Consider the following 57671-nt stretch of genomic DNA (forward strand, 5'->3'; position numbering starts at 1 on the left):
GAGTTGTTCTAATTCTCGAAGCCGTTCCACACTGGAGATGGACTCATTCTTGAACTCGCGATATTTGGCTTTCCAGGCATGCAACGTCTTTGCTGGGATGTCCATCTCTAAGGCGATTTCCTCCACCGATTTCGTCTGTTCATGGAGATATTTAGCTGTTTGTCTTTTAAATTCTTCGTTATAGCGATTCCGCTGCTCACCCACGTGAACACCTCCTCAGTTAGTTTTATTATCTTTTTCTCTTAACGAGGTGTCCACTTTTTATTCTAGCTCTAAACGTCCCTATAAATTAGCTGATAATCGGCTTTTGGGTCTTTAAACCGAAGAATTAACAGGACAATTTCCCGTTAAATCGCAAAATAGAAGGATTTGAGCGTAATTAGTTGGAGGATTTCCTGTTAAAGTCGGAAAACGATGCGGTGTGTGGGGCCTTGTTGTATATAGTTTGTTACGTGTTACGTGCCATGGATTTGCAGGTTGTACAAAATAAGAGAAAGGTGCTGCTCTAGAGCCTGTAAAGTTCTAAAAGCAGCACCTTTTCTATCCATGTATGTTCATAAGAAGCAGTTTACTTGTTACTTGTTCAGCAAATGACGATAGGGCTGATAGTCGATCTGATTCTTCTCCAGAAAATGTACCAAAAATTTGTTGTCGCGCTTGGGCGTGGCTATGATGTATCCTTTAATACAATGCTCCTGTGTGACCTCAGTTGCGTTCTCCTCAAGAGCGGTCTTGCCGATTTCGGCCGCAATGGAATGCTTGGCGATGTCGCGAAAGGGGCCAGGCACCGGCTCGACGAGCTTGTCGAGGAAGGCCTTGGCTTCGTCCGTCCATAGGTGGCGGCTTTGTTCGACCCAGTGATTTTGCCAGTCCAGCTTGGACATGCCGTCAGCCTTGGGCAGCACCTTGAGGAATTTGCGGAACATAAAGAAGCCGCCAATAGCCATCATGCCCAGCAACACGAAGCCCCAGAAAGCGATGCTATTCATGAACCAGCGGCTGGGCCCCTGGACAGTTGCCAGCAGGAAATAAAGTGTACCTTGCAGCACCATCATCACCTCGAAGATCAATGCTTTTTAGTTCAAAAATAAGCTAATCTGCCTGAATTATACCTTATTTCTTTATTTATTTCAGTATTCAAGCTAAAATAAGGAATGTTTAGCGATTTACCGTCCCAAAGGAGGCAGGAATATATATGTTGAAAATTGGTTCCCACGTTTCATTCTCGGACAAGGGTTTGCTTAGTGCTACAGCAGAGGCGGCCTCATACGGCTCCACTTCCTTCATGATATATACCGGAGCACCGCAAAACACGCGGCGCAAGCCGATTGACTCGATGCATATTGTAGAGGGGAAGGTGGCGATGGAACAGGCCGGAATTGGCGAGATCGTCGTTCATGCCCCGTACATCATTAACCTTGGCTCCTATAAGTCGAATACGTATCAATTGGCGGTTGATTTTTTGCAGGAGGAAATCCGTCGTACTCATGCCATTGGCGTGCGCAATATTGTGCTGCATCCCGGAGCCTTTACGGACAAGGATGCCGAGTATGGCGTAGCCCGGATTGCGGAGGGCTTGAATGAGGTGCTGAATGGCACGCAGGAAACGGAGGTCCGTATTGCGCTTGAAACTATGGCTGGCAAAGGTACGGAAATGGGGCGCAGCTTTGAGGAAATTGCGCAGATCATTGACAAGGTGCAGCATAATGAACGACTAACAGTCTGCCTGGATACCTGCCATATTCATGATGCGGGTTATGATATCGTAAATGATCTGGACGGCGTTTTGCGTCATTTTGACGATACCATCGGATTAGGCCGTATTGAAGTTGTGCATGTCAATGACAGCAAAAATCCGGTTGGCGCGAAGAAGGACCGGCATACGCCCATCGGCTCAGGCTGGATTGGGTTTGAGGCCATCAAGCGGGTGGTGCATCATGAAGCGTTAAGCGGCCGGCCGTTCATCCTTGAGACCCCTTGGGTAGGGAAGGACCCCAAAACGCAGCGTCCGATGTATGAGGTGGAGATTGCCTTGCTGCGTGGCGAGGTGGAGGCACGCTTCGGCGAAGCCTTCCTGAAGGATGTGGAACGGTTGTCGGATTTCTTCACGAAGGAAGGTATCGGAGCACGCTCCTACGTGCTGGACACCTGGCATGTGCTCAAAAATGATGCCAAAGCCAAGAAGGCTGACCCAAGAGAGCCTATGGAGCGGCTATATGATCTGGTAGCAGAGGCAGGCTTGTTCCCGGTTTGCACCGAGGAGGAGATTAACCACCGGCTGGTGGCCTGGTTTGCCCAAGGATCATAGATGACAGAATAGATGGCAGGAGGATTTGTAAAACGTGGATACACCTACGAAGACGGGAAGACAACCCGTTAAGCCTTATGAAAACAACCGTGCGCGCATGTTGATATCATGTCCGGACGGACCGGGAATTGTGGCGGCAGTGTCCCGCTTTCTGCATGAGCACGGCGCGAACATCGTACAATCAGATCAATATACCATGAATCCCGAAGGCGGGATGTTCTTCATGCGGGTGGAGTTTGATCTGGAGGCACTGGACGACCGGATTTTGGACTTGCGCACTGATTTTGACGAGGTCGCCGCAGGGTTTAGCATGCAGTGGAATATTCATCAACTAAGCCGCAAGAAGAAGCTTGCAATCTTCGTATCCAAGGAGGATCATTGTCTGGTTGAACTGCTGTGGCAATGGCAGGCGGGCGACTTGGACGCCGAAATCTCTATGGTGGTCAGCAATCACCCCGATATGCGGGAGTACGTGGAATCGTTTGGCATTCCTTATCATCATATTCCGGTAACTCCAAGCACCAAGCGGGAGGCGGAGCAGCAGCAACTGGACATCGTGAACGGGAAAGTGGATCTTATTGTGCTGGCTAGATATATGCAAATTGTGTCCCCGGCTTTGATTGAACCGTATCGCAATCGTCTCATTAACATTCATCATTCGTTTCTCCCTGCCTTTGTCGGCGGGAAGCCGTATGCGCAGGCATATGACCGCGGGGTGAAGATCATCGGCGCCACCGCTCACTACGTTACCGAAGAACTGGACGGCGGCCCGATTATCGAGCAGGACGTTCAGCGTGTCAGCCATCGGGATGATGTCTCGGAATTAAAGCGGATTGGGCGCACCATTGAACGGGTAGTGCTGGCCCGGGCGGTAAAATGGCATATTGAAGATCGCATTCTCGTGCATCAAAACAAGACTGTCGTGTTTAATTAATTTGTAGGGCAAACCATGGATTTAGCCTCGGGCCAACAGGTGGAAGTTTCGCTTGTCCCGGGGCTTTTTTTCAAGTAACCCTTAGGTAGGTCTAAGGTAGTTAACATGTCCATCTGGCAGCGCTAGGCATTGGTAGGGAAACTTTAGAGAGTCCAGATACGTTATAATGACAAGAAGTGCAAGAAAAAGTGCAGAAATATGAATTTAGTTGGAGAGGGGAAGGAAGGCGTGCTTTTATCGATATGGAATCAATTCAGGCCAGCGGGACTGATGCTGAAGGTGGCAAGCATACTGCTGACAGCTTGTCTTTTGCTGGGCATTTCAGCCCCGCTTACCGTGCAGGCGGCCGAGCCTAAACTGACCGTGGAATCCGAACTGGGCTACGGCGGAAAAATCGCCATGAACGAATGGGGGCCGCTATCGGTCAAGCTGCTGAGCGACAAGGATATTTCGGGAGAATTGGTAGTAGAGACGGCTAGCCCTTTTACGGGGACGTCTTCTTCCTATATTGAACGAGTGGACTTGTCGGCCGGGGAGGCGAAGACCGTTCAGTTTGCCGTGCTGGGCAACAACTATGGCAAGGATAATAGCAGTATTGAATTTTACGAAGGAACGGCGGAACAAGGCAAGTATATTCCGTTCAGCACCGGCCGCGCATACATACAAGGCTCAGCAGTGAACAGTCTGATGATTGGTGTTCTGGCCGCTGATCCCGATACCCTGAATTTCATGACGTCCAGTGGGAACAAACAAAATGCCTTGGTGACACCACTGGCGAAGGAGCAGGTGCCTGAGGATGCCGTCCTGCTGTCCACGCTGGATGTTATTGTGTTAAATAACTATGCTTCAGACACGTTGTCGGAAAAGCAAATTGAGTCGCTGCATCATTGGGTCAAGCAAGGAGGCAGTCTCGTTCTGGCTGGTGGACAAGGGTATGCCAAGACGGCCAAGGGCTTCGAAGACATTGCTCCCGTTGAGTATAAGGGGGGGACGGATGTAAAAGAATTGACCGCGTTCAGCCGGACAACCGGCGAGCCATTAAAGCTGGCGGAGCCGTTTCCCGTGTCTTCGGCGGTGGTGAAGGAGGGCGCGAAGAGCGTGATGTCCTCGGATGGTGTGCCAATGGTGGCCACACAGTCCGTGGGCAAAGGAAATGCCATCTATGTGGCTTATGATATATCCATGGACCCGGTGTATCATTGGCGTGGTCACGCTGACCTGTGGACCAAGATCCTGCGGGCGGACTTTATGGGAACGGGCACGCTCTACGGGGGGGAATCCCAATGGAACTTAATGAGCGGATTATCCTATGCGCTTGATTATTTTCCTTCACTGACTCCTCCGCCGTTCTCACTTCTGTTCTGGATGCTGGTGCTGTATGCGATTCTGGTTGCACCACTGCTGTACTTCGTGTTGAAGAAGCTTGACCGCAGAGAGTGGGCATGGGGTCTGATGCCATTGATTGCGGTGATCGCCAGCGTATCGATCTATCTGGCGGGTACTAGCGGAAGAGGAGACATTCGCGCTCATACACTGAACATTATCGAGCTTGACGGTCAGGGAGAAGCAGTCAAATCGGCTTCGTCTGCCTTGTTTGTGCCAAGAGGGGGCAACTATCAGGTTGAACTTCCAGCAGGGACCCGGGTCTTGGTTGAGCGCGAGGGCAATCTGCTTGGGGGTCAAGCGAGCGGCGCCGATCGCCAATTGCTTCGGGTAAACGCGGAGGCGACCGAATTGACACTGCGAGAGATGACGCCTAGGTCAATGGCTAAGCTGTGGATGGAGCGTCCCGAGTCGTTGAGCACCGGTCAACTGCAGATTGACGTGTCTGTTGATAGCCAGGGCAAGCTTCAAGGGACGGTGAGGAACGAGACCAGTAGTGATTTGGAGGATGCTTATCTTGTCGCGGCCAGCCAGATTTATGCGCTGGGTAAATTGCCCCGTGGCGATGAGGTCCAGCTTCCCGCCACATTTACCTCTGTTGGCAACAGAAGTTACGGTGATCTTATCTTTCCTTATACCGGTCACTCCCGGAGTTCTTCAGATGAAAGGGAACGTGAGCGTGCTATGATTGACCAATATATAGAGGCTTCCGGAAGTAACGGAAGATATGCACTGCTGGCCTGGAGCAAGGAGGCTCCCGATCAAGGGGATGGCTACATGGTCAACGGCAAGCAGCGTCAAACTGATTATTTGAATCTGTGGGCTCAGCCCTTTAAACCAAGCTTCAAGCTGAATGGACAGGTGGATATTCCGTTTGGCATGATTCTGCCCGATATCGTTAGCAATACGGCGACAGAAATGTACTGGGAACGGAGCAATTATATAAATATGTCTGAGGGAGAGCTTATTTTAGAATTTGTTTTGCCAGCAGACGAGAGGATCGAATATCAGGAAATTCAAGTCCGGTCCTCCTTCCCTAATAATAGTAAAATGCAGGTCTGGAATGAGCATAAAGGTCAATGGGAAGCGGGGATTACCGAAGCTGCCGAGCAGTACATTCAGGGCGGGACGGTCAAGGTAAAATACATCACCACGGAATGGACCTCCTTCCAGTTGCCCGAAATTATGCTGAAAGGAAGGTTGGCTCCATGATTGAAATTCAAAATCTGACGAAAATGTACGGCAGCTTCGCCGCGCTCAAAGATGTGAGCATCTCGATTGGCAAAGGGACGGTATTTGGCTTTGTGGGTCCAAACGGAGCTGGCAAATCCACTACGATGTCCATTCTGGCGACATTGCTTGCTCCAACTTCCGGCTCTGCGAAGGTAGGCGGGTATGAGGTGACGGAGCATCCTCATGAGGTTCGTAAGCGAATTGGCTACATGCCGGACTTCTTCGGTGTGTATGATCAATTCAAGACCACCGAGTATTTGCATTTTTATGGAGCAAGCTACGGTATCCCCCGGGCCGAACGCGAACAGTTGATTCCCCAGCTTCTTGAACTCGTTAATCTGAGCGACAAACGGGATGTTTATGTAGACAGTCTTTCGCGAGGCATGAAGCAGCGGCTGTGTCTGGCCCGTTGCCTGGTCCATGACCCCGATGTGCTGATTCTGGATGAACCGGCCTCGGGGTTGGACCCTCGCGCGCGAATCGAGATGCGGGAGATTCTTAAGGAACTGAAGCTGATGGGCAAGACCATTATTATATCATCCCATATCCTTCCCGAGTTGGCGGAGATGGTGGACGAAATCGGAGTTATTGAGTATGGCCGAATGGTGGCCCAAGGTAAAGTAGCCGATATCCAGAACCGGCTGCGGGTGAAGAGGGTGCTGCATATCCGGCTTCTGGACCGGTCGGAGGAGCTTGCTCAGCGTCTTCGTGACGAATCACATGTCAGTCAGGTGCTGTGTGACGAGACTGGCGTGCACGTCCACTTTGCTGGCGGAGATATGGAGCAGTCCGCTTTGCTGGCCGGCATTCTTGCGGCAGGCTTTCAAGTTATTTCGTTCCATGAAGCACAGAGCAACCTGGAAGACGTATTTCTGGAGATTACCAAAGGAGGCGGAGCGCATGAACTGGCGTAGCATAGTGATGAATCCCGTGCTGGACAAAGAATTCAGGCTGCGAATGCGTTCGGCCCGCTCGGCAATTACTGTCCTTGCCTATGTGCTGGTTACCGGGCTGCTGGCGATGGGGATTATTTATGTGTTGACTGCGGGAATGAGGACATCCCGGATCGATTCGGAGACGAGCCGAATGATGTTCTATGTGCTTAGCATCGCGCAGCTTGTATTGATAGCCTTTATGACCCCACCGCTTACCGCGGGTGTAATCAGCGGGGAACGCGAGAAGCAAACGCTGAATATGCTGCTCACCACACAGCAAAGCTCGGCGGCGATTATCCTCAGCAAGCTGACCTCATCGCTCAGCTTCATGGCGTTAATCATTGTGGCCACGCTCCCGGTATACAGCATCGTTTTTCTGTACGGAGGGGTATCCATGGGCCAGCTTGCCTCGGTGTTTCTCTTCTATCTATTTATTATGCTCTTGCTGGGAGCGCTTGGCGTATGCTTTTCGACATTGTTCAAGAGAACGATTCTTGCCGTCATTATGACCTATGGGGTAGGGCTTGCGATCTTTCTGTTCACAGGGCTGGCCTATATTTTCGCTCTGAGCATTGATCAAGCCAATTATTACGCATCAGGCTCGCCGCCGCGCGCATACTCCTGGGTTGGCTACTTGCTCGGGCTGAATCCGGCAGGGGCATTAATCAGCATATTTGAGCCTTCGTTCTCCAAGGAAGCATTTCTGGTAATGGGAAACAATCTCCAAGCGACCGCACCGATTCAGCTCTGGCAGCAATTTCTGCTGGTCTACAGCGTTGTAATCCTGTTGGTGTTATGGATTGCCATCCTTAAGATCCGTCCGGTACGGGCCAAACGGCGTTCCAAGCGGATCGATGCCTCTCAGGCTCAAGCTGCTGCAATGTATAGCGGCGCGGGAACCGAGGCAGGGGAATCCACGACGTCAGGGGAGCCGGAGATGAAGAAGGTAGAACCGAAGGCATCCAGGAAACGAGAATAAGATGAACTTTTCCTAGAAAGGAGCGATGATTCATGGAACAGGCAGGCATGGAAAAGCTGCATCAGCAATTGAATAAAGTATCGCGGCGAATCCGGCTGGTGCGTTTATTGTCCGGGGCCGGGTACGGCAGTTTTGCCGCGCTTGCCATTATCTTGCTCTGGCTTGCGGCTGGGAGGTTGTGGCCCATTCATTTCCTTGGCTTGTATACAGCACTGAGCGGTCTGCTGTGTATCATTGCCGGAGGCATTTGGGGACTGCTGCGTCCGGTGCCCAAGCTACTTGCGGCGAGGGTGATGGATCATCGCATAGATGAAGAAGAGCGGCAGGACGCGATGGTTACTGCGTTGTCCTTTGCCGGGAATGATAGCTATGCTGCACGGCTCCAGCGGGAACAGGCAGCAGCATATGGCGATGAGTATGTGTTGCAGCTAAAACGCCATTTGCCTGTGCCCAGGCCAAATCGTCGTATGCTGATTGCGGCTTGTTGTGCTGCCATCGCTGCGACAGCTCTGGTGCTGCTGCCTAATCCAATGGATAAGATTCTTGAGCGTGAGCGGCAGCAGCAGGCCTGGATCGAATCTCAATTGGAGGAGACGGACAAAAGTTTGGAAGAGCTGGAGGCAAGGGAACTAGAACCGCTTGTAAAGGCCCCGCTCAGGGAAGAACTGGTCAAGCTCCGTCAGGAGCTGGCTAATGCGAAGCAGCCGGAGGAGGCTCTGCGTTCGCTTGAAGAGAGCATGAAGCAATTACAAGAGATGGCAGAGCGTCAGGAGCTTCAGCAACAACAACGTTCCGAGTGGCTTGATGCCTGGAGACAAGCACCCAAGCTGGAAGGCCTTGGCCGAGTGCTGGAACAGCAAGACGCTGAAGGTATTTCGGAAGAGCTTGACAAGCTGAAGCAGCAGCTTCCCAAGCTCTCTGCCCAAGAGAAGGAACAGCTTGCCGAGGCATTATCGCAGTTGGTTGAGCAATTGCCTAAGGAAGGCGAGCAGTCCAAGCGACTTGCTGAAGCACTGCGTAAGGCGGCTGAAAATATTGCCAACAACCAGAATAGTACGGATATCGACTTGTCCGAGTTGGCCGCGGCTTTGGAGGAGGAAATGAAGTCCTTCGCAGCAAGCGGGTCTCAGGCGGCAGCCGCATCCGAACTGGCTTCAGGACTTGCGCAGCAAGGACTTGGACTGGCGGAGGAGATGTCGGCCGCCGGGTTTCCGGTATCGGATACCTGGTCAATGGGCGGAACCGCCGAAGAATGGGCTAGGGCTGACCGCAACGGAAATTCACTGAAGGGTGAATCTGGCGATGGTACTAGCGCTATGGAAGGCCGAAGCCCGGGCTCCGGGCAGGGAAGCAACCGCCAGGGTCAAGGTGGTCAGGGAAACGGTCCAGGCTCAGGCAGCGGGGGGCTAGGCCAAGGACAAGGTCATGGGAGCGGTGCGGGATTCGGCAGCGGCAGTCGGACGCTGGTGACTACCCCTCGCAAAAGCTCGGGCAATGGCAACGTTGAAGTGGATACCGGCCCTACTAGCGGAGGTCAAGTACAGAAGGGAGGGCAAGGGCCCGTGTTTGACGGGGCCAGTCGCCCGTATGAAGAGGTATACAGTGATTATGAAGCTGAGGCGAAGCGGGCCCTGAATCGAGGCGAGCTTCCGCAGAGCCTGCAAGGCCTGGTAGAGAGCTATTTTACCGAAATTGATCCGGGTAATTAAGGTGTGATAAGAGAGGGGAATTTTGATGTTGGAGCCAACGGCTGAAGTGAAGAGATGGAGCGATACGATGGCGAGCGTTCGCGAGCAAATTGCCAAGGTCATCGTCGGACAGGAGGATGTCGTTGAGCAGATGCTGTGGTGTATTTTTGCAGGAGGACATGCCTTGCTGGAGGGTATTCCGGGACTTGGGAAGACGGCGCTCGTTCGCACCGTAGCCGACACGCTGGAATTGTCCTTCTCACGCATTCAGTTTACGCCGGACTTGATGCCGAGCGATATTACAGGGACTAATGTCATCTCATTTGGCCCGCAAGGAAGTGCCGAGATGACGTTCCAACCGGGCCCCGTATTTAGCAGCATCGTCCTTGCCGATGAGATTAACCGGGCTTCGCCGAAGACGCAGAGTGCGATGCTGGAGGCGATGCAGGAGCAGACGGTGACCGTTGGTGGAGAGACGCGGAGCCTGCCGCGGCCGTTTTTCGTTCTTGCGACGCAAAACCCGCTGGAGCAGGAAGGCACCTATCCGCTGCCTGAAGCTCAGTTGGACCGGTTCATGCTGAAGATTCATGTCGGCTATCCCTCTCAGGAGGAATTGAAGGAAATCGTACGCCGAACCACCTCCACGCTGATGCCGTCAGCGGACAAGGCAGCGTCCGCACAAGAACTGCTGGACATTAGGCAGGCGACCAGGGAGGTTCTGCTTGCCGACGAGGTGTTGGATTATGGCGTCCGTCTGTTGCTGATGACTCATCCTGAGGAAGCGAATGCATCAGAGATGGTGCGCAATTACGTACGCTTCGGTTCGGGGCCGCGCGGCATTCAGTCGATGATATCGGCGGCCAAGGTCAGAGCGGTCAGCAAGGGGCGGATGCATGTGTCCACCGGAGATATTGCGGCAGTAGCTGTTCCTGCCCTGCGGCATCGGCTCTTTTTGAACTTTGAAGGCCAATCCTCGGGGATTGCTGCGGATGATGTGATTCAGGAAATCCTCGGCTTGCTGGAGAATAGAAAATGACGGCTTCCCTGCTGCCGCCGTCCATACTGCCCAAGCTGGAGCGCTTGTCTGTAAAGTCCAGGAGCCATGTGCGCGGAACCACGCAAGGCAAACGGCGCTCCGGTCAGCTTGGTGCGTCCCTTGAATTTGCTGATTACCGGGAGTATACGCCCGGTGATGATATTCGTAGATTCGATTGGGGGGTATACCGCCGTACAGGCAGGCCATTCATCCGTCAATACTGGGATGAGCAGGAGCTGACCCTCAGTCTGTATCTGGACATTTCTGCTTCGATGAGCTTTGGACACAAGCTGGATATGGCCAAAAGGCTGGCAGCAGCCGCAGGCTATATGGCTCTCTCCTCCGAGGATAAGGTGCAGGCGGTGCTGCTTGGGGATCGTCCGTCAGACAAGCTGCCTCCGCTCAGAGGAAAAGCCGCAAGCCCGCGGCTGTTCGCGTTCCTGCAGGAGGCGTCCGCCATGACGGGCGGTAATCTGGCAGCGGCCTTGCGGCAGCTTCATGTCCGTCCCGGAGAGAAGGGCATGGCCTGGATATTCTCAGACTGCTGGCTGGAGGGCGGCCCTAATGAATTGAGGGATTTGCTGATTCGGCTCATGGCGATGGGGCAAGAGCCAATATTGGTGCAGATCGTATCCGGCGAGGAGCTTGCCCCGGGATACAGCGGCGATCTGCGGCTAATCGATAGTGAACTGGGCAGCGGCAAGAACGTTGCCATGAGCAGCAGAGTGCTCAAAGCGTATGAGCGGGAAATGGAGCAGTATACCCGTGAACTGAAGGAAGTGTGCTCCCGGCTCGGCGCCCGTTATGTGCAAATCGTCTCGGATTGGCCGCTGGAGAAGGCGGTATTTACCATGTTGCGGGGCGCGGGGGCCTCAGGTTGAGCAGCGAGCAGATAGAAGTGTGGCTAAGCTAACCACTCGCCTTAAGATCAGACGAGGGCGGGGGCAAGCAACATGAAGGTTGCAGAGGAAGGGGGAGGCAGATATGGGAATCGGATCATGGATGAGTCTCTGGTTTGGGCTGTCATTGCCAGTTATCGTCATATTATATTTATTCAAACGAATCTATATTGACACGCCCGTACCTAGCCATATGCTCTGGCGGCGGGTGCTCTTGAATATGGAAGCGAACCGCCCTTGGCAGAAGTTGCAGAACCGATTGCTGCTCTGGCTCCAGTTATTGGTTGCTGCCCTGCTGGTGTTTGCGTTGATGCAGCCTTTCCTATGGAGAAGCGGGGAGCATCAAGGCCATACTGTCTTGATCGCCGATACCTCGGCCAGCATGAGCGCTATCGTATCCCCGGAGGCTTCCTCCGGCAATTCCAAGAACCCGGGAGCGGGCAGCAAGCTGGACGTGATGAAGCAACAGCTCCATACCTATGTTCGCGAAGCCGGCGCTGGCGAAGAAATATCCTTGATTCGGTTGGGCAGCAGGCCGGAGGTGCTATTGACCCGGGAGAGGGACAAGGCATCGTTGTCCGGCGCCATCGATCATTTGACGTTAGATTACGGAAGTGCGGCTTACCGTGAAACGTTGTCCCTCGCCTCTGCCTTAACCCGTGAGGAAGAAGCCAGGGTGCTGCTGGTTACGGATACCCGTTGGCCGGAGGGAGCGGGTGCTGGAACAGTGGCGTTTGATGTGCCGGTTCAAATCATGCCTATCGGTGCTGAAACCCAGGCCAACGCTGCCATTGAGCAATTTGGGGTTAAGCGTTCGTCCGGGGCAGAAGAAGGCGAAGAACAGGAGTTTAAAGGGACGGAAGGAGTCCAGCATGGAGTAGCCGTCATTCGCAATGATGGAGAGGCCCGCGACTTGATCCTGGACCTGTATGGGGATGGCAAATTGCTTGCCTCTCGTGAACTGACAGCGGAGCAAGGCAAGAGGCAGACTGTTCAGTTCAGCGGATTGCCATCCGCGGAAGTTTACCGGTTGTCCCTGAAGCCAGAGGATGCGTATTCCCTTGACAATGAAGCCTTTGCTTTCCGGGAGCAGGCGGGAGCAGCCAATGTCTGGCTCATCTCGTCAGGGAACTTGTTTCTGGAGAAGGCTTTGCAGTTGACGGGCGCGAAAATAACCCGAATCGCCCCGATTGGGGCAAGCGGCGGAGATGGGGGAACTGCCCCTGCCTTGCCTGAGAGCAAGCCCGATGTCGTAGTGATTGAAGGCTCGCTGCCATCTTATACGAAGAGCGGGGCATGGGCGAAGCTGCTCGCAGAGACGCCGCTGTGGGTCATCGGTGAGGGTGAGCAAGGCACAGCGCTGGAAAGTGCGGACACCCAGACCGTTAAGCACCCGGTCACGCGCTATTTGCAGCTTAAGGAGCCTCCGGCGGGACGGTTGATCAAGGCGGAGGTGCCTGCCTGGGGCAACCCGATTCTTACAGTCGGAGGGCAGACGGCTGCTTATGCCGGAACCGAGAATGGTCGACCGAAGCTGGTCTTCCTGTTCCGGCTGGAGGACGGCGACCTGCCACTGAAGCCGGAATTTCCTGTTCTGGTCGACAATGCGGTAGCCTGGCTCAAGTCCGGCTTAAGAACCGGGCTGGGCAGAGCAGCCGCCGGTACAGAGCTGGATATTCCGGTATCTCAGGATGCGGCATCCGCCGTGTGGACAGCTATGGATGGCTATGCGCGAAAAGCGGGTGCGCAGCCAGTTCCGGCAGTTACTCTAAATAGCGGCGCCATTTCATCCAGTCAGCAGGCCCCGGATATTCCTGGCTTGTGGCGGCTGGATGTTACGGGCAGTGACGGGGCAGAGCAGCCGGGGTATTTGCTTGAGGTCATCGCCGATCCGCTGGAGTCGGAGACAACTCCAACGGATCAGTTAGCGGCGAAGCTGCAAACCGGAGGGCAGGCGAGCAGCGGAGCAAAGCAACAGGATGTTGACGGAAGCGAAGGCGCGAACGGGAGCCAGGAACCGGGCATCAACAAGGAGGCCAATGGTAGTCTGGGTAACGAGCATGCTGCTTCGAGTCCACTGACCGGTGCAGATGGTGAAGCGGTGCAGCGTGATGCCGCACCGTTAGTCAAATGGGTCGCGTTGCTGGCCTTGCTGGTTATTCTGGCGGAATGGGGGGTGTACCAGCGTGGGCGTTCAATTTGATCATCCCTGGTTGCTGCTTTTGCTGCCTTTACTTGCGTTAGGTGCAGTTTACGCTTACCGGAAAGACTTCAGGCTCAGTGGTAGTCGAAGGAAATGGGCGATCGGTTTGCGTACGGCAATTTGCGTGCTGCTAGTGCTCATTTTGGCCGGATTTCATACCTTTACCCTGGTGCTGAATAAGGAAATAGTATTTGTTGCTGACCGTTCGGCCAGCATCCCGTCTACAGCCCCGATCGATGAATGGGTCGGAGAGGCTGTTAAAGCCAAGGACAACCGTGATTTAGCAGCAACGGTTTCTTTTGGATTAAATACGGTGATCGACAAGCACTTGAGCGAAGCGCCGGAAATCCCGCCTTGGGGGCAAAACGAGGTATCTCGGGAGTTCACAAATATCGAGCATGCGGTATCGCTGGCCGGGAGTTTGTTCCAGGGGCAAGCGAACCGCAGAGTGGTTCTGGTCACAGATGGCAGAGAAAACGTTGGAGCCGTGCTGGAGGAAGCGAAGCTGCTAAAAGATAGGGGCATCGCCGTCGATGTGTTGCCTGTTCCTGCCCCGGAAGAGAACGATGCGTCGATCGAAGAGTTCCTGGTTCCGGAGAAGCTGTATCCTGCCGAGTCGTTTGCTTTTGAGGTGCTGGTTCGCAGCACCTATGCCGGTAGCGGCGAGCTTCGGCTATATGAGGATAATCGTGAAATCGGCCGCCATACGGTTGCTTTACAGCGGGGAGATAATCGCTATTCCTTGCAGGGCTTGGCGAGAGAACCGGGCTTGCATCGTTACCGGGCCGAAATTTTTCTGGAGGGAGACGAGCAGTCGGCCAATAATACTCACTATGCCTTTACCCGGGTGACCGGGACACCAAAGGTATTAATTGTGGAAGGGGCGCCGGGGACTTCGGCTAATCTGGAGAACGCCTTGCAGGCCGGGCTGATCGACTATTCCGTCGCAGCACCGGGCATGCTGTCTTCCGAGCTGGCGAAGTATGCAGCTTATGACAGCATCGTCTTTAATAATGTATCAGGCGAGCAGGTCGGAGAACGCAAGATGGACCTGATCGAGCAGGCTGTCCGTTCCTACGGCGTTGGCTTTATGATGGTTGGAGGAGAGGATAGCTTCGGCATGGGGGGCTACTTCAAGACGCCCATCGAGCGGTTGCTTCCGGTATCCATGGAGCTTACAGGCAAGCGGGAAATCCCTTCCCTGGGGCTGCTGCTTGTGATTGACCGCTCGGGCAGCATGGACGGTGACAAGCTGAGTCTGGCGAAGGAGTCGGCGATCCGCACGGTGGAACTATTGCGCGAGAAGGATACGGTGGGAATTATCGCCTTTGACGCTCAGCCCTGGTGGGTGGTAGAGCCGCAGAAGCTGGACGATAAGGAGGAGGTTATCTCCCGCATCCATGGCATTTCGTCTGGCGGAGGCACCGATATTTATCCGGCGGTAGCCCAGGCTGCTAGCAAGATGCTGGAGCTTGAGGCTCAGCGCAAGCATATTATTTTGCTAACGGACGGCCAGTCGGCGGGGAATGCGGATTATCAGCCTTTGATCGACAGCATGGTCGAAGGCAAGATTACGATGTCGACCGTTGCTGTTGGCGGTGATGCCGACGTGCAGCTGCTGGAAGCTCTGGCATCGGGGGCGAAGGGACGTTACTATCTGGTTCAGGACGAGACTACGCTTCCGGCGATCTTTAGCCGTGAGGCGACCATTATTGCCAGAACCTATATTGTAAACAAGCCCTTTGTTCCGGCACTGGTTCAGCCGGGGGACTGGGGCTCCTGGTTCCAGAGCGGCTTGCCGCAAATCTATGGTTATGTTGCCGCTACACCAAAATCCACGGCTCAGACGGTGCTGTCGAGTCCTGAGCCGGACCCGCTCTTGGCCAGATGGCAATACGGCTCTGGACGGACGGTAGCATGGACGAGCGATTTGACCGGGAAATGGTCCAGAGATTGGGTGGCCTGGTCCGGTTACGCGGGGTTGTTCACCGACATGGTTAAATGGACGTTTCCGCAATTCTCCTCCTCCGCCTTTGAAGTAGAGACGGCCCACAATGGAGACGAGGTTCGCTTTACGGTACGTGCTGCGGGAGAGCCTTACCCGCATGAGCTCACCGGGAAGGTGACCGGGAATAACGGAGACGAGACAGAGCTTCGTTTAAGTCAGGTAGCGCCAGGGATGTTTGAAGGAAGCATGAGGGTGACGGAGCCAGGCTCCTTCCTGTTTCACTTGCAAGGGGTGGAGGAAGGAGACGAGGCGGTCAGCAGTATGAGCACGGGGTTCGTCATTCCTTATTCGCCGGAGTACCGTCTGGCTACAGATCGTATGTCTGGCGAACGGCTGGAAGCTGTGGCTGAACTGACCGGGGGTAGGCTGCTGGCCTGGGATGCCCCAGAGGCGGCGTTCAACTTCGCACCGCAGCCTGAGCGCAAGCTGGAGAATTGGGATCGGGTGCTGCTGATTTTGGTGTTGCTGCTATGGCTTGGCGACATTGCTGTCCGCCGGCTGGCTGTGCCATGGAGCCGGCTGCTGGAGCGGCTCCGCTGGCCGGCCCGGGGCAGCGCCCGGCCAGCGGTAGACGGCGGCGCTGGGGCTGCAGCGCCGCCGGAGCCTGGCGGCCTGGACCGACTGGCCGCCCGCAAGACCCGCACTGCCGCCTTCTATGGCGGCGGCAGTAGCGATGACGCTGACCGCGTGCGCGAGGTCAGCGGAGCAGGCGGCGCCCCGGCGGAGGCGCCGCAGAAGGTCCGCCCGCCGCGCAGCGGGGCGGACGCAAGGTCCGCGGCCGCCGGCGCGCGGACCGGGCCCCCGTCTCCATCTGTGGTGGAGACGGCAGAGCAGGCGGGCGCGGGGACGGAGTCCGCGCCCGGGCAAGAGCGGCTTGGCCGCCTGCTGGAGGCCAAGCGTCGGGGGCGGCGCTAGCCTAAGCGCGAGCCGCTGCCCCACCAGCCCGGCTGCATTGCATGCCGGGCTATGCCCGTATCGTTCCAAATTCTGGAGAGGGCTATAAGTCCCAAAAGGTTGGAATAATGGTATGGAAAACGGGTGGTTGAAGTGGTACAATAGATAAAGTCAAAATGATTTTTTCAAATTGAATGTTTTGTAATCGCCGCGTAAATTTTCAGCAATTCCAAAGCAGGTTTACATTTAAGGAGGAAAAAGAATGCCACTTTCTGACAACAACACTATTGATAATTTGTCAATTACCACGATTCGTACACTGGCTATCGATGCTATTGAAAAGGCAAAATCCGGTCATCCGGGGATGCCGATGGGCTCTGCGCCGATGGGCTATCAATTGTTTGCCAAATCGATGAACCATAACCCGGATGAGCCGACATGGATTAACCGCGACCGTTTTGTCCTGTCCGCAGGCCATGGCTCCATGCTGCTTTACAGCTTGCTTCATCTGAGTGGTTATGATCTGCCACTGGAAGAAATCAAACAATTCCGCCAATGGGGCAGCAAAACGCCGGGTCACCCTGAGTTTGGACATACCGCCGGGGTAGACGCAACAACCGGGCCACTGGGACAAGGCTTGGCTATGGCTGTAGGCATGGCGCTGGCGGAAACACAACTTGCGGCAACCTATAACAAAGGCGAGTTCAAAGTGGTTGACCACTATACGTACGGAATTTGTGGCGACGGCGATTTGATGGAAGGTGTTGCGAGCGAAGCGGCTTCCCTGGCTGGCCACTTGAAGCTTGGCAAATTGATCTTCCTTTATGATTCCAATGACATCTCCCTTGATGGCAAGCTGAATCTCAGCTTCTCCGAGAATGTAAGACAACGCTTTGAAGCCTATGGCTGGCAAACGTTGCTCGTTGAGGATGGCAACGATTTGGCAGCTATTGAAGCAGCTATTGAAGCAGGGAAGGCGGACACCGAGCGTCCAACCTTGATCGAAGTGAAGACGGTCATCGGCTACGGCAGCCCGAACAAGCAGGGGAAAGGCGGACACGGCGGAACACACGGATCTCCGCTGGGAACGGAAGAAGCCAAACTGACCAAGGAATTCTACAATTGGGTATATGAAGAGGATTTCTATGTTCCACAAGAAGTGCGCGAGCATTTTGCCAAAGTCAAGGAACGCGGCATCGCTGCTTATCAGGCTTGGCAAGATACCTTTGCCAAATACAAAGCGCAGTATCCTGAACTGGCTGCTCAATTCGAGCAAGCCATTGCTGGAGAATTGCCTTCAGGCTGGGACGCCAAGCTGCCTAAATATTCTGCTTCGGACAAAGCGGTCTCCACACGTGTGGCTTCCGGTCAGGCTCTGAATGGTCTTGCGGCAGGTGTGCCTCAATTGCTCGGCGGTTCCGCTGACCTGGAAAGCTCAACCATGACCCATCTGAACGACCTGGCGACCTATACGCCGGATACCCGTGACGGCCGTAACCTGTACTTTGGTGTACGTGAATTTGGCATGGCGGCTGCGATGAACGGAATTACGCTGCATGGCGGCCTCAAAGTATTCGGCGGTACGTTCTTCGTATTTACAGATTACCTGCGCCCGGCGGTGCGTTTGTCCGCACTGATGAAGCTGCCGGTAACCTATGTCCTGACGCATGACAGCATCGCGGTAGGCGAGGATGGACCAACTCATGAACCGATTGAACAGTTGGCTTCATTGCGCATTATCCCGAACCTGACCGTAATTCGTCCGGCAGACGGGAACGAAACAGCGGCCGCCTGGGCATATGCGGTAGAGAATCAGGAGAATCCGGTAGCTTTGGTACTGACCCGGCAAAACCTTCCGATTCTGGACACCACCGAAACAGCGGCTCGCGAAGGGGTAAAACGCGGGGGTTATGTGGTTTCCGAAGCCAAGGATGGCAAGGCTGTGGCTCAAATCATGGCAACTGGCTCTGAGGTGCAGTTAGCCGTTAAGGCGCAAGCAGCGCTGGCTGAGGAAGGCATTCATGTTCGTGTTGTCAGCTTGCCAAGCTGGGATCTGTTCGACAAGCAGGACCAAACCTACAAGGATTCGGTTATTCTGCCTGAGATTAAAGCTCGCGTAGCTGTGGAGATGGCTCATCCATTTGGCTGGGAGCGTTTCGTAGGTGAGAAGGGCTCAATTATTGCTATCGACAAATTTGGTGCTTCCGCGCCTGGCGACAAGGTGATTGCCGAGTACGGATTTACTGTAGAAAATGTTGTGAAGCATGTCAAAGCTCAATTGAGCTAAAATACTGTAACCGTGAAGGGAGAGGGGAACGTGACGCAGCAATTGCAAAATGTGACCATAGACAAACAAGCCAACATTTATTTCGAGGGTAAAGTGACCAGCCGGACCGTCTGGTTGCCGGATGGAAATAAACTGACGTTGGGAATCATGCTCCCCGGGGAATACGAATTTGGCACGGATTCGCTGGAAGTGATGGATATCCTGTCTGGAGAATTGAAGGTGCAGCTCCCCGGCGAAGCGGTATGGAGAGAGATCAGCGGACGCGGAACATTCACGGTGCCTGCCCACTCTTCCTTCAAGCTTGAGGTCAGTCGTATAACTGACTACTGTTGCTCTTACGGTTCCTGACAGCCTGTTGCCTTAACTAAAAAACCGCAAGTTCTGAATCTCATCAGAACTTGCGGTTTTCTTAAGATTATAGAATCTATAAGCTTTCAGCGGAGCTGAATAATTCTAAAATCGCAAGAAAAACTACTGCTTAACGTGGTCTGGCTTCAAGGATAGTACATCAATAGATGTTTTTCTTATTATAAGCTCCGCTGCACATAAATCTTGCTTAGCAAATCCTCCTGATAAGCTTGCCACATGTCTCCCGAAAATTTCAAGGGGATGCTTTTGGAGAGCATCAGGCGGTCAAGCATAGGTTTTACTTTATCCGAATCAAACACATGTATTTTCTCTAAGGCGTATTCATCATCGAAGGCGTAAATAAGACACTTGCTCTCCACATAAAGGATGACTATATTTTTCAGCTTATTGTCGATCACCTTGAATTTATCCTTGTGTTCATCCCTTTGCATATAGGCGCCCATGCGCTGCATATAAGGAATTCTTTCCTCTGGCGGAAGTGGGTAAGTTCCAATAAACGGGATGATGACCTTGCCCGATGCGATAAAATCATCCAGGTTTTTCCTTGAAAGAAAAATTTCAGTGTGTTTGTTTAATATGCTCTGGAAGAGTCTCCATGTGAAATCTCTGATTTCCTGAACATGCTCCATAGCCTGAATTTCGTGCTTCTCTAGCAGGTAGGCGATGGGTAAAAAGCTGTACACGCTATCAATTCCCCGTTCCAGAACCTTTGTGACAGTCTCGTCATTATTTTGAAGAAGCTCAATGATCTCACTTCGCCCATAGCTGATTTTCCGGATATCCTTGTTCATCAGACTGTTATAGAACAAGGTTAAATAGTTTCGATGAACGATTGGAATTAATAACGGAGTCCCATCAATTTGCGAATCAAACATCAGCAGTAGTTTTCCTTTAAACAACAGGAAGGGCTGCCCCAAATCACCTGTCGATGACCACAGGTTCATATTGAATCCCCTCTGATTTAAGGTGATAAAGTTAATGGATACCCCTTTTCCATTCATTGAAGATTCATCGATCGTACCATCAAAAAATTGATTGAAAATGACATTTGTGCATTTGTCTGGATTAAATAATAAGGTCTTTCGCAGAATGTCCGAGTATGCAGGATCATAGGTGGGAATAGTGCTGAATACCTCCAATGATTCGTCCGAACTAATGTTGACATAGTGAGACATTATAATACACAGCATATTGAGCACGGGCACAGTTCCCAGATAGAAAAACCCGCGCTTTGAGAACTCCAGGTTAACCTGGTGGGTTGGAGCCATATCATTATCAAGCGCAAATTCAAGGGCATAGGTCAAAAAAGTTCGCAAATCATCCATCGCTCTGAAATTATAAATGACTGGAAACAGATTAATCAGCTTCAGGTAACAGCCATGGGAGTAAATACTTTCGGCGAAATAATCGGCAGCTTGCTGAATAAACAACTTTTTTTCCTTTATGGAGGGTAAACGGCTGCCTGTTAAAATTTTACTAAGTCCACTAGGAGTCATATTCATGCTAATTGCGAAATCAGTTTTTGGCTTTTGGGCGATGTCAATCAATTCATCAAGCAAATAACCAAAATTATTATTTCTATTCACAAACTTATATTCCTTTCCGGGGGATTTACATAAAGGTCAGCCATCTAAGAAAGGTTCAAATTAACAAAATCTTCATCTTTGTATAGTAATTATAACACTTTATTTTGTCGGCAGAGTTTTTACAAGAAAATTTCTTATATTAGAAAATTTCTAATTGTTTTTGTTTGTTTTTTTCAAGCGACTCAATTCCGCCCTTGTTATGATGTTCGACAGGAAGTTTCTTAGGCTTAGCTTGGAACCACTGTCGAGCCGCTAAATAGAACGAGGAGGAGTCAAAGTAATGAAACCTATGAAGGTAAAATGGATGAGCGGGTTAATGGCTTTGCTTGTTTTTATCGGTATAATTTTCCCTTCACATGCGGCATTTTCTAAGAATGCCCCGTCGGTAACGGATGCGGTTTATACGGTAACCGACGCAGTTTATGCGCTGCCTTTGGATGGAACGGATAAGTCATCTGCTTTGACGAACTTATCGGCCAGCATTACTCAGAATGGTAAGGAGATTACCGTAAATGAAAAGATCAGTCATACAGACCCGATCTCGGTGTCAATCTCTTTCGGAGTACCTGTAGAAGGGGATGAACCCACTCCGGCCAATCCGATTAAAAAGGGAGATACGGCTTCTTTTCGGCTGAGCAAGGGCTTTAAGGTTGTGGCGGGGACTTCCATCCCATTAACCTTTGGCGGTCTGCCAGTAGCTCATGTTGAGCTTGTATCGGATAGTGCAACTCAGGAAGTGACCGCCAATATTATCTTTGATGGTGCTGACGAGGTATTTGATGGCAGCACTGGCATCAATTCCGTTACAGGGAGATTCAATGCAGAATTGCAGTACGATGCCAGCGGCAGCGGAGGGGACGAAGGGGATCATACCGTTATGATTCTGGAAAAGACCTATACCGTAAATGTGCCGCCAGTAGAAATTATATATACTTCGTCCAAAAGCGGAACTCCAGACCTTGCGAACAAGCGTATCAACTGGGAAGTCAAGCTGGGGGCCACACAGTCTGGGAATCCGATTGATTTGCAGGATTACACCTTCAAAGACGAGTTGTCCCAGGTTGGAGAGTATGTGGCCAATTCCTTTGAAGTTAACGGAACGAAAAGAGATCTGGATGTGTCAGGCTCTGAATTAGCTTATACCTTTCCGGATAATTCGGTAGGCGAGCAGATCATCACGTTCCAGACGGTTATTCCGGATGAAAAATATTTTGCCGGGGGAGAACAAAGGGTTTTCAATCGTGCAGCATTGCTGGATTCCGAAAGTAAGGTCGTGCAGGAGCCTGTGTCTAATGTGCCCTGGAATAATAAATGGATCGAAAAGACGGGGAGCAAAAGTGATGAAATCAACAATGGCGTCTACGATCCAGCCAATCGTACGATTACCTGGACGATCACTGCAAATCAACCTGGTGCTACATTGGAGAACCTGACCATTACAGACCAGTTGCCGCAAGGCCTGGAATGGGAATCTGCCAAGTGGACTACAGGCGGTACGGAAACATCGATTACTGCAGAGCCAACGGATGGCAAGTATGTGCATCCTGACAGTGTGGTAAATCAGCAGGTTGTATTGACCATCGTAACTAAAGTTAAAGCAACCGGCCCTACCACTGGAATAACAGAGTTTGAAAACGCAGCTAGCGTGGATTGGACGGGAAGAACGGGAACCACTCCAAGCGCTAGTGCAACTGTTGGTATCGGTTATAGCGCTATCAACAAGTCTGGTGTCATCGATTACAACAACCGTCAGGTGAAATGGACGATTAATGTCGATGCGAAGGGTCAAATCATCCCTGATCTCAAGGTATATGATCTGCTGGTGTATGGCAGCAGCATCGACCTGAATCAAGTGAGCGGGGTACCTGCCGGTATTGACGCTAAAGAACTGATTCCGCGTTATCATCAGAAATATGTAGATCAATCCGCTAATACTTCGGGCTCTGCAAATTTCAATGTCATTGCCATTGAACAAGGTGGACAACGCGTTGCAGACTTGCTGGTGTTCTCGAACTTGTCTACTGCTGATAAGAATACTATGAGCTATGATAGCCAGATTGTGAACCCGGATATCTACGCAGGAAATAAAACATCTCAGGTGTACAATACCGCGATGTTATACAGCGGCACCACCTTGTTGAATTACGCTACCAGCCATGTAAGTTATAACAGCCATCTGTTAGCGAAGGAATTGCTGAAGAGAGAAGCGATTGCTGATCCGATTAGCGGAGTCAACAATAGCACTAAAACGGCAGCAGAAGGCTTTGATTACGTCGATAAATCCGTGATCTTCCGGCTGAGCATTAATGCGGACGGACTGGACTTTAACAGTGTGAAGAACGCAGACGATGAAGTGCTGGGCCAAGTCACGGTAACGGATACCCTGCCTGAGGGCTGGGAGTTCGTGGACATTAACCCAGGCCAGCCTTATCTTGCTTTTAAAGGAGAAAAGGATAAGGACAATGGGGCTTCTGTCAACGCTACGGGGAATGCAGTGACATTGCAGGACGCGAAGATTACAGGCAGCACAGCAACCTTTACGTTTGCTACGCTGGATCAGCCTTACGTCATTCTGGTGAAGGCAAAGCCAACAGCAGCAACGCTGGCTGATTATTTTAACAACAACAAGACTTCTACAGTAGTTAACCAGTTGAAGCTGTCGGCAGCAAACTGGAATACTGGGGTAAATGTGGAGCAAAGTGTTTCGGTCAAGAGTACGCTTGTAGATAAATCCAATAAGGTTCCAGAAGCCGGTATACTCGATTGGACGGTAGATTACAACCCGTATCAGCTTCAGGATGTTGGAGAGACCATTGAGGATACCTTGCCAGCAGGTCTGGATTTGCGCACAGATGCTCAAGGGAACTTGCTGATCGAAGGGAATATTACAGCCAGGGAAATGATCTTGCAGCCAGACGGCACGCTTGGGGAAGGCACGCTCATTCCGCTGATTATTGGAACAAACATCAAGTACGACCCTCAGAGCCGTGTACTAACCTTTATTCTGGCGGACACGAATAAGGCTTATCGCTTCACCTACCTGACAGATATTACCAGCGATACAGGCAAGGTAACTAACCATGTTCGCCTGTCGAACGGTAATGCAAATTCTATTGAAGATGCGGTGGAATATGCCGTTAGCAGTATGGATGCAGCGGCTACGCTGCAAAGAAACGGTTGGCTTGAAATCACCAAAACAGATGGGAATACAGGATTGGCCGGGGCAAAGTTCACCTTGTTCTCGGAAGATGGAAGCACCGTTATTCGTCAAGGAATGACGGCAGCAAACGGTAAGATTAGACTCAAGGTCATTCCGGATGGGAAATATGTGCTTCGGGAAACGGCGGCGCCTGTCGGGTATACCCTGGACAGCACAGAGCATGAGGTCATCGTTTCAACTTCCGATAGTCAAATTACCACCTCCATTGACGGCAAGACAGGAACAGATTCAAATTTATTGACTGTGACTAACTTTTTGACAGGCACAGCCGGCAATTTGGCTATTGCCAAAACGGTAGCCGGAAATGCCGGGGATTTGAGCAAGAAGTTTGAGTTTACGATTACCTTTAATGGAGCCAACGGGACCTACGATTACACAGGTTCGGGAGGAGCAAGCCACGGAAGCTTGCAAAGTGGAGATACGATTTCATTGGCTCACGGTGAAAGGATCGAGATTAAGGGGTTGCCTGAAGGCACAGCCTATACCGTAACCGAAGCTGATTATTCGGCCGACGGGTATATAACGGCCAGCAGCGGTACTTCTGGAAAGATTATCGCTGATGCTACGCAGACGGCTGCATTTACGAATACCAGGGACACAGGCAGTCTGGCTATTAACAAGACGGTCGCCGGCAATGATGGAGATCAAATTAAGAAATTTGATTTTACAGTAGCTCTTGATGGCGCGCCCGGTACTTATAAGTACACTGGAACGGGTGGGGCAGCAGACGGAACTATTCAAGACGGCGATACCATTTCGCTGGCCCATGGTGAAGGCATTATGATTACCGATTTGCCTAAGGGGACGGCATACCGTGTAGTTGAAGCTGATTATTCGGCGGAGGGGTATACAACAGTTAGCAGTGGTGTTTCCGGGGAGATTGTTGCTGATGATATCCAAACCGTTACTTACGTGAATACAAAAGACAAACCAGGCAGCTTGGTTATTAGCAAAACGGTAGCCGGCAATGCTGGAAATAAAAATAAGAAGTTCGATTTTAAAGTAACGTTTGATGGGGCTTCTGGCAGGTATGCTTATACAGGAATAGGGGGAGCAACGGACGGAACGCTTCAGAGCGGGGACACGATATCGCTGGCTCACGGGGAGAGCATTGCGATTCAGGGTCTGCCTAAGGACACCACATATACGGTGACTGAGGAAGACTACACCAAGGAAGGTTACAAAATGACCAGCACCGGAGCCTCCGGTGTAATTAAAACGGATGAAGTACAAACGGCTGCATTTACTAATACGAAGAGAAAAAGTTCGCCGTGGAATCCTGGCGGGTCCACACCTGATCGGCCTGACCGGCCTGAGGAGCCTTCTAAGCCCGAGGAGCCAGGAAAGTCAAATGAGGAGCCAGGAAAGTCAAATGAGGAGCCAGATCATCCAACGACTCCAGGAATCCCGGTACCCGGTGATCCTGACGTCCCCCATGAGCCTGGTGAGACCATTGGGAACACGGGTGGAGACCATGGCAATCAGGAGGGAGACGTAACCACTCCAGATGCTGAGAATGATGGACAGGGAACAGCGGCTGGCCAGCTTGAGGCGGGCGATAGCGATGATCTGGAGAAGCCAGCTTCTCCGGGCAACCAAGCAGTTCAGACGGGAAATGGCACACCTAAAACCGGTGAATCCATCTACCAAGGAATTGCCCGCGTTGGATTGTGGACTTCGCTGCTATCTTTGCTGGTATGGTCTGGGGCATATTACTGGCTCCGATTAAGAAATAGAAAGAGCGTTATGAAATAAAGCAATTTGAGAGGGCTTGTGCTGCGAGAGAAATTGAGCGGGCGCAGGCCCTCTTTGATGAAGAGGGACATAAAATGGAAGATAAAGATACGAGACAAGGAACAGGGAACACGGGTATCCGTAGATTATTGCGGGTTTTGATAGGGTTAAGCCTGCTTGGAGCTGTGATCTCTGCATATACGCTTATCTCCGCCAACCGGGAGTATGCCGCTGGAGATGAGTCTTACGAGCAACTTCGCCGTGAGATAAAGCTGACTTCCGCAGCGGATGAATCGGCATCGCTTGCCAAAGCTGCGGAGAGCTCTGATGGGAGGACGATGAAGCTTATAGATTTTGAGCAGTTGCGGCTGGTTAATCCGGACGTCACAGCCTGGATTACGGCCGAGGAGAGTGTTATTGACTACCCTGTCGTACAGGGTGCGGATAATGAATACTACTTAAACCACCTGTTCACCCGTGCTCCGAACAAGCTGGGGAGTCTATTTGTGGATTATCGTACGCCAGGCGACTTTACGGCCAGAAATACCATCATTTACGGACATAATATGAAGGATGGCTCAATGTTCTCTTCGCTAACGAAATATAAAGATCAGGAATACTTCGAGACTCATCCGACCATGAAGCTGTATACTCCGGATGGAGCCTATACGATTGAACTTTTTGCCGGCATTGTAGCGGATGGCGATTATGAATTTATCCGCTATCAATTTACAGACAATGAAGATTTTATGTCCTATACGGCTGCATTGAGAGAAGAGTCTACTTTTCAAGCGGAGGTAGAAATAGAAGCCAATGACCGAATTGTCGCCTTATGTACCTGCTCTTATGAATTCAATAATGCCAGGTATGCCTTGTTCGGAAAGCTGGTTCCCATCAAATAGATTGATTCGAGTGAAAAAGCAGCAAGCAAGGGGGGATTTCCCGAGCTTACTGTTTAGTCACATTCTCTTAAGAATTGAACATCACTTAATTATTTTGCCATGCTTGACCAAAAGGAGTATATTGGACCCTTGTCTTCATGCTTGTTTTACAGTATCCTAGGTTTAAGTTGTTTGAGAGGTTGTTCAAATCGGATTTGATTCTTCCAGTTATTGGTGTTTGAATGTGGCCTCTTCAAGGATGGGTCAGTGAGATATTAAATAGACGGAGGAGAGTTTCAGCAATGTCCAGAAAAGTGACGTTTGACTACAGCAAAGCCTTGCAATTTGTCGGACAGCATGAGATTGATTATTTGACTGAGCCAGTTCGCACAGCTCACGAGCAGTTACATAAAGGTACGGGTGCAGGTTCTGATTTCCTGGGTTGGATCAACCTGCCGACTGAATATGATAAAGAAGAATTCGCCCGCATTCAGAAGGCGGCGGCCAAGATTCAAAGCGATTCCGAGGTGCTGATTGTTATCGGCATTGGCGGTTCCTATCTGGGTGCTCGCGCGGCGATTGAATCGTTGTCCCATTCGTTCTACAATTTGTTGCCGAAGGACAAGCGCAAGACGCCGGAAATTTACTTTGCGGGGAACAACATCAGTTCTACCTATGTAAATCATTTGCTAGACTTAATTGAAGGCAAGGACTTCTCCGTAAATGTCATTTCCAAATCGGGAACGACTACGGAGCCAGCGATTGCATTCCGTATTTTCCGCGCAGCACTTGAGAAGAAATATGGCAAGGAAGAAGCGCGCAAGCGTATTTATGCAACTACTGACCGCGCCAAGGGAGCACTCAAGAAGCTGTCTGATGAAGAAGGCTACGAGGCCTTCGTTATTCCTGACGATGTTGGCGGACGTTATTCCGTGCTTACTGCCGTAGGTTTGTTACCAATCGCTACAGCAGGAATCAGCATTGAGGAAATGATGAAGGGCGCAGCCGATGCGGCGCAGGAATTCAGTAATCCAAATCTGGCGGAGAACGTCAGCTATCAATATGCTGCGGTACGGAACGCTTTGTATCGCAAAGGGAAAGTCACGGAAATTCTCGTGAACTATGAACCGTCCCTGCACTATGTCTCCGAATGGTGGAAGCAACTCTTCGGCGAAAGTGAAGGCAAGGATTACAAAGGAATTTATCCGGCTTCCGTGGATTTCTCCACAGACCTGCACTCCATGGGGCAGTTCATTCAAGAGGGCAACCGGAATATCTTTGAAACGGTCATTCAAGTCAGCGAAGTACCTAGCCATATTACGATCGAGTCGGATCCTGCGGATCTGGACGGATTGAACTTCCTGGCTGGCAAAACGATGGACTTCGTGAATAAGAAGGCGTTCCAAGGCACGCTGCTGGCACATACGGATGGGCAAGTTCCTAACCTGATCGTTAATGTACCGGATATGACGGCATATTCCTTTGGTTATCTCGTCTATTTCTTCGAGAAGGCCTGTGGCATCAGTGGTTATCTGATGGGTGTCAATCCATTTGATCAGCCGGGTGTTGAAGCCTATAAGAAGAATATGTTTGCCTTGCTGGGCAAACCGGGTTACGAGAAGGAAAAGGCTGAATTGGAAGCCAGACTTTCCGAATAAATTCATTCATTGCAAGTCGCATATTGGCTTTAGATGACTAGGACATCAGCGCCAGGAAGCAGTTCGCCGGAAATTTTCGGAGGGGCTGCTTCTTGGCACATTCATAAGGATGGGTTTTAGATGCTGGAGAAGTACAAGACGGTTCGACAAGCCGGCGAGAAGGAAATCGTAATTAAAAAATCGAGGTTTATCGGACACGTCAAACCGGTAGAAACCGAAGCTGATGCTATCCTCTTCATTGAGGAAATCAAGAAGAAGCATTGGAATGCGACGCATAACTGCTCTGCCTATATGATTGGGGAGCGGGATGAGATTCAGAAGCAGTCCGATGATGGAGAGCCCAGTGGCACTGCGGGCAAGCCTATTCTGGAGGTCATCAGGAATCAGGGCTTAAAGAATGTGGCTATCGTGGTTACCCGTTATTTTGGTGGAATTATGCTGGGTGCGGGAGGGCTGATTCGTGCTTATACGGATGGAGCTGTTGCAGCCATCGAGGCAGGGGAAGCTGTTACCCAGATGCTTCATCAAGAGGTATATGTGGAACTGGATTATACTTGGCTGGGCAAGGTGGAGAATGAATTGCGAAGCCGGAACATCCGTACGGGAGAGACGATGTTCACGGAGAAGGTAATATTATGCTGTCTGCCTTTCCATCAAGAAGCAAAGGCCTTTATCGATTGGATGACAGATCTGACCGGAGGGCAGGCCGTGATAACGGAAGGTGACAGGGTTTACTTTATTGAAGGGGAATAATGCCTATGGCAAGAAGAGCAGTAGATCAGGAGTTGTCGAGAGAGAGAATCATGGAAGCAGCCCGGCATCTGTTTATTACCAAGGGTTACCGCGGCATTTCCATGAGAAGCATCGGTCAGCATTTGGGATACAGTCACGGCTCCCTTTATTATCACTTCAAGGAAAAGGCCGAATTGTTTTATGCCATCGTGGTACAGGACTTTGAGTCGTTGACCCACCTGTGTCAGCAGGTAACCAAGCGTACGCCAACAGAAGGCCTCACCAAAGCTGAGCAACTGATGCTGGAATTCATCAAGTATGGTCTGGAGCACCCGCATCAATATGAAATCATGTTTATGCTGAGAGACGAGGAAATACTGGCCTATTGTCGCAACGAACAGACGAAGTGCTTCAACATGTTTGAGTCCATTGTCCGCAGCTTTTTACAAGAAGAGCGGCATCCGCTGGAAAACAATCCTTCCCTGCCATTAAGCATGTTCCTGGGGATGCACGGATTTATCTCTTATTACATTCAAGATCGGTTGACCTTTGAAGAGATCAAGCCGGCCGCTGTTGCCCATGTGAAGATGTTAAGCCACAGCAGTTACCGTATAACGTCATAAGGCGTTTTTGTTTTAGCTTCATACTTTATTGAATTACACTAGCATAGCAGTAGCACTGTATTACATTAATTGACAAAACCATCTGACACGACTGAAAGAGGGGATACCTTCATTCATAACGCGTGTTGGACTGGTTTTATTTTTTTGAAGCTGGATAAGCATGCAGCAATCAGTTGACAAGGAAGTAATTCTCATCTAAACTTGGTACTATAAAAACCATTGTAGTACCAAAATAAACAGGAGGGTGACATCCCATGAATGATATTCAAATTGTGAAGGGGCATTTGCTTTCCAAAGTCGGGGCCAGATTAAATATGCTGGCGATAGATGATATGGCGGAAACCTTGGTGGGTACAAGGGATAGCGGCATTGTGGAGCAAACGTTGCAACGTTTGTGGAGACAGAAGAACAACCGCTTTAGTCATGAATATGTATATGAGGCGAGAACAGGCAGCCAAACCTTGGGAGTGATCACCTGTTATCCGACTAAACTGCTTAACCGCTTGGCCTGGCCTACGGCTAAGCAGCTCTTGACCATTCGCAAATGGCCGCTCGTATCTTATGTATTTAGCCATTTGGGGAGTGTATGGAGTGTGTTAACACTGCGTGAGGGCCGTGAGGACGAATTCCATATCGGTACGCTCGCCACCCTTCCGGAAAGCCGTGGATTGGGGATTGGGACCAAGCTGCTCAGGCATGCAGAGGGCATTGCCAGAGAGCAAGGCTACAAGAAGATGTCTCTGACTGTCAAGCAAAAGAATGAGCCTGCAAGAAGGTTGTATGAGCGCATGGGCTATGAGGTGACGGATAGGCTAGACAAGAAGCCGTTTTTCCTTTATCGAATGGTCAAGCCACTGGCATAGTCAGTGAACAAGCAAGGAGAGGGTTATACACGATGCAAGGCATAGACAAGAGCACCTATTTCAAAATCCTGAAGCTGCTTAGCCAGAAGGGAACGCGCTTTACCACTGAGGATTTGGCCAGAGCACTCGGCACAAGCAAACGAACGGTATATACCTTTTTTGAGAATAAATATGACATCATTGACAAGACCATTGAATTTGTGTTTCAGGAGATCGGCCAGTCCGATCGGGAAATTCTGGCTGATCCGGGACTTGCTTTTCCCGATAAGGTAAGATTATATTTTCAAAACATACCTGACATCTATTACATCGGGATACTGATCCGTTATGCGGATGATTTGCAGCGATTTTATCCCGAGCTATGGGATAAGACGGATCACTATATCCATTCGATGTGGGATGAGCTTATTCATTTGGTGGAGAAGGGCATGGAGGACGGAGTGCTTCATCAGGTCAATACGAAGGTGCTGCGGCTGATGCTGGATCAAACGGTGGGACGGCTGCTGGATTATGAATACACCTTCAAAGAGAAGATAAGCTTTGAGGCGGGGATGCAGGCAATGTGCGACATCATTTTGTTTGGGCTGATGGATCACAAGCCTGGCGAACACAATTGAAACTTTGCTTGAACTATGCTATAAATAAATCAAGTATTTTTATCGGAATATTTATAGTTTATTTGCAAAGGATGTGTCGCTGGCATGCATGTAGAGGTGCAGAATCTGGATAAACATTTTGGCAGCTTCCACGCAGTGAAGAACGTGAGTTTTGCGATTGAGAAAGGGAAGCTGATCGGGCTGCTAGGTCCAAGCGGTGGCGGGAAAACGTCAATTCTTCGCATGTTGGCTGGATTAGAGCAGCCGGATAACGGAGAGATTATCTTCCATGGACAGCGGGTAAATGACTTGGCTCCGCAAGCTCGCGGGATCGGCTTTGTTTTTCAGAGCTACGCCTTGTTCAGACATATGACCGTGTTTGATAACATTGCTTTTGGTCTTCAAGTCAAGAAGGCTGCCAAGGCACAGATTCAACAGCGGGTGACGGAATTGGTAGAGCTGACCGGACTTAGCGGGTTTGAAGGGCGTTATCCCCATCAGTTGTCAGGCGGACAGCGGCAACGGGTCGCCTTTGCTCGTGCGCTGGCTCCAGAGCCCCAATTGCTCCTGCTAGACGAGCCTTTTGCAGCCGTTGATGCGAAAATCCGGCAAGAGCTGCGTTCCTGGTTGCGTCACCTAATTGAACGGGTTGGAATTACTTCCATCTTTGTGACGCATGATCAAGATGAGGCGATCGAGGTAGCGGATGAAATTATGATTATTAATCAAGGGCGTCTGGAGCAAAAGGGCACACCCTGGGATATATACAAGGAACCGGCAACCCCATTTGTGGCCTCATTTATCGGTCAGTCTACGCTGGTAGAGCGAGCGGAAATGCTAAGAGGCTTTGAGACCGAGTGTGGCGGACCAGCCACCAAGGCGCTGATCCGCCCCGAATATGTTGAAGTTGGTCCTGAGCATGAATTTGCTCTGCTGTCAGCCACCTCTCCGGGAATCATCAAGCATTTGCATTTTCGCGGCAGTCAGTGGCTGGTTGAGGTAGAGGTGAACGGGCACACATTAACGACCTTCCGCTCCCTGGAGAAGGAGAGCCTGAGGGCTGGGCAGGAGGTTCGGGTGCTGGTGCACCGGGCCTATCTTTATAATGATGAACGAAATTGGGTGCTGGAAAATCCGTTGAAGCGTGATCCGCTTAGTGTGATCATTTGAGATAACTATCAGTCGAACTAAGGAAAAGGCAAAACAAGCAAGCGAGAAAAATGATTCTGAAGAAGCGTAGCGTTCGCCTTTGTGAAAGGATTTCTACCGTATAAGAATTTATCGAGTAAAAGAAATCCATGAGCAACAGCGATCGTAAGAACATTTTCTCGTCTGCTTCTTTGCGTTAAACATAAGTTCAGCTTATATAGCTACCCCAAGGGCTATATCCCGAAAGTGCCAGGCTTTCCGGGATATAGCCTTTTTTGTTTAGGGCCAAACGACGATTAATACGTTTACATAAGGACTTGAGGAACAGTAATATGAGAGAGTACCAGATAGTTTCAGAATGGGAGGCAGATTCATAAATGAAGAGACTGAGCTTGAATCGATGGAATACGCTCCGCAACCAGATTTTGCTGGGCTTTATGCTGGTGATGGTCATCGTACTGGCTTTGGTCGTTTTTTTTGTATACAACAAGGTGTCCGTGCTGCTGCGCAACACGGCAGAGAGGCATATTGAGCAAACGGCTGTCCAGGCTGCGGGCAAGCTGGATGCTTCCCTTAAGCAAGTGGATACTTTGACAGCTCAAATTGCCACAAACGCTACAGTACAGCGCTTTTTAACTTATGAGGTCGAAGGACAACCTATTACCTTTAGTGAGCGGCAGCTGTTGCAGCAGGAGGTGCGGAAATATGAGGCCTACGCTACGGGCATCCGTTCGCTGGAGATATATACCACAGATTATCAGCGACTGTCTCCCCTGGATGACGGAAGCCTGGCAAGCCGTGTGCCAAGGGAATGGATCGAGCTTGCTGACAGCGTTCAAGGACAGCTTTGCTGGTTCGGGCAGGATGCGCAGGAGAAGGATCTTGTCATTGCCCTGCGGCGTATTCGCTTGGTCGACCAGTCGTTTGCACACGGGGGGTATTTGCTGGTCCGTATGGAGAAAAGCTACTTCGATCTGGACGGCCACAGCACTAGCGACTTGGGGCGTAACCGGGAATCGATGCTGCTCTATGATCAGGTCGGTCACATGCTTGCTTCCAACTTTACCGGGGAAGTGGACTTTGATTATATTTTACAACGAGAGGGAGAAATGGTCACCCTTGGCAAACAGGATTACATATCGGTGCACAAGCAATCGACAGCAACGGGGTGGCGGGTGGTTATGCTGACCCCGGTTGATTATACAACCGAAGGCATCTCGGTGCTTCGCACTTCAGTTCTTGTGTCGGGCATCGTTGGAGCGTTGCTGTTTCTTGTACTGAGCTTGATTTTGTCAACGATGATTACCCGGCCGATTCTGCAATTAATCAAGGCGATGCGCGGTGCTCGTTTCGGGACGTTAAAGCCGAATCAAGCCACCTCCTCTACGATGGAAATTAATGAGTTAAACAATACGTATAATCAGATGGTAGGCTCCTTGAATGAATTGATCGAGGTTGTCTACCAGAAGGAAATTATTCAAAGCCGTACGGAGCTGAAGGCGCTGCAAGCCCAGATTAACCCGCATTTTTTGTTTAACACGTTGGAAGCGTTTTATTGGGCGCTTGAGGAAAAGGGAGAGGAAGAGCTGGCTCAAGTAGTGGTTGCTATGTCCGGCTTGTTTCGATATGTAATTAATCGGAAGGATGAGGACGAATGGGTGACGATCGGGGATGAGCTGGAGCATGCCGAGCGGTACCTGACGATTATGAAAATGAGGCTGCTGGATCGCTTGACCTGGCGAATTGAGGCGGAGGATGATAGCCGCAAAATTTTGATTCCGAAGCTCCTGATCCAGCCGCTTGTAGAAAATGCAATCCTGCACGGAGTCGAGCAGAAGCTGGAGCCGGGCACGATTATATTACGGGTTGTTCCCTCTTCCCGCCTTGGTTATACTACAATTTCGGTCACGGATGACGGACCTGGCATGGATGAAGGGAAGCTGGCTTCACTACATTTGGCTATAGAACGGGGACACTCCGAGTCGGCCAAGGGAAGCGGGGTTGGTCTTGCTAATGTTGGACGTAGAATCAGGCTTTATTATGCAGCAGCACAAGGTGAAATCAAGGTAAACAGCGAAAAGGGTAGCGGGACAACCGTTTCCTTTGACATACCGAATCATGGCAAGGGGGAAGCAAAATGAAAACGATATTGATCGTTGACGATGAGCCGCGAACGCGGGAAGGAATCCGAAAGACCCTCGAAGCCTGGTCTGCCGGGCGTTATCAGATTAAGGCCGCATCCAGCGGTGTGGAGGCGCTTCAGCTTTTTCCAGAGCAGCGGGTCAATCTGGTCATCACTGATATTCGCATGCCGGAACTTGGTGGACTGGAGTTGATTGAGCGGCTGAACGATTTGCCACATTCACCGTTGATCATTGTGATCTCCGGTCATTCCGAGTTTGATTATGCCAAGCGGGCGCTGCAGTTCGGTGTTGTGGATTATTTGCTCAAGCCGCTGGATAAGGGCAAGCTTGTGCAAGCAGTTGAGATTGCGCTGGAGCGAGAGGAGAAGCAAACCCGGATCAAGCGGCTGGAGCGGATGATGGACCCGAGGCTGCTCGAGACGATGCAAGAAGAGAAGGTATATAATGTGCAGATTCAAGAAGCGCTTGCTTATGTGGATGAACATCTGCATCAGAGTATGTCGATGAAGGAGATCGCTGATCATTTACACCTGAATGCAAGCTATTTCAGCGTGCTGTTCAAGGAACAGACCGGATTAACGTTTAGCGAGTATCTGATGCGGCGAAGGTTGCAACGGGCCAAGGGACTGCTGCTGGGAACAACGCTATCCATCACGGAAATTTCCGAACGGATCGGCTATCAGAGCGCTAAATACTTTATCAAGGTATTTCGTGATCAGGAGCATATGAGTCCAAGCCAGTATCGCCAGCAAGCGGCAGAGGCTGGAGAGCGGAACCAATAAAAGTGGTATAAGTCCCAATCAGCATGACCTTACCGCTGTACATAACCCCTGCTAGAATTGAATTAAAGCGGTTTCAAAATAATGAGGTAAAAGGGGCTGAAGACGTGTTCAAGAAAAAATGGACGGTATTTGTATTAACGTTGTGTCTGGCACTTATGACAGCTGGATGCGGAGCAGGCGGAGGAAATGCTGGTACAGGCAGTAGCAACACGGGAGGGTCAGACAGCGGTGGAAGTGAAGGGGACAAGGTCACAGTCACCTTCATGCATTTATGGCCTGCCGGCGTATCGGCTGGGCAGAACCGAATCGTAAATCAGATTATCGAAGAATTTCAGAAGGATAATCCTAATGTAGTAATCAAGCAGGAGGTACTGGATAACGAACAATACAAAAATAAATTGAAAGTGCTTTCAGCATCAAATGAACTGCCTGATGTCGGGGTAACCTGGGCCGCCGGATTTCTGACGCCTTATGTGGAAGGCAAGCTGTTTTCACCGGTTGATGACTTGCTCGGCGGAGAACTGAATGGAAAATTTGTAGCAGGTACGACCGAGGCATACTCCATTGAAGGCAATACTTATGCGCTTCCGCTGGAGTTTAATATTGCTCCGATTTATTATAACAAAGCTATTTTTGAACAGCTTGGTCTTGATATTCCCGGGACTTATGATGAGTTCAAGGCTGTTGTGAAAACGCTGTCGGATAATGGAATCGCACCGATTGCTTTGGGTAACAAGGATCGCTGGACCGGGTCGCTCTGGTATATGTACCTGGCTGATCGGATTGGTGGGCAGGAGCTTCTGGCTAAAGCAATTGCGGGAGCGGATTCGTTCAAGACTGAAGCGTTGGTTCAAGCGGCTACTGAAGTGCAGTCGCTGGTGGACAGCAATGCCTTTGTCAAGGGCTACAATGGCTTGTCCAACGAGGAGGCCAAATCCGAGTTCTTGAACGGCAAAGCTGCGATGTACATGATGGGAACCTGGGAGTTGCCGAACTTTACAACCAATGAGGACATTCCACAGGAGTTCCGTGATAGTGTTGGCTTCTTTAAATTCCCAACCGTTGATGGCGGCAAGGGCAACATTAACAGTTGGGTTGGTGGACCGGGAGTCGGATTATTTATCGCCGAGAACTCCGCAGTGAAGGAAGAGGCTAAAGCATTTGTCGAATACTTTGTGACCAAATGGGGGGAGCAATCTGTAACTGGCGCGGGCGTTATTCCAGCTACGAAGGTGGATACCGAGAAGCTTGAGCTTCCTCAATTGTATATCGATCTGTTTGACGAAATGAACCAGGCAAGCAGCATCACCTTGTTTGCAGACGTTCAAATGGAAGCCGGAGCAGCAGAAGCCCATCTGAATATGATTCAGGCTCTCTTCGGTAAAGCCGTAACTCCGGACAAATTTGCCGAAGAGCATGATGCGGCCATCTCCAAGGGGAATTAGCCTTTAAGCAGTCGAGGGCAGCAGGGCTACCCTTCTTCCGGCAACCCATGCCGAGGAAGGGTATTCTCATCCTGCTTGGCTCTGTAATGGAAAGGAGTGAAGACGCTTGGATAAAGTGATGTCAAATAAAAAAATCGTCGTGCTATACGTGCTGCCAGCGCTGCTTCTCATTCTGGCCATCGTATACATTCCGATTGTACTTACGGCTTATTATGGATTGCATGACTGGAACGGCATTGGCGCAATGACTTTTGTCGGACTGGCTCATTACCAGGAGTTGCTTACGGACGAAATGTTCTGGAGCAGTGCAGGACATTCTTTGCTGCTGGCCGTATTTTCCGCAATCAGTCTGATTATTTATCTTGTGGTGGCTATGGTGCTGGCTTCGAGAATCAAAGGGGCGAATATGTTCCGTAAAATTTACCTGATTCCGATGCTATTATCCTCGGTTGCCATTGCTCAGCTCTGGCTGCGGATGTACCATCCCACCAACGGGATCGTGAATTCGGTGCTGGAATCGCTGGGTGTTGTGAATCCTCCAGCTTGGCTGGCCGAACCTTCTATGGTGCTTTATGCGCTGTTTGTACCCATCCTGTGGCAGTATGCAGGCTTTTATATTTTGATCTACTATGCAGCCTTGAAGAATATTCCGGCGTCTTTGGAGGAAGCGGCCAAAATCGATGGCGCAAATGCGATGCAGGTCGCCTGGCGCATCAAGCTCCCTTTGATGATGGAGGTATTCAAGGTCACGATTGTACTCGCTGTGGTTGGTTCCTTGAAATATTTTGACCTGATTTATGTCATGACAGACGGAGGACCTAACGGGGCGAGCGAAGTCATGGCGTCGTATATGTACCGTCAGGCTTTCCGGGCTTACGACTTCGGATATGGCAGTGCTGTTGGCTTTTTCCTGCTTGTCATCTGTCTGGTGGCCACATGGGCGATCCGCAGAGCAACCGCAACCAAGGACAGAATTCAATATTCGTAAGGAGGGGGTCTATATGTTATCATCAACTGCGGGTCGGCTAGGAAAAGTAAAAGCGGGCTCCCGATCGCCGGCCGGAAAGCTTGGCTATTTATTATTGTACGTTGTGCTTGTTGTTGTAGCGGTCTTTCAGTTGTTTCCACTGGTGTGGCTGTTGCTCTTCTCGCTCAAGAACAACCAGGAGGTGTTTGATCTTCCTCCCCTGTCCCTGCCTGCGAATCCGCGCTGGGAAAACTACGAAAAGGTATGGAGTGCAGGCAATATCAGCGTCTATTTCCTGAACAGCGTATGGATTACCATCGCGGCAACGGTGTTAACGATCATTTTGGGAAGTCTCGTGACCTTTGCGATTACCCGTATGAAGTGGAAGGGCAGTTCTTTGGTACTGGGTCTGTTTATGGTGGCAATGATGATTCCGGTTCATTCCACACTCATTCCGTTGTTCAGTTTATTTAATCGAGTTGGATTGACCGATCATCCACTTTCCCTGGTTCTCTCGTATGCGGCGTTTAACCTGCCGGTTACCATGATGATACTGCTCGGCTTCTATTACTCGCTGCCCCGAGAGGTCGAGGAGGCTGCCGTCATGGATGGATGCTCGGTGAATCGTGTGTTTTTCCGAATTGTGCTGCCCATGACCGGCTCGGTGCTGGCCACGACAGCGATTATTAATATGATTTATAATTGGAACGAATTTATTTTCGTCAACACCTTTATCAGCTCGGATACACTCAAAACGCTAACGGTTGGTGTTCAGAACTTTATTGGGCAGTATACCACGGATTGGGGAGCCATCGGCGCGACGCTGATGATCAGCATTTTGCCCATTCTGCTCATGTTCCTGTTCTTGAGTGACCGGATTGTCGAAGGGATCGCTGCCGGCTCGGTTAAAGGCTGATAGCGAACAAAGCCCCCACGCCACAGCATTTTGTGGAGGTGGGGGCTTTGCTATGAATGAAATTATGAATGGCTGCGATAAATAAAGTAATCGAAATCGGCTGGCAAGCTGCGGCCGGATGTATCCTGACATTGCATTCCTACAAAAGCGCCGGTAAAGAATCCGCCGCTGCGAATATAGTCATCCGATAGCTTGTAGGATTCAAAAGCGACGGGCAGCTCTGTCCATTCCCTGGCATCAAACGAGTAGGAGTAGTGATAGGTATCCGCCTTAACGTCGACCCGAAGGTAGACGTATGGTATCTCGTCAGGAATCGGAACCTCCTGCCCATACAAAGGTTGCGAGAATTCGGAATTGTCACAAGATGACAGCTCCAGCACCCTTCCTTTCTCTTCATGCCAAGTGATCTGGCACGCCGTCCAGTGCTGCGTATTGTAGTAGTTCACAAGCCCGGCAGCTTGCTGGAAGGTATCCGGGCGGAAGTCCAGCTTCGTCTCTGCTGTGAAATGAAAATGCTCCCATCGTCTTGCAATAAATGCCTGTGTGAACTTCGATGTCAATGATTCCTTGCCGTACAAGCGCAGATGGCCCGGACGATCAGTTAATGACAAGATCCGGTCTCCCAGCGGGATACGCAGGCTCTGAAAATGAAGGTTGAGCTTGCTGCTGGCAAAATCATCCTTCTCCGGATAGTCCGGTCCCCAAGCTGCTTCCGGAATCCGAGGGCCCTCGATTTGAAGCGAAGGGGCATTGCCGCCTACAACATAAGGCCAGTCATTCTTCCATTCCAGACGCTGAATAGCAGTCTCTCTACCCAATGGGCAGTAGCCGCGTGGATCAAGCAACGGCTGGCCAGGTCTTGGCAGGGGTCTGCCAGTCAGGTGCACCAGGAACCATTCATCGGTATGTGTTCTGACGATCGAGGCGTGTCCGGCCTTCTGTAGCGGGTTCCTGGGAGCTGCAAAGGAAGAAATCAACGGATTATCCGGATGCACCTCATAAGGACCACGGAGTTGCTTGGATCTGGCGATGGTGGCTTGATGCTCATATTTCGTGCCGCCCTCGGCTGTCAGCAAATAATAATAGTCTCCGATTTTATACAGATGCGGTGCTTCCGTCAGTTTCACATCAGTTCCCTTGAAGATTACCTCGGTTTTGCCTACCAGCTTTTGCTCTTGATGGCTATATTCCTGCAGAACGATACCATAAAAATTATGATGGCCGCTGCGATGATCCCACATCATATTCACGAGATATTTCTTGCCATCCTCGTCATGAAAAAGAGAGGGGTCAAAGCCGGAGCTATTCAGAAATATGGGTTCTGACCACTCTCCATCAATGGCATCGCAGGTAACCAAATAGTTGTGGCAATCCTTCCAGCGTCCGTCGGTCACCTTCACATCGGTATAAATAAGCCAAAAAATACCGTCATGGTAAGAGAGCTGGGGAGCCCATACGCCGCCCGAATCGGGATTGCCAAGCATGTTTAACTGACTGAGCTTGTTCAAGGGACGGGATACGAGATGCCAGTGCTTCAGATCCTTGGAATGATAAATGCCGACCCCAGGAAACCATTCAAATGTAGATACCGCAATATAGTAGTCTTCGCCTGCGCGGCATATACTTGGGTCAGGGTTGAATCCGGTCAGAATCGGGTTGTGAATCATCGACATGATAGGTGGTCACTCCTTCAAATGAATAAGCATATTCTCTTGTGCCTTCACTTGTATAGTATCAATAAAGCTGCTGCTTTTCCCATATCCATACCAAGCCGTTATTTACCCAAATCAACTATTCATACTCTGGAACGGACCTCCTGACGCATAAACAGGACGTAGGAGAGGCCAAAGCATATCATGGTCGCCGCCAGAAGACCGGTGAGTTGAGGCCAGACCAGCAGCAGGCTTTGGCCTAGCGAAAGCGGACTGGCAATGGCGCCGACAAGCTGATCCATAGTGAGCGGCCCAAGCGAGCGAACACCTGGGGAGAGCATCGTAGTAATCGTCTCGGAGAATAGCTCCGTTGGCGATAGTCGGTTTAAGGCGAGCACCAGGTTCATTTGTCTCAACTGGGCGTCTGGCGTTGCCATTTGCGACACAGCGGTTGCGCTATCGATCATGTTGATAATCATACTGTAGAAAATGGTAAAAAACAGCCAGATCGAAATTGAGGATAACGCTGACGTAGCCGCTTGCCGAAAGCGGATGGAGAACAGGATCGACAAGCACAGCCAAAAGCCAACGTAGATAACGGCGATGAGCAGGAACAGGAGGATTCGTAAAAATTCCTCCGGCGTGGGCGGGTACCCGATCGTGAACAGGCCTAGCCCCATGACAAGGAAGCCCAACGAAAATACGACGCTGGCGATGATCGCTAAAGCTGATATGAATTTGGCCTTCAGGAAATCATCACGGTAAATGGGCTGGGACAACAGACGGCCCAGTGTCCCCTTGTTCCGTTCGGAGTTGACCGCATCAAAGCCCAGTGTGATTCCGATCAGCGGTCCCAGCCACGACAGGAACGTGGAGAAGGAAGGAACCGCCAAGGCAGAGCTGGTTAAGGTATACATTTTCAGAAACAGGAAGCTGTCCCCGCCAGAGCTGGCGGTATGATCTCCACTGCGGATCGCCGAAACGGCTGAATAAATCGAACCGATGCAGGCGAGAACGATGATGCCCATCAGGATGCCAAATCGCCAGCTATGCAGATGATCGCCGATCTCCTTTTGCACCATGACCCAGAAGGAGGAAGAGGAAGGCTTATCAGAGCGCTCCTGACCGGATGGGTCGCGCAATGCCGACCAAAGCTTGCGTAGTTTGATGGCAAGCTCCTGCGGGCGCCAAAGACTCTTGGGCGAATGCTTGGCGGTTGCTTTGTTCAGTGAATTCATTCCTCATCCCTCCTTTCAAAATAACGATGGTAGATATCGTCCAGACCATATTCCTTGCGGCGTATATAGGTCAATTCAGCTTCTCCATGAATGATTGCTTCGGCAATCTGGCCAGTCAGATCGGACTCGCAAGCAATCGTTGCGGTGATGCCGCGTTCTCGCTCTTCATCGCCCTCAGCGGGATAACGAATGGCCGTGACTCCATCCAGTGCGGCAATTTGCGCGGCCAGATTGTCCGACCAGCCTTTTGCCCCAACCTCTACATAGATGTTTCCATCCTCATCCAGTTGCTCGGAGAGGGAACGGATATCTCCGGCAGCAATCAGCCGCCCCTGAACGAACAGGCCAACGCGATCGCAAATCTGCTGCACTTGATGAAGATGGTGCGAGGACAACAGCACGGTCAGCTTCTCATCCCTGCTTAAAGCAGAGATTAACGAGAGCAGCTCTCGCACCCCCTCAGGGTCGATCCCCAGTGTAGGTTCATCCAGAATGATGACCTCGGGATTCTTGATCAACACATCGGCAAGCCCAAGCCGTTGTCTCATCCCGCGGGAGAAGGCGCCTACCTTTTTGCTTGCGCTTGCAGTCAGTCCGGTTTTGTCCAGCAGTGTATGAGCCCGCTGTATGGCCTCCTCCTCCGGAATGCCATTTAGCCTTGCTGTATAGACCAGATTGTCCAGGGCGGTCCGATCCTCATAGAAGCCGATATCGTCCGGAAGGTAGCCGACCTTGCGCTTGACCTTCAATGCTTCGCGGGTCGGGTCGAAGCCGCAGATTCTGGCGTAACCCGAGGTCGGCTCGGTCAAGCCAAGCATCATGAGGATCGTCGTCGTCTTGCCTGCTCCGTTTGGGCCAAGCAAGCCAAAGATTTCCCCGCGGCGTATGCTCAGATTCAAGTGGTCCACGGCGGTGGCCGTTCCGTATTGCTTGGTTAATTGCATGAGTTCGATTACAGGGCGATCATCCGGACCGCTCCCGTTGATGGTGGGCGTCATCCCGGCTTTCTTAAGCGTCATTATCTTCTACCGTATTTCCGAAACAGATAGTAAATGCCGCCGCATACCGCCAGTATGATGAGAACGCCCACCCATCCCCATAATACCGACGATTTCACCGTAACCCGCAAATCGGCGTTCGCGCTTTTATTCGCAGAGGAGGCCGTCAAGCTGACTACATAGTCTCCCGGCAGCGACTTTTTGCTCGATTTGATCGTCGCCTGCACCTGTTTGCTCTCCCCCGGAGCGATTGACGTAATGGACGAAGGATCAAAGGAAACCTCCCAATCGGTAGGGGCGGACGATGAGAAGGAAAGATCCTGAAGCTCGGCTGATCCGGTATTTTGCACAATGAAGGTCAGCTTGCGCTCGGAGCCAGCGCCGACATCTGTGCTGAGCACTTCGTTAACTGTGGTAAACTTCAAGTCATAGGTTCCCGTCACCACGGCCTCGATACTGGCGTTTGCTGTCGTTTCCCCGCTTGTGGCGGAGATCGGAATCTCGTAAGTGCCAGCCTTGATTTGCTCTGGTGGCTTGACTTCAATGGTAATCGTTTTTTCGGCATTAGGCTCAATTTCTACGGAGGTTACACTATTGCTGTCTGCTTTAAAGCGTACGTCCCAGCCCTGCTCGCTTTGAGCGCTTAGCGCATAGGTCTGCTTCTGAGTGGTGCGATTGCGCAGAACCGCACTGTACGTAAAGGTGGAATCGGAATGTCCCTCCATATTGGCCTGGTCGAGCGTCAATTCGGTCTTGAATGTTCCTTGCTCCGAGACGTTGACAGCGATGGGAAGGCTGGTTTGACCCGCCTTCAGCGTAAAGGCATATCTTCCTTTATTAATCTGCAAGGGCACATCCAGGTCCAGATTGAAGGATTGTGTCTCTCCCGCCTTGACAGCTAATCGGGAAATATTGCGTCCTCCGGCCGTTAATTCATATTGCCAGTCCTTGCTTGGCGTAGTCAGAGAAATATCGGCCGAGGCCGTGCTGCTGCCATGGTTCACCAGGTCGATGGAGTACGATACGGACTCTCCGGGTGCGGCGGACCATTCCAGATAAGGTGTAAACAATTCCAACGTTCCGGCTGCCGAAGCCCTGCCCGTGCCGGACAAGGCGCCGCCCAGCGTTATTGCCAGAATGAGCAGCATGGTTGCTGCCTTTCGATACGATTGAAGCATCTCTGTTTTCCCCCTAGCCTATTATTTTGGATTCATGAAGGATACGCACGAGCGGATGTTTTGGATTTATCACCTTCAAAATTTTTTTGGGGTTTTCAAATCGGACGTTTTTTGGTAAAACGGGAGGTAAATAAGAAGAGGAGAATGCTTGCGGGAGGGGACGGTATGGACCTGCAAAACGAAGAGATGACGAGGCGGCTGCAGGAGATGTGCGACGGCTCAGTACAGGCATTTGACGCGTTTTATGCCTGTTGCTCTCCTTTTATCATGCAGGTGGCCCTTCGTCTGGTCGGAGATCGGATGGAGGCCGAGGATATATGTCATGAAGTATTATTGGAGGTGCTGCGGCGAGGGCGGGATTATGACCCGAAGCGCGGCTCAATTAAGGCATGGCTTGCGGTGATGACGCGCAGCCGCAGCCTGGATCGCCTGCGGCGCCGATCGCGATTGGAGCTATCCGGCGACGAGGCTTGGTCCGGCACGGTCGCATCCGGCGCGGATTCAGAGGATGTGGCGATTTCCCGATTGGAGCGGGAGGCGCTGCGTACGGCAATTTTTACACTTCCGGAGCCGCAGAAGAAAGCGATTATGGGCTCCTATTTTGCGCTTCAGACCCAGCGGGAAATGGCTGAGGCCTGGAGCGTGCCGATTGGAACGGTCAAATCATGGGTCCGCTATGGCCTGAACAATCTTCGCAAGCAGTTGGAGAAGCAGGGCTGGGGAGAAGGGCTGGAAGGAGGAAGCGAGCATGAACGGATACACCGGAGTTGAATGGAAGCGGCGCAAGCAAGACCAGCGGCAGGAAGAACCATGGCGGATGCAGGAGGCTTGCATGTGCGGGTTTGCTGAGCAGGAGTGGGTCGATTGGCTGCTGGGCTCCCTGTCTGAGTCTAAGCGCGCGCAAATGGCTGAGCATCTGGATAGCTGTGCCGTTTGCCTGGAGCACAAGCAGCGCTGGGAAAATATTTTGAGGCCGGATACAGAGGATAAGGCGGAGCTTTTCTCAGGATTATCCGCAGGCCAAGCCGCGCCTTCAGGCTTCCCTTCGATCATGCAGGAGCAGGGGGCCAAAGAGAGCTTGGCCTTACCCTTGACAGTATCTGCGGAGGATGCTGCTGCTTCCCTTCCTTCCGAGCGCATCCGGCGCAGCTTGCGGCGCAAAGTCAGAGTTATTGGCTTGCAGCGCAAGGGCAGGCATATGCTTGACCAGCTTGTATTGCACCGAAGATGGCTGATACCGTTTGCGGCGGCGATCATGATCTTCATCGGGCTGGGTTTGGGGATGAGTCGTGTCAACGAGCCGTCCCTTCAATGGAACCGTTATGTGGAGGCTTATGAGCCGGAAGCATTGCCGGTTATGTCGAAGCCAGATTCGCTGTCGTATCCGATTGCCTGGGGCCGGATGCAGCCGGAGAGCGGCATGGTGTGGTATAATGCTGCATCTGGCGAAATGCTTATGCTGGTCGGCGGGCTTGTGCCCGAGAAGGACCAGACGGTTCGGGTATGGCTGGTTAGGGAAGGGACCCGCGACAGCCTGGGACTGCTGCAATATCATGCCAACCGGGCCCATCTGTATGTGAAGGATCGGCCGCTAACCCTTACCGATGCTCTGGAACTGACGATTGAACCGCCGGGAAGCGGCCTGGAGCCGAGTGCTGCGCCTCATGTGATTTCTCTTGATATATTGGGCAGGTAAGTCTTGAACAAAACGTGAACAGGATGCCCGCCAGAGGCGGTCTGAAGCGGGAACAGCCGAATGAGGTTTCGGGGTCACAGGCTTTATGACAGGGAGGATTGCTGAATGGATCAGCTTGTTTTTATAGGCACCGGGGACGCCATGGGAGTTCCAAGGGTGTATTGCGAATGTAAGGTTTGTATGGAAGCCCGAAGCACTGGATTGAATCGGCGTTATCGTTCTTCTGTAGCAGTTGAAGGGGAGGAAGGAGCTTTTCTCATCGATTGCGGACCGGACTGGCGAAGTGGTATGGAGCGTCGAGGCAGACGATTTGCCGAGCATATTCTGATTACCCATGCCCATTTTGACCACATTGGCGGACTGCCCGAATGGGCAGATGCTTGCCGCTGGCTGAGAAGGCGTGGCCAATTATATGCGCCGGGCGAAGTGATGGACACCATCATCAGGCAGTATCCATGGCTTTCCGGACAACTTGACCTGCATTCGCTGGATGAAGAGGGCTGTCAATTGGCAGGCTGGGACATTCGCGGATGGAAGGTGTTCCATGGAAAAAATGGATTTTCTTATGCTTATCGGTTGGAGAAACCGGGGTATGCCTGGGTGTATTGCTCCGACTCTATCGCTTTGCCTGAGGCACAAAAGAAGCCGCTCCATGACCTGAATTTATTGGTGCTGGGGACGAGCTTCTATCGGGAGAAGGCAGAGTTTGCCACTCGCTCCGTTTACGATGTAGTAGAAGCGCTGGAGCTGCTTGACGAGGTTCGGCCGGCCCGGACCTTGTTCACCCATATGTCGCATGATATTGATCTCCGCTGTAATTACGAGCTGCCGGGCGGCGTGGGATTTGCTACGAGCGGGCTAACCATCTCGCTGCACAATTAATTAAGATTGCATTCGTTAGAAGCGCGTATCCTTTGCAGGAAGTTGTTCGTTTACATAGTGTTAGACATTAAAGCAAGGCATATATGCAAGATCAATCAGGAACCAACAAAGGGGGGCCCCCATATGGCCTTTGTGAAGTCCGTGGATTGCAGAAGCAACAAACCACATGTTAACAGTAAACAGGTTGACCCTTATAAAAAGTTCGGTAAGGCTAACTATACGGTGGAACAAAGTATTGAACGTGTGTTGCCGAGCCTGCTGAGTCCTCTGTACGCTTATTGTCTGTCCCTGACAGGTTCAGCCTGGGAAGCGGAGGATCTGGTTCAGGATACCTGTGTGAAGGCTTTGACTTCTTCGGCAATGCGGACATCCGGTGCGAAGCAGGAAATGAACTGGGAGGCTTATATTATCCGTATTGCACGCAATACGTGGATTGACACCATACGGAAGCGAGAAAGGCTGGCTTCCAAACTGGATAGCCTGAAACCGTTTATGCAAGAGTTTGCCGAGGAAGAGAGACTTGAGGAGATGGAGTCTGCTGTTCAAATCCTCATTCATAGGCTGCCGCCATGGCAGCGAGCAATATATGTATTGCGTGATTTAATGGGTTACACGACGGCAGAGACAGCGGAGATGCTGGATACCTCGCAAGGAGCGGTCAAAGCTGCCTTGAATCGTGCCCGGTCTGCCCTGAGTCAGGTCAGACGCAGTCGTGAGGAAGCGGGCGACGAAGAGGCGGGTGAATTAGGTGAAGATTCACAAGATACAGAGCAGCTGCGAAGCTATTTAATGGCTTTTCGCAGCGGGGACACCGCTCGTCTGATTGAATTGTGTCTGAATTGCGCCGATGATCCTATGGCCGTGGCGGGAACCATTATCAAGCAGTCTTTACCGTCCCAATCAATGCGGCCGATGGTGTATAGAGATTCCTCCTGTTCCAGCATGTCATTGGGAGGGGGGAGCTCGGTCAGCCTGGCTGCCTAAGAGTGTGGTGAACTAGTTGCCGGAAGGCCGATATGGAACTGAAACAGCGAGTGTAAGCCTATATCGGCTGTAGGCACTTTATGGTTCACGACGCTTCTAAAAAGGGAGGCAAAGTAAATGAACCATGTACCTTATGTCGTTGAACAGACAGCCCGCGGCGAGCGGAGCTATGATATTTATTCGCGTTTGCTGAAGGATCGAATCATTATGGTGTCGGGAGAAATCGAGGACCAGATGGCGAATGCGATCGTAGCGCAGCTATTGTTTCTGACCGCCGAGGACCCGGAGAAGGATATCCAGATGTATATCAACTGTCCTGGTGGATCCGTAACCGCCGGATTCTCTATCTATGACACTATGCAATTTGTACAGCCGGACATTTCAACGATTTGCACAGGCATGGCGGCGAGTTTTGGCACGATCCTGCTGGTTGGTGGAGCCAAAGGGAAGCGCCTCGCTCTGCCAAACAGTGAAATTATGATCCATCAACCCCATGGGGGGACGCGAGGGCAGGCCTCGGATATGCTGATTCACGCGAACCGGATCATTCAACATCGCCAGCGGCTCAATATGCTGCTAGCCGACCATACGGGACAACCGCTTGAGCGTATTGAGAAGGATTCAGATCGAGACTATTTCCTGACCGCAGAGGAAGCGGTAGAGTATGGACTGGTGGATAAGGTCATATCTGCTGCTGAATAAACAGCCCTGGCATTTCAGAATAGGAAGGAACCCTGCAAGGTCCGGAAGGTCATTTGAACTTCCGGGCCTTTTGAGTTTGCTCATTTAACTTAAGGCATAGATGCAGACAAATTCATAAGCCGGTTCATCCCTTCACGGATTTGCTGCTCGTGGGCATAAGAGAAGGACAAACGCAGCTTGCGGCTCGAGGCAGCCGAAGGATCAAATACCGTTCCAGGTGCAAAAGCAACGGAATGTTCTATACACCGGTGAAGCAAACGGCCTGTATCTATGCCTTCCGGTAGCTCTACCCAGATGTTGAGTCCACCTTCAGGCTGGGTCCAAGTCCAGTTGGTCTTTTGCAGGCATTGTTCCATGATTCCCATTCTTAATTGTAGGGCCGTACGGAGCTTGGACAAGTGCTGATGCATGCGCGAAGATTGAAAATAACGTAGAAAGAGCTTCTGGTTCAGAAGAGGCGACCCATTATCCGCTAATGCTTTTACCGCCCGCAATCCGGGCATAAACCGGGGATGGCATATAATGGCCGCAATTCGCAGACCAGGTACAACGTACTTGCTATAGCTGCGAATATAGAGCGCTTGTCCTGTTGTATCATACGTAAAAATCGGTGCCGGGGGTTTCTTTTTAAAGTAAATGTCATAGGTGCTGTCGTCTTCGACGAGAAAGCAGCCATATTGCTCTGCCATTTCCGGCAATTGCTTTCGCTGTTCCGCTGGGATTTTCATACCGGTTGGATTCTGAAAGGTTGGCGTCATGTAAAAAAGACGTGGCTTCTCTGTCCTCATCAGATGCTCAATCTGCTCGAGATCATAACCCTGCGGATGAATATTCGTAAAAATCAGGCGCGCTCCCTGTTTACGGAAAATTTCCATCGCCGGCCCGTAGGTTGGACTTTCCATCAGGACACGGTCACCGGCTCTGATCAGGCTTCGGGAGATCAGATCAATGGCCTGCTGTGCGCCCGAGGTAATAAGCACTTCTTCGGCCGAAATATAGAACCGCTCCTTCAGTGTGAGATGGCTTGCTAGCGCACTGCGCAGTTCCGGATCACCCTGAATGGTAGAGTATGTTCCAAGCAGCCGGGGGTAGTGATCCAGCAAATCCCGCATGAGTTCCCCCCAGTATCGGTTGGGCAATAAGGCTGGATCGATCAATGACTTGGAAAACTGGTATTCCGCCTCAAGAGATTGCACGTGAGCCAGGGAATCTCCATGCAGCCAGATGGAGACTGCCGGATCATCTGCCTGGTCTGCCACAGACGAAGGGGAGGCAGGGCTGACATAATAACCGGACTTGTCCATGACGTATACGATCCCACGTTCCTTTAATGCCTGATAAGCTTTAAAAACCGTAAGCCGATGCACGCCAGCCTGCTTGGACAGACTTCGCACTGATGGAAGTCTATCATGTTCTCCCCACTCTCCCGCCTCGATACGCACCATGAGATTATGAGCCACCTGTTCATATAGCTTGAGGCTGCTATCTGTCATTAACATGGTTTTACTCACCCCACTCACACTCCTTTGAACTCTATTGTAGCAGCAAACCAATAAATCTGTTCTGTTTTATTCAATCTGTTCTATGGATGATGGGATATGATAGAGAGCAGATAAAGGAGTGATGAACCATGGTAGCAGCAGCATTTGCGGTTATGTGTCTTATTTTTGGAACCACGTTTCTGGCGATTAAAATTGGAGTGGAGGCAGGCATGCCGCCATTTTTATCGGCCGGATTGCGCTTTGTGATGGCAGGCGCCTTAATGTTTGCATGGATGTGGATGCAAGGAAAGGTTAAGCTGTCCCTGCTCTGGCGAAAAGAAATGCTTCTGACCGGAGCCGGGCTGACTTTCGGTACGTTTGCCGCCTTATATTGGGCTGAGCAACATGTAAGCTCTGGCGTCGGGGCTATCCTGTCGGCAACAGGCCCATTGATGATTATGGTCATGCAGACAGCTTTGCTACGGCAGAAGGCGTCTGCCCGCATGATTGCAGGTTGTCTTATCGGTTTTGGGGGAGTGGTGCTGGTTGTTCTGCCGGGTTTAACCATGGGCGGAAGCTCCTTGTGGCTATGGGGCTGTATCGCTGTTCTTGCTGGAGAGGTATGCTATTCGGCCGGTGCGCTTTACTCGAAAAAGGTGATAAGCCAGTTCAAGGAAACGAACCCTGTGGCACTTAATGCGGTGCAGATGATGTATGGAGGTGTGTTGTTATGTGGGCTTTCGCTCATGACGGAGCCATGGAATACAACTGCGCATAATTCGGGTCCAGCCATCCTGTCGCTGATCTACTTGACCGTGATCGGTTCGATGGTTGGCCATAGCCTGTTCTACTGGATTATGTCACGTACCGATCCGTTGTTCCCCGCAACCTGGCTGTATATCTCTCCTCCGATTGCGGTCGGACTTGGAGCGGCGGTATATCACGAGCATGTAAGCTGGATCACCTGGATCGGCGTTCTGCTTATTATTTCCGGCTTGCTGGCGATGAATGAGAATGTGGGGAGCTGGTTGAAAAAAGGAAAACAATCCAGTTCAATGGTTTGAAATTTCAATGGCTGATGCTCCTCAAATCAGGAACAGCCTTGGCAGCGAGTCAAGTCACTGCCAAGGCTGTTATCTGTTTTTGGATCATAAAAATGCGTTAAATGTATTACTCCGCACCCAGCACAAATTTCTCAATCACATGCTTGACGCCATCCTCATTGTTGCTCAAGGTCACATAATCTGCGATGTCCTTGAGCGCTGGGATCGCATTGGCCATAGCGACGCCAAGGCCGGCGGCTTCCAGCATTTCGTGGTCGTTCCACGAATCGCCAATGGCAATGGTTTGGGAGAGATCGCAGCCGAAGTGGCCGGCCAGGAATTTCAGGGCATGACCCTTGGTGCCTTCCTTGTGCATGATCTCCAGGAAGTTTGGCTTGGATTTGGTCACATGGACTCCCTCTCCCAATAGCTCGCGGATTTCCGGAGCAATTTGGTCCAGGTAATCCGGCTCGTCGATAATGAGCATTTTAGGGGTTGGCTGGGCAACAAGCTTGGAGAAGTCCGGCTCTACATAATAAGCCGTTCCATTGAGAGTGGTATAGTCGATAAGCTTCTGATTCTCCTCACGGGCATACAGCTTGTCATCAATATAGGTTTGCAGATGTAGATTCCGCTGGATGCAGTATTCAAACAGCTTGTGGGCGGCATCCTGCGGCATATAGCGTTCATACAGCACCTTCTCGTCCAGCAGGTTCTTGACCAGGGCGCCTTGATAGGTAATAATCGGCACATTGAGGCCGGTTTGGCGAGCGATGGCCTGTGCTGAAGCATAGGCCCGACCCGTCGCCAAGGTAACAACGACGCCTTGGGCAACCGCTTGCTCCAGGGCCTGCTGCGTGGCAGGAGTCACCTCTCTGTTGTCGTTAATCAGCGTGTCGTCGATATCGATGGCAATCAGTTTGTACAATTTTCTCTCTCCCTTTTGTTATCCAAATATTATTATTCTTCAAGAAACACCAGGCTGATAAAATCATCGAACTCCAGGTTCCCGAAGTAATGTTTAACGTCGAGATTAGCCAGCGCTTCCTTGACGGCAGTCTCTTCGTATTTAATGCCTCTAAGCTTGTCCTCGATATCAGCAACGTCGCCTATGCCGAAGAAATCACCATAAATCTTGATCTCCTGAATGTATCCGTCCTTGAGATTCATCCGCAAGTCGATGATGCCTACCGGGAATTTTTTGGCATGCTTCACATTGCTCTCCGGAGACAATCCATAGTTCCAATCCCAATTCTTGTAGCGCTGCCGGGAAATTTCATGAATTTTAGTCCAGTCCGCTTCGGTCAGCTTATACTGTGGGACGGCCTGCGGCTCCATGCCAAAGATGTGGCGCAGCAATTCGCTGCGGAACTCTTCAATAGTCATGTCTTGCTCCAGAAAATCAACGATGTTGGCTACCCGGCTGCGGACCGATTTTGTGCTTTTGGATTTAAATTTCTCCGGGTTGGCATGAAGCGAGGCTTGGACGTCCTCCAGATTCAGATTGAACATCAGCGTGCCGTGGCTGAACATCCGTCCGCGGGTAGCAAACTGCGCATTGCCGGAAATCTTCTGTTCGCCAACCTGAAGGTCATTGCGTCCCGTCATTTCGGCATTGACCCCCAAGGACTTAAGCGCCTGAACGACGGGCTCCGTAAACTTGCGGAAATTATGGAAGGATTGTCCGTCATCCTTCGTGATGAAGCTGAAATTCAGGTTGCCCAGATCATGATATACGGCTCCGCCTCCGGATAACCGGCGCACAACCTGGATGCCGTGCTCCTTTACATATTCCTGGTTAATCTCTTCGATCGTATTCTGATGCTTGCCAATAATGATGGATGGTGCATTAATGTAGAACAACAGGTAGCTGTCATCCTCCAAAGGCAAATGCCGCAGGGCATACTCTTCGATAGCCAAATTAACGGATGCATCCGTAATTCCTTCGTTATCAATGAACAACATGGTTCTCATCCTCCTGTCTGTACTTTCAAATCTGATCATAAAGCTCCGATATGTAGATGTACTTGCTCACTCTTATTGTAAACCAATTGGCCTGGAAACCAAAGAGAAAAGGTCTGCCCGCAGCCTGTTATTGACTTGAAGGGAGCGAAAACTTCATAATGGGGGCATTGAAGCTTGCTGTGCGGCGAGGCTGTATTTATCAATGGAAGAGGGATTGTCATGAATTTGGAAATATACGGGCATGGGGGAGACTTGCTTACGGCTTCGGCTCGTTATGGGGTAGACGAGCGGCAGGTCACGGACTTTAGCGCCAATATCAATCCGCTGGGACCGCCCCCGGGGCTGCTAAAGAGGTTGGGGGAGGCTCTGGCGAGCATTGTGCGCTACCCGGACCCTGGTCACCGCAGATTGGTTGCTCTGCTGGCGGAGCGTCACCGGGTGGAGCCGGACTGCATCGTGGTTGGTAACGGTGCGGCGGAGAATATGGCATTGGCCTTGTTGGGCCTGGCCCCTGGCAAGGTGGGGATTGTGGAGCCTTGCTTCTCTGAATATCGCACTCTGGCTGAGCAGTTTGGCTGCCTTGTATGCTCGGCCTATGGCCGAGAGGATCGGCAATTCCGGGCGGAACCGGATGAGATAGAGCGGCTGATTCGGGAGACGGATTTGATCTTTATCGGTCAGCCCAACAATCCGAACGGCGTGCCATATTCGCTGGACGAGCTGCGTCAATTTGCTATGGCGGGGGAGCGATATCACACTTATGTGGTTATGGATGAAGCCTTTATTGACTTTATTCCTTCGGAGCAGCGCTGCACCTTGCTGGCAGAATTACCGGCTTACCCGCATCTGATTCTGATTCGTTCGATGACCAAGTTTTACGCTATTCCAGGGTTAAGGCTGGGCTATGCACTGGCAAGTCCCGAGGTCGCTGGTCAGATGCGGGCGGTGCAGGTAACCTGGAGCGTGAATTCGCTGGCCCTGGCTGCCGGAGAATTTTGTCTGGGTATCAGCGGAGACTACGAACGAGCTACGCTGGCGCTGGTAGAACAGCAGCGAGACTGGCTGCGCCGGGAGCTTGACGAGCTGGACTGTCTGACTTGGCCAAGCCAGGCTAATTTCTTGCTTGTAAGGCTGCCGAAGCCATGGACTGCCCTTGCCATGCAGGAAGCCTTGGGGCGGCGGTCAGTGCTGGTGCGCAGCTGTGCAATGTACGCTGGCTTGACGGAGCGGGATATCCGGGTCGCCGTGAAGGGGGAAGCCGCTTGCCGCCAGTTCATTCAGGAGATGAAGGAAGTCATGGGGGGAACGGGAAGATGACAACACCATTTTTGGAGGTACAGCCGGGGGCAATTTATCATTCCCGGGTATGGCCGGGGCTGCGGCTGAGTTATGGGGAGCGGCATTTGCTGCTGGAGGCTCTCGAGCAACTGGACGGGCTGGGCAGCGCCGTATTTGGCGGCGGGAGCGGCGCAATCAAGCGGATGGTCAACATTTACGTGGACCGCTTCTATCGCTGCGAAAATCCGGTGCGGGATATTGCCGAACTGCTGCGGGGATGGGGATATCCTGCCGAGGGCACGGCCGGATTATTGACGGCCGTGCAGCTTCGCCGCGCTGCGGTAGCTGAGGAGCGCAGCGAGGGTTTTGCCGTCTTCTGCTGCGCGACGGCAGGGGTGTCGAACGCCGCGCGCGCAGGCGTTCGGCGGACGACGTTCCCGGCCTCCTGGACGCCGGGAACGATTAATGTGCTGCTGGCCGTAGATGGACGGCTGACGCCGTCCGCGATGGTCAATGCCGTGATCACGGCGACCGAGGCCAAGACGGCCGCGCTGGGCGATCTCGGCGTATGCGACGCCGAGAATGGGCTCCCGGCCACCGGCACCACGACCGATGCGGTCATGCTTGGCGTGAGTCAGCGGGCCACCTGGCCGCTGCTGCATGCCTATGCAGGGACCGCCACGGACCTGGGCGGCATGGTGGGCCGCCTGGTCTACGCCGCCGTGAGCGAATCGCTGCGTGCTGGCGCAGCGGGAGCGCGCGGTTGATGGCGGCGTGGTGGGTGCTGCCGGTCGCGTACTTGCTCGACCGGCTGCTTGGCGATCCGCGCTGGCTCCCCCACCCTGTGGTGGGGATGGGCAAGGCGATCGCCGCGCTGGAGGCGGCCATCCGCCGCCTCGTCCCTGCCCGCCACTACCGCGTGGCGGGCGTGCTGCTGCCGCTGCTTGTCGCTGGCGGCAGCTTTGCTGTGACCTGGACGCTGCTGCGCCTGCTGGCCCAGGTCAGCCCATGGCTGGCGGCCGCTGTGGAGGCCGCCCTGATCTGGACGACGATCGCTGCCAAGGGCTTGCGCGATGCGGGGCAGGACGTGGCCGGACACCTGCTGCGCGGTGACCTGCCTGCCGCCCGCCGCGCGCTGGGCATGATCGTCGGCCGGGATACGGCGCACCTGGATGCGCCGGAGACCGTGCGCGGCGCCGTGGAGACCGTCGCCGAGAATATCGTCGACGCCGTCGTGTCGCCGCTGATGTTCGCCCTGCTGGGCGGCGCTCCGCTGGCGATGGCTTACCGGGCGATCAACACCCTCGACTCGATGGTCGGCTACAAGAACGACAAGTACATCGATCTCGGCTGGGCCTCCGCCCGGTTGGACGATATCGCCAATTACATTCCGGCTCGCTTCACCGCTGCGCTGCTATCCGCGGCTGCCGCGGGGCTGCGGCTTGACGCCCGAGGAGCCTGGCGTGCCGTGCGGCGCGATGCCTCTGGCCATCCCAGCCCAAACAGCGGCTTCCCGGAGGCGGCGGTAGCCGGCGCACTGGGCGTGCGGCTGGGTGGGGAGAACAGCTATCATGGCGTAACCTCGTTCCGGGCTTATATGGGCGACAAGACGAGAGAGCTTGAGCCGGAAGATGTGAAGAGAACGTCCAGGCTGATGTTTTGGGTGGCCAATGCATTGGTTATTTTGGGAACACTGGCGTTGTTGGGCATGGAAATTCGCTAGAAGCCTCCAAACGGAGTTGGAGCAGACCAACGGAGCTAAGCAAACCAATTGAACTGAAAATGTGGTGACAAATAGCGGGGAACTGGTATGGAGCTAGCTAGAACGGCGAATGGGGGAGCGGTGGTCCTTCAGCTTGGCTCGAAGTTGCACGGTTTTGAAGCTAAACTATCATGATTTTGAGCTAACCATATCGAGGTAAAATAGAGCTACTCGGAGTATCTTCAGCATCGCTGAGATTTTTAAATTAATGGAAAAAGTCCCGCTAATTAACGGATGATATGGCATGAGAGGTACTTTATAGGGAATATGTCATGCTAATATCTGTAAAATACCCAATTTAAGAAAAAACAGCCAAAATAGCAGGAGGATTTCCAGTTAAATTCGATATTTGAGCGAAATTGGTGGAAATAGCGGGAGTATCTCCTGTAATCATAAATTTTGCGGACTTGCTAGGGTGAATATTGTAGCATCATCCGCAAGCGGAGTTCCCACACTAGTCTTCGGGCCCTTGATAGTTCAATATGTTTTAAATAGCAATGAGGTTAAAAGTGAGGTTAAAAGTGAAATTAAAAGTAAGATTAAAAGTAAGATTACCCCTGCGTACAATGTAAGAAAAACAGGAGGTGGAAAGATGGCGGCAACGGTAGAATGGTGGCTGGTACGGCATGGGGTGACTGCTTGGAACCACGAACGCCGCTATCAGGGGCATAGTGATATTCCGTTATTAGCTGGAGCGGAAGCTGGGCTGGAAGGGTTAGAGCGGGAACTGGATGGAGTCGACTTCGAGGCAGTCTACGTCAGTGATCTACGGCGCTGTCGCGAAACGCTGGCAACTGCCAGACCTGATTTAATTGAAATCATGCAGCCAGACCCCCGCTTGCGGGAACTGAATTTCGGTCATTGGGAAGGCTGCACGTATGAGCAACTGAAGGATAACGAGACTTATCGGGCCTGGATTGATCAGCCGCAAGCCGTGACCCCGCCGGAAGGGGAATCCTGGCAAGAATTCGAGATGAGGGTGACCGACCTGTACGCCGAGCTTCTGACCATCTCGGAGACATTGGTGAGGGAAAGACGAGAGACGGTTAAGCCTGCATTGTTGCTCCATAGTCCTTTACATTTACCCTCAGACAGCCTGAGCCTGTGTTCCTCTAAGCCGGTTCATGGCTTCGATAAGCCCCCGACGACCACAGGGGCTGATTCTCAGGAGCCAGCGGGAAATTCCCCCGCGCGACTGTTGATAATAACCCATGGCGGGGTGATTGCAAAGCTTTGCTCACTTGTCCAGCCGGAGCTTGATTTCTGGGATACCCGGGTGGCACCTGGAGGCCTGCGGCGACTTAGCCTTGCCCTATAGAAAAGCAGTGAACAAAGTGGGCGGAGGGCCAAGCGTGATGTGCAAGTCGCCAGCGTGTCCGCCGTGAAACTGAAACTAGCGAATATAAGCTAACCAGCTACAGGTTCAACGTGTTTATCCCATCTTATGAAGCATGGAGCGATCTGGAATTTGTATCTGGTATGGTGCTGAAACAGTGAGCTTGATCCAAAACAACCCCTAGTCCCTTTTTTCAACCTGTTCATTAATTCTATCCACCAAGCTGCCAAACTCTGCATTTGCGCAGGTTTAAGGCTGGGGTACGATCCGAATATCTACGAAAGTGTAAAGCAACAGAATAACGAGAGCAGCAATGAGAGCAGTAGATAAAATACCTTTCCACAACGATCTTCTTATTCCGTATTTCTATATGTCGGATATGTTCTTGACTGCTTCGCCTGAGCCGGATTGCGTTCAGCGTGATTGCCGGACAGCTCCCCGGCCATGGGTTCTAGCTCGGCTTGGCATTCCGCACAATCGGCCAGATGTTCCTCTTCCTATCCCCGCAGCATACCCCATCCTGATACAAGGGCAGCAAGCCGCGGATGACCTCGCATGATACTTTCATTCCATCGCTTCCTAGAGTTGTTTTTTTGCCCTGTAAAAATCAGCCTGTCCCACTTATCGCTCTTCCCGCACAACTCACCGATTTGCATGAAGGGCAACTCGCCAAACCCCCTTAAAGTAAATACTTTCTTAATGGCAAGCACTGATTTCGGCTCTGAGCCTAAATTCATCGTATTATATTACTTTGACAAGAACGTATGTTCGCAATATAATTACTGACATAAGGGAGGATGCGGGAATGGACGTTTATGACAAGCTGACGATACTAGCCGATTCGGCCAAATATGATGCCTCTTGCTCTTCAAGTGGGGTGGAACGGAGCGGAGGAAATGGAAGCTCCGCAGGCAATACGGTAGCTTCGGGGATTTGCCACAGCTTCGCGGCGGACGGACGATGTATTTCCTTGTTGAAGGTACTGTTAACTAACGGCTGTATATATGATTGCAAATATTGCGTT

The 57671-nt window shown here is 51.6% G+C and carries 46 protein-coding genes (1 of these 46 running past the window's edge); 36 read left to right on the top strand and 10 right to left on the bottom strand.

Translation table 11 applies throughout. The annotated features are described in order from the left end of the window. Both C557_RS0116225 and C557_RS0116230 read right to left on the bottom strand, forming a co-directional pair. The coding region (locus tag C557_RS0116225; protein ID WP_018752944.1) for a transposase at nt 1–204 on the bottom strand (204 nt) is incomplete at its 3' end. 371 nt (nt 205–575) lie between these two features. Then, nucleotides 576–1052 carry a DUF2621 domain-containing protein gene (locus C557_RS0116230; protein WP_018752945.1) on the bottom strand — a complete coding sequence of 159 codons (477 nt, stop codon included), beginning with the start codon at nt 1050–1052 and terminating at the stop codon, nt 576–578. A gap of 143 nt (nt 1053–1195) precedes the next feature. On the opposite strand from C557_RS0116230, the gene C557_RS0116235 reads away from it, so the two are divergent. The 12 genes from C557_RS0116235 (at nt 1196) to ppnP (ending at nt 19135) form a co-directional block, all read left to right on the top strand. Further along, entirely contained in the window at nt 1196–2308 is a 1113-nt protein-coding gene (locus C557_RS0116235) for a deoxyribonuclease IV (RefSeq protein WP_018752946.1), read from the top strand. Between the two features lie 34 nt (nt 2309–2342). Next, complete coding sequence (gene purU, locus C557_RS0116240; RefSeq protein ID WP_018752947.1) at nt 2343–3242, top strand: formyltetrahydrofolate deformylase; 900 nt, start codon at nt 2343–2345, stop codon at nt 3240–3242. 228 nt (nt 3243–3470) lie between these two features. Beyond that, nucleotides 3471–5837 carry a DUF7408 domain-containing protein gene (locus tag C557_RS23670; protein WP_154656259.1) on the top strand — a complete coding sequence of 789 codons (2367 nt, stop codon included), beginning with the start codon at nt 3471–3473 and terminating at the stop codon, nt 5835–5837. Continuing rightward, on the top strand, nt 5834–6772 hold the full coding sequence (locus C557_RS0116250; RefSeq protein ID WP_018752949.1) for an ABC transporter ATP-binding protein: 939 nt from the start codon (nt 5834–5836) through the stop codon (nt 6770–6772). The genes C557_RS23670 and C557_RS0116250 overlap by 4 nt, the downstream gene beginning before the upstream one ends. Next, nucleotides 6759–7772, top strand: coding sequence for an ABC transporter permease (locus C557_RS23675; protein ID WP_018752950.1), 1014 nt, complete (start codon nt 6759–6761; stop codon nt 7770–7772). The genes C557_RS0116250 and C557_RS23675 overlap by 14 nt, the downstream gene beginning before the upstream one ends. Before the next feature lie 32 nt (nt 7773–7804). Beyond that, nucleotides 7805–9481 carry a DUF2721 domain-containing protein gene (locus C557_RS0116260; protein WP_018752951.1) on the top strand — a complete coding sequence of 559 codons (1677 nt, stop codon included), beginning with the start codon at nt 7805–7807 and terminating at the stop codon, nt 9479–9481. Nucleotides 9482–9506: 25 nt separating this feature from the next. Beyond that, complete coding sequence (locus tag C557_RS0116265; protein WP_018752952.1) at nt 9507–10496, top strand: AAA family ATPase; 990 nt, start codon at nt 9507–9509, stop codon at nt 10494–10496. Then, the gene (locus tag C557_RS0116270) at nt 10493–11377 is read left to right on the top strand and encodes a DUF58 domain-containing protein (RefSeq protein WP_018752953.1); all 885 of its coding nucleotides are present in this window, start codon (nt 10493–10495) and stop codon (nt 11375–11377) included. Before C557_RS0116265 ends, C557_RS0116270 begins: the two co-directional genes overlap by 4 nt. A 103-nt stretch (nt 11378–11480) precedes the next feature. Further along, the gene (locus C557_RS0116275; RefSeq protein WP_018752954.1) at nt 11481–13598 is read left to right on the top strand and encodes a vWA domain-containing protein; all 2118 of its coding nucleotides are present in this window, start codon (nt 11481–11483) and stop codon (nt 13596–13598) included. Continuing rightward, the gene (locus tag C557_RS0116280; RefSeq protein ID WP_018752955.1) at nt 13582–16521 is read left to right on the top strand and encodes a VWA domain-containing protein; all 2940 of its coding nucleotides are present in this window, start codon (nt 13582–13584) and stop codon (nt 16519–16521) included. The genes C557_RS0116275 and C557_RS0116280 overlap by 17 nt, the downstream gene beginning before the upstream one ends. A gap of 241 nt (nt 16522–16762) precedes the next feature. Continuing rightward, nucleotides 16763–18787, top strand: coding sequence for a transketolase (tkt, locus tag C557_RS0116285; protein ID WP_018752956.1), 2025 nt, complete (start codon nt 16763–16765; stop codon nt 18785–18787). Between the two features lie 30 nt (nt 18788–18817). Continuing rightward, nucleotides 18818–19135, top strand: coding sequence for a pyrimidine/purine nucleoside phosphorylase (ppnP, locus tag C557_RS0116290; protein WP_018752957.1), 318 nt, complete (start codon nt 18818–18820; stop codon nt 19133–19135). A gap of 179 nt (nt 19136–19314) precedes the next feature. Here the strand turns inward: ppnP and C557_RS0116295 are convergent, their stop codons facing one another. Further along, nucleotides 19315–20742, bottom strand: a complete 1428-nt coding sequence (locus C557_RS0116295; RefSeq protein WP_018752958.1) for an ERCC4 domain-containing protein — start codon at nt 20740–20742, stop codon at nt 19315–19317. A gap of 280 nt (nt 20743–21022) precedes the next feature. Between C557_RS0116295 and C557_RS0116300 the strand changes: the two genes are divergently transcribed. The 13 genes from C557_RS0116300 (at nt 21023) to C557_RS0116360 (ending at nt 38452) form a co-directional block, all read left to right on the top strand. Then, entirely contained in the window at nt 21023–25717 is a 4695-nt protein-coding gene (locus tag C557_RS0116300; protein WP_018752959.1) for a DUF7601 domain-containing protein, read from the top strand. Between the two features lie 74 nt (nt 25718–25791). Beyond that, the gene (gene srtB, locus C557_RS0116305; RefSeq protein ID WP_018752960.1) at nt 25792–26598 is read left to right on the top strand and encodes a class B sortase; all 807 of its coding nucleotides are present in this window, start codon (nt 25792–25794) and stop codon (nt 26596–26598) included. Nucleotides 26599–26879: 281 nt separating this feature from the next. Beyond that, on the top strand, nt 26880–28235 hold the full coding sequence (locus tag C557_RS0116310; protein ID WP_018752961.1) for a glucose-6-phosphate isomerase: 1356 nt from the start codon (nt 26880–26882) through the stop codon (nt 28233–28235). 120 nt (nt 28236–28355) lie between these two features. Next, nucleotides 28356–28988, top strand: coding sequence for a YigZ family protein (locus C557_RS0116315; protein WP_018752962.1), 633 nt, complete (start codon nt 28356–28358; stop codon nt 28986–28988). A gap of 5 nt (nt 28989–28993) precedes the next feature. Beyond that, a complete protein-coding gene (locus tag C557_RS0116320) occupies nt 28994–29590 on the top strand; it encodes a TetR/AcrR family transcriptional regulator (protein ID WP_018752963.1) in 597 nt (198 codons plus the stop codon). 254 nt (nt 29591–29844) lie between these two features. Then, complete coding sequence (locus C557_RS0116325) at nt 29845–30453, top strand: GNAT family N-acetyltransferase (RefSeq protein ID WP_018752964.1); 609 nt, start codon at nt 29845–29847, stop codon at nt 30451–30453. Between the two features lie 32 nt (nt 30454–30485). After that, nucleotides 30486–31070 (top strand): TetR/AcrR family transcriptional regulator, encoded by a 585-nt coding sequence (locus C557_RS0116330; RefSeq protein ID WP_018752965.1) that lies wholly within the window; start codon nt 30486–30488, stop codon nt 31068–31070. An 84-nt stretch (nt 31071–31154) separates the two neighbouring features. After that, nucleotides 31155–32219 carry a sulfate/molybdate ABC transporter ATP-binding protein gene (locus C557_RS0116335; protein WP_018752966.1) on the top strand — a complete coding sequence of 355 codons (1065 nt, stop codon included), beginning with the start codon at nt 31155–31157 and terminating at the stop codon, nt 32217–32219. A gap of 356 nt (nt 32220–32575) precedes the next feature. Then, nucleotides 32576–34339, top strand: a complete 1764-nt coding sequence (locus C557_RS0116340; protein ID WP_018752967.1) for a cache domain-containing sensor histidine kinase — start codon at nt 32576–32578, stop codon at nt 34337–34339. Next, entirely contained in the window at nt 34336–35124 is a 789-nt protein-coding gene (locus tag C557_RS0116345; RefSeq protein ID WP_018752968.1) for a response regulator transcription factor, read from the top strand. Before C557_RS0116340 ends, C557_RS0116345 begins: the two co-directional genes overlap by 4 nt. A 104-nt stretch (nt 35125–35228) precedes the next feature. Further along, nucleotides 35229–36569, top strand: coding sequence for an extracellular solute-binding protein (locus C557_RS0116350; RefSeq protein WP_018752969.1), 1341 nt, complete (start codon nt 35229–35231; stop codon nt 36567–36569). Between the two features lie 106 nt (nt 36570–36675). Then, nucleotides 36676–37557: a carbohydrate ABC transporter permease gene (locus C557_RS0116355; protein WP_018752970.1), complete on the top strand. Its 882-nt coding sequence runs from the start codon at nt 36676–36678 to the stop codon at nt 37555–37557. Between the two features lie 13 nt (nt 37558–37570). Further along, nucleotides 37571–38452, top strand: coding sequence for a carbohydrate ABC transporter permease (locus C557_RS0116360; RefSeq protein ID WP_018752971.1), 882 nt, complete (start codon nt 37571–37573; stop codon nt 38450–38452). A gap of 62 nt (nt 38453–38514) precedes the next feature. Here the strand turns inward: C557_RS0116360 and C557_RS0116365 are convergent, their stop codons facing one another. From C557_RS0116365 to C557_RS0116380, 4 genes are all read right to left on the bottom strand, one after another. Beyond that, the gene (locus tag C557_RS0116365; RefSeq protein ID WP_018752972.1) at nt 38515–40125 is read right to left on the bottom strand and encodes a glycoside hydrolase family 43 protein; all 1611 of its coding nucleotides are present in this window, start codon (nt 40123–40125) and stop codon (nt 38515–38517) included. A 122-nt stretch (nt 40126–40247) separates the two neighbouring features. Then, a complete protein-coding gene (locus tag C557_RS0116370; RefSeq protein ID WP_018752973.1) occupies nt 40248–41342 on the bottom strand; it encodes an ABC transporter permease in 1095 nt (364 codons plus the stop codon). Beyond that, nucleotides 41339–42340, bottom strand: a complete 1002-nt coding sequence (locus C557_RS0116375; RefSeq protein WP_051082466.1) for an ABC transporter ATP-binding protein — start codon at nt 42338–42340, stop codon at nt 41339–41341. Before C557_RS0116375 ends, C557_RS0116370 begins: the two co-directional genes overlap by 4 nt. A gap of 20 nt (nt 42341–42360) precedes the next feature. Continuing rightward, on the bottom strand, nt 42361–43518 hold the full coding sequence (locus tag C557_RS0116380; RefSeq protein ID WP_018752975.1) for a COG1470 family protein: 1158 nt from the start codon (nt 43516–43518) through the stop codon (nt 42361–42363). Nucleotides 43519–43683: 165 nt separating this feature from the next. Between C557_RS0116380 and C557_RS0116385 the strand changes: the two genes are divergently transcribed. The 5 genes from C557_RS0116385 to clpP all read left to right on the top strand — a co-directional run bounded on the left by C557_RS0116385 (nt 43684) and on the right by clpP (nt 47782). Then, entirely contained in the window at nt 43684–44289 is a 606-nt protein-coding gene (locus C557_RS0116385; RefSeq protein ID WP_018752976.1) for an RNA polymerase sigma factor, read from the top strand. Continuing rightward, nucleotides 44267–45214, top strand: a complete 948-nt coding sequence (locus C557_RS0116390; protein ID WP_018752977.1) for an anti-sigma factor — start codon at nt 44267–44269, stop codon at nt 45212–45214. Before C557_RS0116385 ends, C557_RS0116390 begins: the two co-directional genes overlap by 23 nt. A gap of 105 nt (nt 45215–45319) precedes the next feature. Then, complete coding sequence (locus C557_RS0116395; protein WP_018752978.1) at nt 45320–46096, top strand: MBL fold metallo-hydrolase; 777 nt, start codon at nt 45320–45322, stop codon at nt 46094–46096. Between the two features lie 123 nt (nt 46097–46219). Next, nucleotides 46220–47080 (top strand): RNA polymerase sigma factor, encoded by an 861-nt coding sequence (locus C557_RS0116400; protein ID WP_018752979.1) that lies wholly within the window; start codon nt 46220–46222, stop codon nt 47078–47080. A 117-nt stretch (nt 47081–47197) separates the two neighbouring features. Next, nucleotides 47198–47782: an ATP-dependent Clp endopeptidase proteolytic subunit ClpP gene (clpP, locus tag C557_RS0116405; RefSeq protein WP_018752980.1), complete on the top strand. Its 585-nt coding sequence runs from the start codon at nt 47198–47200 to the stop codon at nt 47780–47782. 89 nt (nt 47783–47871) lie between these two features. Here clpP and C557_RS0116410 read toward each other — a convergent pair whose 3' ends face one another. Next, the gene (locus C557_RS0116410) at nt 47872–49293 is read right to left on the bottom strand and encodes an aminotransferase-like domain-containing protein (protein WP_018752981.1); all 1422 of its coding nucleotides are present in this window, start codon (nt 49291–49293) and stop codon (nt 47872–47874) included. 119 nt (nt 49294–49412) lie between these two features. Here C557_RS0116410 and C557_RS0116415 point away from each other — a divergent pair, with 119 nt between their 5' ends. Then, the gene (locus C557_RS0116415; RefSeq protein ID WP_018752982.1) at nt 49413–50327 is read left to right on the top strand and encodes a DMT family transporter; all 915 of its coding nucleotides are present in this window, start codon (nt 49413–49415) and stop codon (nt 50325–50327) included. A 106-nt stretch (nt 50328–50433) separates the two neighbouring features. On the opposite strand, the gene C557_RS0116420 is transcribed toward C557_RS0116415, so the two are convergent. Both C557_RS0116420 and C557_RS0116425 read right to left on the bottom strand, forming a co-directional pair. Then, on the bottom strand, nt 50434–51234 hold the full coding sequence (locus tag C557_RS0116420) for a Cof-type HAD-IIB family hydrolase (RefSeq protein ID WP_018752983.1): 801 nt from the start codon (nt 51232–51234) through the stop codon (nt 50434–50436). 32 nt (nt 51235–51266) lie between these two features. Beyond that, nucleotides 51267–52271 carry a lipoate--protein ligase gene (locus tag C557_RS0116425; protein WP_018752984.1) on the bottom strand — a complete coding sequence of 335 codons (1005 nt, stop codon included), beginning with the start codon at nt 52269–52271 and terminating at the stop codon, nt 51267–51269. Nucleotides 52272–52490: 219 nt separating this feature from the next. Between C557_RS0116425 and C557_RS0116430 the strand changes: the two genes are divergently transcribed. The 5 genes from C557_RS0116430 to C557_RS23685 form a co-directional block, all read left to right on the top strand. After that, nucleotides 52491–53588: a pyridoxal phosphate-dependent aminotransferase gene (locus C557_RS0116430; RefSeq protein WP_040677199.1), complete on the top strand. Its 1098-nt coding sequence runs from the start codon at nt 52491–52493 to the stop codon at nt 53586–53588. Continuing rightward, a complete protein-coding gene (locus C557_RS0116435; RefSeq protein WP_018752986.1) occupies nt 53585–54316 on the top strand; it encodes an adenosylcobinamide amidohydrolase in 732 nt (243 codons plus the stop codon). The genes C557_RS0116430 and C557_RS0116435 overlap by 4 nt, the downstream gene beginning before the upstream one ends. Then, nucleotides 54316–55272 (top strand): adenosylcobinamide-phosphate synthase CbiB, encoded by a 957-nt coding sequence (gene cbiB / locus C557_RS0116440; RefSeq protein WP_018752987.1) that lies wholly within the window; start codon nt 54316–54318, stop codon nt 55270–55272. The genes C557_RS0116435 and cbiB overlap by 1 nt, the downstream gene beginning before the upstream one ends. A gap of 631 nt (nt 55273–55903) precedes the next feature. Then, on the top strand, nt 55904–56629 hold the full coding sequence (locus C557_RS0116445) for a histidine phosphatase family protein (protein WP_018752988.1): 726 nt from the start codon (nt 55904–55906) through the stop codon (nt 56627–56629). Nucleotides 56630–57452: 823 nt separating this feature from the next. Then, nucleotides 57453–57671, top strand: partial view of a putative DNA modification/repair radical SAM protein gene (locus C557_RS23685; protein ID WP_018752989.1) — the beginning only. Its footprint extends 1104 nt past the window's final position; 219 of the gene's 1323 nt are visible here — the first part of the coding sequence; its start codon is at nt 57453–57455; its stop codon lies off the right edge, out of view.

Source organism: Paenibacillus sanguinis 2301083 = DSM 16941 (assembly GCF_000374825.1).
GTDB classification, from domain to species: domain Bacteria; phylum Bacillota; class Bacilli; order Paenibacillales; family Paenibacillaceae; genus Fontibacillus; species Fontibacillus sanguinis.

What these genes read in the sequence shown, in the direction of transcription:
- C557_RS0116365 (WP_018752972.1), bottom strand. Translation starts at nt 40,125, where the DNA reads ATGTCGATGATTCACAACCCGATTCTGACCGGATTCAACCCTGACCCA.
- C557_RS0116415 (WP_018752982.1), top strand. Translation starts at nt 49,413, where the DNA reads ATGGTAGCAGCAGCATTTGCGGTTATGTGTCTTATTTTTGGAACCACG.
- C557_RS0116270 (WP_018752953.1), top strand. Translation starts at nt 10,493, where the DNA reads ATGACGGCTTCCCTGCTGCCGCCGTCCATACTGCCCAAGCTGGAGCGC.
- C557_RS0116375 (WP_051082466.1), bottom strand. Translation starts at nt 42,340, where the DNA reads ATGACGCCCACCATCAACGGGAGCGGTCCGGATGATCGCCCTGTAATC.
- C557_RS0116435 (WP_018752986.1), top strand. Translation starts at nt 53,585, where the DNA reads ATGACAACACCATTTTTGGAGGTACAGCCGGGGGCAATTTATCATTCC.
- C557_RS0116325 (WP_018752964.1), top strand. Translation starts at nt 29,845, where the DNA reads ATGAATGATATTCAAATTGTGAAGGGGCATTTGCTTTCCAAAGTCGGG.
- C557_RS23675 (WP_018752950.1), top strand. Translation starts at nt 6,759, where the DNA reads ATGAACTGGCGTAGCATAGTGATGAATCCCGTGCTGGACAAAGAATTC.
- C557_RS0116330 (WP_018752965.1), top strand. Translation starts at nt 30,486, where the DNA reads ATGCAAGGCATAGACAAGAGCACCTATTTCAAAATCCTGAAGCTGCTT.
- C557_RS0116370 (WP_018752973.1), bottom strand. Translation starts at nt 41,342, where the DNA reads ATGAATTCACTGAACAAAGCAACCGCCAAGCATTCGCCCAAGAGTCTT.
- C557_RS0116425 (WP_018752984.1), bottom strand. Translation starts at nt 52,271, where the DNA reads ATGTTGTTCATTGATAACGAAGGAATTACGGATGCATCCGTTAATTTG.
- C557_RS0116275 (WP_018752954.1), top strand. Translation starts at nt 11,481, where the DNA reads ATGGGAATCGGATCATGGATGAGTCTCTGGTTTGGGCTGTCATTGCCA.
- C557_RS0116320 (WP_018752963.1), top strand. Translation starts at nt 28,994, where the DNA reads ATGGCAAGAAGAGCAGTAGATCAGGAGTTGTCGAGAGAGAGAATCATG.
- C557_RS0116385 (WP_018752976.1), top strand. Translation starts at nt 43,684, where the DNA reads ATGGACCTGCAAAACGAAGAGATGACGAGGCGGCTGCAGGAGATGTGC.
- C557_RS0116300 (WP_018752959.1), top strand. Translation starts at nt 21,023, where the DNA reads ATGAAACCTATGAAGGTAAAATGGATGAGCGGGTTAATGGCTTTGCTT.
- tkt (WP_018752956.1), top strand. Translation starts at nt 16,763, where the DNA reads ATGCCACTTTCTGACAACAACACTATTGATAATTTGTCAATTACCACG.
- C557_RS0116390 (WP_018752977.1), top strand. Translation starts at nt 44,267, where the DNA reads ATGAACGGATACACCGGAGTTGAATGGAAGCGGCGCAAGCAAGACCAG.
- C557_RS0116250 (WP_018752949.1), top strand. Translation starts at nt 5,834, where the DNA reads ATGATTGAAATTCAAAATCTGACGAAAATGTACGGCAGCTTCGCCGCG.
- C557_RS0116230 (WP_018752945.1), bottom strand. Translation starts at nt 1,052, where the DNA reads ATGGTGCTGCAAGGTACACTTTATTTCCTGCTGGCAACTGTCCAGGGG.
- srtB (WP_018752960.1), top strand. Translation starts at nt 25,792, where the DNA reads ATGGAAGATAAAGATACGAGACAAGGAACAGGGAACACGGGTATCCGT.
- C557_RS0116315 (WP_018752962.1), top strand. Translation starts at nt 28,356, where the DNA reads ATGCTGGAGAAGTACAAGACGGTTCGACAAGCCGGCGAGAAGGAAATC.
- C557_RS0116235 (WP_018752946.1), top strand. Translation starts at nt 1,196, where the DNA reads ATGTTGAAAATTGGTTCCCACGTTTCATTCTCGGACAAGGGTTTGCTT.
- C557_RS0116310 (WP_018752961.1), top strand. Translation starts at nt 26,880, where the DNA reads ATGTCCAGAAAAGTGACGTTTGACTACAGCAAAGCCTTGCAATTTGTC.
- C557_RS0116400 (WP_018752979.1), top strand. Translation starts at nt 46,220, where the DNA reads ATGGCCTTTGTGAAGTCCGTGGATTGCAGAAGCAACAAACCACATGTT.
- C557_RS0116335 (WP_018752966.1), top strand. Translation starts at nt 31,155, where the DNA reads ATGCATGTAGAGGTGCAGAATCTGGATAAACATTTTGGCAGCTTCCAC.
- C557_RS0116345 (WP_018752968.1), top strand. Translation starts at nt 34,336, where the DNA reads ATGAAAACGATATTGATCGTTGACGATGAGCCGCGAACGCGGGAAGGA.
- C557_RS0116360 (WP_018752971.1), top strand. Translation starts at nt 37,571, where the DNA reads ATGTTATCATCAACTGCGGGTCGGCTAGGAAAAGTAAAAGCGGGCTCC.
- C557_RS0116380 (WP_018752975.1), bottom strand. Translation starts at nt 43,518, where the DNA reads ATGCTTCAATCGTATCGAAAGGCAGCAACCATGCTGCTCATTCTGGCA.
- C557_RS0116260 (WP_018752951.1), top strand. Translation starts at nt 7,805, where the DNA reads ATGGAACAGGCAGGCATGGAAAAGCTGCATCAGCAATTGAATAAAGTA.
- C557_RS0116445 (WP_018752988.1), top strand. Translation starts at nt 55,904, where the DNA reads ATGGCGGCAACGGTAGAATGGTGGCTGGTACGGCATGGGGTGACTGCT.
- cbiB (WP_018752987.1), top strand. Translation starts at nt 54,316, where the DNA reads ATGGCGGCGTGGTGGGTGCTGCCGGTCGCGTACTTGCTCGACCGGCTG.
- C557_RS0116430 (WP_040677199.1), top strand. Translation starts at nt 52,491, where the DNA reads ATGAATTTGGAAATATACGGGCATGGGGGAGACTTGCTTACGGCTTCG.
- C557_RS0116340 (WP_018752967.1), top strand. Translation starts at nt 32,576, where the DNA reads ATGAAGAGACTGAGCTTGAATCGATGGAATACGCTCCGCAACCAGATT.
- C557_RS0116265 (WP_018752952.1), top strand. Translation starts at nt 9,507, where the DNA reads ATGTTGGAGCCAACGGCTGAAGTGAAGAGATGGAGCGATACGATGGCG.
- clpP (WP_018752980.1), top strand. Translation starts at nt 47,198, where the DNA reads ATGAACCATGTACCTTATGTCGTTGAACAGACAGCCCGCGGCGAGCGG.
- C557_RS0116395 (WP_018752978.1), top strand. Translation starts at nt 45,320, where the DNA reads ATGGATCAGCTTGTTTTTATAGGCACCGGGGACGCCATGGGAGTTCCA.